Genomic DNA, 57,015 nt, shown 5'->3' on the forward strand with positions numbered 1-57,015 from the left:
GGATGACCTTCTTGGCGATCGCGTCGGCATTGACGAAGCCGAGCGTCTTGACCTCACGCAGGTCGACGCGGTCGAGGATCATCGAGGCATAGTCGCGGCGCAGGATATCGAAGCCCTTCTTGCCGACGCAGATGATCTTGACCTGCTTGCCGTCGGCCAGAAGCCGCCGGATGTGATCGCGGGCAAGACGGGCGATCTGCGAATTGAAGCCGCCGCACAGGCCGCGCTCGGCCGTGCAGACGACGAGCAGATGCACGTTGTCCTTGCCGGTGCCGGTCATCAGCGCCGGGGCATCGCCGCCGCCACCGATTGCCTGGGTGATGTTGGCCAGCACGGAACCCATGCGCTCCGAATAGGGGCGCGCCGCTTCCGCTGCCTCTTGCGCACGGCGCAGCTTCGCCGCGGCGACCATCTGCATCGCCTTGGTGATCTTCTGCGTCGCCTTGACCGAGGCGATACGGTTACGAAGGTCTTTTAATGAAGGCATGCTTCAAACCTGATCCCGTCTTGTCGCTTCGCTCAGGCGAAGGTCTTGGCGAAAGCGTCGATCTCTGCCTTCAGCTTGGCGCGCAGATCGTCCGACAGCGCCTTTTCCTTGCGGATGGCGTCGAGAACGTCCTTGCCCGCCGCACGCATATGGCTGAGCAGGCCGTGCTCGAACTTGCCGACCTGGTTGACCGGCAGCTTGTCGAGATAGCCGTTGACGCCGGCGAAGATCACCGCCACCTGCTCTTCCGTCTTCAGCGGCGAGAACTGCGGCTGCTTCAGGAGTTCGGTCAGGCGCGATCCGCGGTTGAGCAGGCGCTGCGTGGCGGCGTCGAGATCCGAGCCGAACTGCGCGAAGGCCGCCATTTCGCGGTACTGCGCGAGCTCGCCCTTGATCGAGCCGGCAACCTGCTTCATCGCCTTGATCTGCGCCGAGGAACCGACGCGCGACACCGACAGGCCGACGTTGACGGCCGGACGGATGCCCTGGAAGAACAGGTTGGTTTCGAGGAAGATCTGGCCGTCGGTGATCGAGATCACGTTGGTCGGGATGTAGGCCGACACGTCGTTGGCCTGGGTTTCGATGACAGGCAGAGCCGTCAGCGAGCCATTGCCCAGATCGTCATTGAGCTTGGCGGCGCGCTCGAGCAGGCGCGAGTGCAGATAGAAGACGTCGCCAGGATAGGCTTCGCGACCCGGCGGGCGGCGCAGGAGCAGCGACATCTGGCGATAGGCGACGGCCTGCTTCGACAGATCGTCGTAGCTGATCAGCGCATGCATGCCGTTGTCGCGGAAATACTCGCCCATGGTGCAGCCGGCGAACGGTGCCAGGAACTGCATCGGCGCCGGATCGGACGCGGTGGCGGCGACGATGATCGAATATTCGAGCGCGCCGCGCTCTTCCAGCACCTTGACGAACTGCGCGACGGTCGAGCGCTTCTGGCCGACGGCGACGTAGACGCAGTAGAGCTTTTCCTTCTCGGGGCCGTTGTCGTGCACCGATTTCTGGTTGAGCATCGTGTCGAGGATGATGGCGGTCTTGCCGGTCTGGCGATCGCCGATGACCAGCTCGCGCTGGCCGCGGCCGACCGGGATCAGAGCATCGATGGCCTTGAGGCCGGTCGACATCGGCTCATGCACCGACTTGCGCGGGATGATGCCGGGCGCCTTGACGTCGACGCGCTTGCGTTCGGTCGCCTTGATCGGGCCCTTGCCGTCGATCGGGTTGCCGAGCGCGTCGACGACGCGGCCGAGCAGGCCCGGACCGACCGGAACGTCGACGATGGCGCCGGTGCGCTTGACGGTGTCGCCTTCCTTGATGTCGCGGTCGGCGCCGAAGATGACGACGCCGACATTGTCGGCTTCGAGGTTGAGCGCCATGCCGCGGATGCCGCCGGGGAATTCGACCATCTCGCCGGCCTGGACGTTGTCGAGACCGTAGACGCGGGCGATACCGTCACCGACGGACAGCACCTGTCCGACTTCGGAGACCTCGGCCTCCTTGCCGAAATTCTTGATCTGGTCTTTCAGAATTGCGGAAATTTCCGCGGCGCGGATGTCCATCAGCCGACCTCTTTCAGTGCAAGCTTGAGCGAATTGAGTTTGGTTTTGAGCGACGTATCGATCTGGCGCGAGCCCATCTTGACCACCAGCCCGCCAAGCAGCGACGGATCGACGGTGACGGAGATGGCCACGTCCTTGCCGGCAACGCTTTTCAGCGCCGCCTTGAGTTCGGTCTGCTGGGCAGCCGTCAGCTCGTGAGCCGACGTCACTTCAGCAGCGGTCTCGCCACGGTGTTCGGCGGCGATCTGGCGGAACGCCTTGATCATGCCGGGCACGGCGAACAGGCGGCGATTGCGGGCGACGACGCGCAGGAAATTACCCGTGAGGCCGGCGATCTTGGCCTTGTCGGCGATCGCCGCGATGGCCTTGGCCTGCTCCTCGCTGGAGAACACCGGGCTGTTGATCAGCCGGGTCAGGTCGGAACTGCCCGCGAGCATCGCCTCGAAACTGTTGAGGTCGGACTCGACCTTGGCCACGGAATTTGTCTGCAGGGCGAGTTCGAACAGCGAACCCGCATAGCGTTCTGCGACACCTGAGATTGGCGATGACGATTGGGCCACGGACCGTCTTTTCTCTTGTCTGACAGGCCGCAGATTGTTGGCGCGAGCAAAAACTCTGGCTAAATCTTTGACCTTACTGCATTTTTTCAAGCACGGAGGCGCGGCTTCCGCTATCCCCGGCCGAAAGTCGATTGCCGTCTAGCACAGGCATTTTAAGACCGCAATGCGTCGTTCCGCATGCTTTTCAGGCACTATTGTCGCATCCGGCGAAAGACTCGCGCCTTATGCGCCGGAATAGCCTTGGATTCAGGGCACAAAGCCGAAGGCAAAGGCGAGCGGCAACGCCGCCAGGACCAATTCCACCACAATGGAAACCCAATTGAAAGGTGTGTTGGCGCCATCCGACATCATAGACAGCAGCCGGCCGAACGCGGTGAACAGCCAGGAGAAGCCGAGCGCCATGTAAACCAGCGGCTGCGCCAGCAGGATGCAGCACAGGCCGACGCCGAGATAAAAGCCCGACATCCGGCCGCGCCCCTCGGCGATCGCCGCCGCCTTCTCCGGTTTCGCCTGCAGGCGCAGGATGCGGAAGGCCAGGCTAGGCGCCAGGAAGAATAGAAGCCCGAGGAGCACGGTGAAGACGGCGCTCGACCAGGCCAGCCATTCGCCTTGGCTCGTCGGCCACGGAAGCGCAAAATCCATCTTGTCCCCTTGAAATGCCTGTTTTGCAATTCCGGGCATTCTAGCCGAGGAAAACCGCCGCGCCAGATGGCGCGCCACACTTTAGGAGCGGCGCATCAGCTGAGCGCGAATTCCACCGCCGCCTCGGCATGGATGCGTGTCGTGTCGAAAACCGGAATGTCGAAATCGTCCTGTCCGATCAGCATGGTGATCTCGGTGCAGCCCATGATGATGCTGTCGGCGGCCTCTTCGCGGCGCAGGCGTTCGGCCTCTTCGATATAAGCCGCCTTCGAGGCTTGGGTGACGATGCCCTGGCACAACTCGTCATAGATGACGCGATGCACCATGTCCCGCCCCGCCGCATCGGGCACGACAGGCCGCAGGCCGTATTTGTCGGCGAGGCGGCCCTTGTAGAAATCCTGCTCCATGGTGAAGCGCGTCGCCAGCAGCGCCGGGCGCTGCATGCCGGCGCGCTTGACCGCCGCCGCCGTGGCATCGGCGATGTGGATCAGCGGGATCGACACCGACGCCTGCACCTGGTCGGCCAGTCTGTGCATGGTGTTGGTGCACAACAGCAGCCCTTGCGCGCCTCCCGCCTCCAGCTTGCGCGCCGCTTCGACCAGAAGCACGCCGGCGCCGTCCCAGTCGCCTTGATGCTGCCGCTCGGCGATCTCGGCGAAATCGAACGACCACATCAGCAGTTTCGCCGAATGCAGCCCGCCGAGACGCTCGCGGACGATCTCGTTGAGCAGGCGATAGTAGATGGCGGTCGATTCCCAGCTCATGCCGCCGAGCAGGCCAAGGGTTTTCATGTGATCTTCCGTTTCTCGCTGGCCGGCAGCCTATCGCCGATATGGTGACCTTACAAAAAGCTCTGCGGGTCGATGTCGACCTGCACCCGGACCGAGCCGCGCTGCTTCGGCCCATTGGCCAGCATGGCGCGGATAAAACCCTGCATGTCGGCGCGCCGTTCGCCCTGGATCAGCAGGCGGAAGCGGTGGCGGCCGCCGAGCAGGGACAGCGGCGCCTCCGCCGGCCCCAGCACAAACAGGTCTGCGGATTCTGGCGCGGCGCGGCGCAGGCCGCGTGCATGGCCTTCCGCTTCCGCTCGCGTCACGGCACTGACGATGACGCCGGCCAGCCGGCCAAACGGCGGCAGTGCCGCCCGTTCGCGCTCGGCGATCTCGCGCTCGTAAAAGGCCTCGGCATCGCCCGAGACGATCGCCCGCATCACCGGATGGTCGGGCTGGAAAGTCTGCAGCAGGCCGAGGCTCTTCTTGCCGGTACGGCCGGCGCGGCCGGTCACCTGGCTGAGCAGTTGGAAGGTGCGCTCGGCGGCGCGCGGATCGCCATTGGCAAGGCCAAGATCGGCATCGACGACGCCGACCAGCGTCATGTTGGGAAAATTGTGTCCCTTGGCGACGAGTTGCGTGCCGATGACGATGTCGGCCTCGCCATCGGCGATCGCCTCCAGTTCCAGCCGCAGCCGCCGCACCCCGCCCATCAGGTCGGATGACAAGACGATGGTGCGCGCATCGGGAAAATGCGTGACGACCTCCTCGGCGATGCGTTCTACGCCCGGGCCGCAGGCGACCAGATGGTCGAGCGTGCCGCATTCCGGGCAGGCTTCGGGGCGGCGCTCATTGTGCCCGCAATGATGGCAGACCAGCTGGCCGCGAAAGCGATGCTCGACCAGCCAGGCCGAACAGACCGGGCAGCCGAAACGGTGGCCGCAGACCCGGCACAGCGTCAGCGGCGCATAGCCGCGCCGGTTGAGGAACAGCAGCGACTGTTCCTTCTTCTCCAGCGTCTTGCGCATATGGTCGATCAGCACCGGCGACAGGAAGCCGCCACGCGCCGGTGGCGCGCGCCGCATGTCGATCGACCGTAACTGAGGCAGCGCCGCCTCGGCGAAGCGGGCGGAGAGGATGGCTCTGTTGTATTTGCCCTGCAGGGCGTTGACACGGCTCTCGACCGATGGCGTCGCAGACGCCAGCACCACCGGGAAGCCGCCAATATGGCCGCGCACCACGGCCATGTCGCGCGCATTGTAGAAGACACGGTCTTCCTGCTTGTAGGCAGGGTCGTGCTCCTCGTCGACGACGATCAGGCCAAGCTCCTTGAACGGCAGGAACAGGGCCGAGCGCGCGCCGGCGACGACGCGCACCGTGCCTTCGGCCACTTGCCGCCAGACTTTTTCGCGCATCCTGGGCGGCAGGTCGGAATGCCATTCGCCCGGCTTGGCGCCGAAGCGCTGCTGGAAGCGTTCGAGGAAAGCGTGGGTCAGCGCGATTTCCGGCAAAAGGATCAGCACCTGCTTGCCCCGGTCGAGCGCGGCCGCCACCGCCTCGAAATAGACCTCCGTCTTGCCGGACCCGGTGACGCCGTCGAGCAGCGCGACATTGAAGACGCCGGCCGCGACATTGGCGCGCAGCATCGATGCGGCGTCGTTCTGGTCCGGCATCAATTCGGGCACGGCATAGCTCGGGTCAGGTGCTGCCACGACCGGGCGCGGCGGGATCATAACCGTCTCGAAGACGCCTTGCGCCTTCAGCCCCTCGATCACCGTCGACGAAACGCCTGCTGCATGCGCCAGGCCGGATCGCGTCCAGGCCAGCCCACCCTCGGCGGTCTCCAGCACGCGCGCCCGCGCATCCGTCATCCGGTCGGGAACGATAAGCGTGCGCTGCAGTCCCTCGATCCAGGGTTCCGGGTCGAAGGCCTCCGGCGCTCTGAGCAGCATGCGCGCCACCATACCAGGCGCCGACAGCGTGTATTGCGCCACCCAGTCGACGAAACGGCGCATTGAACGATCGATCGGCGGGCAGTCGAAAACCTGTTCGATCGGACGCAGTTTTCTCGCGTCGACGGTCTCGACCGCGCCATCCCAGACGATGCCGGCGACCTGGCGCGGCCCGAGCGGCACGCGCACGATCGACCCCGGCACGACGCGCATGCCGGCCGGCACGGCATAGGTGTAGGGGCGTTCGGCAGGCATCGGCACCAGCACCGGCGCGGCTGCGACAAAGGGCGAATCTTCGATCATGAGGCGTGACCTTGCCCCGACTTTGGTCTAGATCAAAGAGCAACGCTGAACGTGCCTTCCCAAGCACGACGAAATCGTCAGGAGACCGCCATGAAATTTTTTGTCGACACCGCCGACATCAAGGATATCCGTGAGCTGAATGATCTGGGGCTGCTCGACGGCGTCACCACGAATCCGTCGCTGATTCTCAAATCCGGCGGCAAGATCGCCGACGTCACCAAGCAGATCTGCGATATCGTCGCCGGCCCGGTCTCGGCCGAAGTCGTGGCGACCGAATACAAGGACATGATGGCGGAGGCCGAGGTGCTGGCCAAGATCGCCCCCAATGTCTGCATCAAGGTGCCGCTGACGCTGGACGGCCTGAAGGCCTGCAAGACGATCCGCACCCAGATGAACCGCATGGTCAACGTCACGCTGTGCTTCTCGGCCAACCAGGCGCTGCTCGCCGCCAAGGCCGGCGCCTCGTTCATCTCGCCCTTCGTCGGCCGCATCGACGACACCGGCTCGGACGGCATGGAGCTGATCCAGGAGATCCGCCAGATCTACGACAATTACGATTTCCAGACCGAGATCCTGACCGCTTCGGTGCGCACGGTGAACCACGTCAAGCAGGCCGCCCTGATCGGCGCCGACGTCATCACCGCGCCGCCGGCGACGCTGAAGGCGCTGGTCAAGCACCCGCTGACCGACAAGGGCCTGGAACAGTTCCTTGCCGACTGGGCCAAGACCGGCCAGAAGATCGGCTGAGATCTTTCTGCTTCAAAGAAAAAAGGCCGGGCAACCGGCCTTTTTTCTTATTCCGAAGAAGCCCGATCGCCGAAAGCGCCGCCGATCATTCCGCGCTGTCATCGTCAGGCGCGGCTGCCTGCGGGCGCCGGCCCATGATGATCTCGCGCTTGCCGACATGGTTGGGCGCGCCGACCAGGCCTTCCTTCTCCATGCGCTCGACCAGGGAAGCGGCGCGGTTGTAGCCGATGCCGAGCCGGCGTTGGATGTAGGACGTCGAACACTTCTTGTCGCGCACCACAACCTTGACCGCTTCCTCATAGCTGGAATCGCCGTCCTCGGCGGCGACCGATCCCTTGTCGAAGACCGCGCCCTGGTCGTCGTCGACCTCTTCCTCGTCCTCGTCGGCGGTCACGGTTTCCAGATATTCCGGGCGGCCCTGCGCCTTCAGATGCGCCACGACATGTTCGACCTCGGCGTCGGAAACGAAGGGGCCGTGCACGCGTGAAATGCGCCCGCCGCCCATCATGTGCAGCATGTCGCCCTGGCCGAGCAGCTGCTCGGCGCCCTGCTCGCCCAGGATGGTGCGGCTGTCGATCTTGGAGGTGACCTGGAAGGATATGCGGGTCGGGAAGTTGGCCTTGATCGTGCCAGTGATGACATCGACCGAGGGGCGCTGCGTGGCCATGATCAGATGGATGCCGGCGGCGCGCGCCATCTGCGCCAGGCGCTGGATGGCGCCTTCGATCTCCTTGCCGGCGACCATCATCAGGTCGGCCATCTCGTCGACGATGACGACGATGTAGGGCATCGGCGCAAGATCGATTTCCTGCTGCTCGAACAGCGGCTCGCCGGTGCCCTTTTCGAAGCCGGTCTGCACCGTCATGACGACCGCCTCGCCCTTGTCGCGGGCCTGGGCGGCGCGCTCATTGTAGCCGTCGATGTTGCGCACGCCGAGCCGCGCCATCTTGCGATAGCGGTCCTCCATCTCGCGCACTGCCCATTTGAGCGCCGTGACGGCCTTCTTGGGATCGGTGACGACGGGCGTCAGAAGATGCGGGATGCCGTCATAGACGGAGAGTTCCAGCATCTTCGGATCGACCATGATCAGCCGGCATTCTTCCGGCTTCAGCCGGTAGAGCAGCGACAGGATCATGGTGTTGATGGCGACCGACTTGCCGGAGCCGGTGGTGCCGGCGACCAACAGATGCGGCATCTTCGCCAGTTCGGCGATGACAGGCTCGCCGCCGATCGTCTTGCCGAGGCAAAGCGCCAGCTTGCAGCTGGTCTTGCGGAAACCCTGCGATTCGATCAGCTCGCGGAAATACACGGTCTCGCGCGTCTCGTTCGGCAGCTCGATGCCGATGACGTTGCGGCCGGGCACGACGGCGACGCGCGCCGAAATCGCCGACATGGAGCGGGCGATGTCGTCGGCGAGGCCGATGACGCGGGACGATTTGACGCCCGGCGCCGGCTCGAACTCATAAAGGGTGACGACCGGGCCCGGGCGAACATGGATGATCTCGCCCTTGACGCCGAAATCCTCCAGCACGCTTTCCAGCAGATCGGCATTCTGCTCGAGCCGCTCCTGCGACATGTAGAAACCCTGCCCTTCCGGCGGCTGCTGCAGCAGCTCTTCCGAGGGAAGTTCGTACGCCTCGCCGGTCGTGGCCGGCACGATCTTGCCGACCATTGGCAGCGGCGAAGAGGCGCGCGGGGCCGGAAGCTGAACGGTCTCCTCCGCGACCTGCGCCGGAGCGGAATTGCCTGCGGCGGCAGGGGCTGCAACCCGCTCCCGGGCTCGTTGCGGCACACTTGCCGCCGCCGGCTGAACTACGGCTTCGTTGGAGTTGGCCGGCCGGACATCCGGCAAAGCGGCGGGAGCCTGCTGACCTGGAAGGCAGTCGATCACGCGGAACAACGCGGTCGGGTCGGCCGTGGGCGCGGCGCGGACATCGACCCGTCCGACGGCAACCGGCGGGGCGGCGCGCGGAACCGGAACGGCTCGCGACGCGGGCGAAGAACCTTCGATCATGTAAGGCGCCATGAGCTCGAAGAAGACGTGATCCGACAGATAGGGCCAGCGGACAGTTTCGCGGTCTGTTGTCCTGACCCGCGCCGCCATTGCCTGGGCAGGCGCGGCCGGCGCCGATGCATGTGCTGTCGCTGCGGTCCTCGGACCGGCCGTCACGACAGTCCGCGCCTTTTCGCCGGCATGCCTTGGCGGAACAGGTGCCGAGGCGGGTGATCGTTCATGCGTCACGGCCTTGTTGCCGGCGGGCGGCCGGGCGGCTTCCAAAGCAGCGTTCCGGCTTTTCATCGCCGCCGCCAACGACGAGGACGGGACCACGGACGACGGTGCTGTCGCGGCAGGCTGTGCGACGGCTTGCCGCGCCGGCTGTTCATCCTGCTCGGAGGTGACCGGGCGCGGATGGCGCGTGCTGGCTTCGTAGTCCGGCGTGCGGGTAAACCGCACATTGGGTGCCAGGAAAAAATACTCCTGCCAGGCGGGGCTTTCGTTGCCGCCGAGATCGACAGGCTGCGGCAAATTGCCGGCCCCGGCCGCGCTGGACTGCTGGCCATCCACCTTGCCACTCATGCCATTGAAACGCTTTCCCTCGGGGTCATCGGGCGAAGCTGGCTTCAATGAATTGACCCGAGGAAAACGCTTGGATTCCATTCTCAAGACTCACTCTGAAATGTCTGCTGAGACATAGGGAGCGAGTGGTTAACAGTTGCTTCCCGTCAGCGTTTTGGAGCGGCCGAAAAATATCTTTCGCGGCGATGGCGCGCGAGCCGGATTCGAGCCGATGATCGTCACCCCACGATCATCCACTCACGCACGTGCGTCAGGTTAAAAAATGAACTCTCGGCCACCGCAAAGCGGGCCGTGCATCAGGACCGAGATGGCGTTTCCGTGAACCGAAGAGGGGCGCTAGCTGCCCGCCTTTCCATGCCGGACCAGATCCTGGGCGATGGACAGCTGCAGCGCCTCGGCCAGTTCGCGCGCGGCGCGGTTCTCGGCGTCGATCTGCGCCCGGTACGAGGCAAATTCCTGGCGCGGCCTGTCGAAGGACGAGGTGATCGAGCGCTTGCCGACCGTGACGACGGCGCCGGTTTTCGCATCGGTCAGCGTATAGCTGGCGGTCAGCGTCACCGAGCCGGCGGTCGGCTCGTCTTCATCGGTACCGACCTGCACGAGGGCCGAGGATTCAACGGATTCGGTCACGCTGAGATCAAGCGAATAAAGCGGCGACGCCGGTTCGCCGGCACCCCGCCCGAAGCCGAAGATCAGGTTGTTGCGCACCTGCTGGGCATAACGCGTCTTGACCGGCTTGATGGCGATCGATGCCATTTCGGCATTGGCGCTCGAGCCCGTCGACAAAGGCGCGTTGGAATAGAGCGGCCGCACCGTGCAGGCCGAAACCAGCGCCAGCGAGCCGACAAGGCCGGCGAGCGCCACGCGGCGCAACAGACGGCTCAGCTCTGTCTTTTCCCGATCAGGCAACGACATTGACGATCCTCTGCGGCACGATGATCACCTTGCGCGGAGCCTTACCTTCGAGTGCTTTCTGCACGAAGTCGAGAGCCAATACCGCTTTTTCGACCGCACCTTGGTCCGCGTCGCGGGCAATTGTCAAATCCCCCCGCTTCTTGCCGTTGACCTGCACCGGATAGGTCACTTGGTTGTCGACGACCAGCGCCGGGTCGAAGACCGGCCATGGCCGTTCGGCGACCAGATCGGTGCCGCCGAGCGTCTCCCAGCACTCTTCGGCCAGATGCGGCATGACGGGCGCGATCAGATGCACCAGGATCTCCACCGCCTCGCGGCAGGCGCCCTGCAGTGCCGGATCGGCCTTGCCTTCCGCCACCTGGTTGAGCGGCGTTGTCAGCACATTGGCCAGTTCATAGATGCGGGCGATGGCACGGTTGAAGCCGAGCTTCTCGATGTCCTCGCCGACCGCCTTCAGGATCTTGTGCGTGGCCTTGGAGACCGCTCCCGCCTCGCCGGCGTCGGCCGTTGCGGGCTTGACGCCTGCCAGCGTCTCGGCCGCCGTCGACACCAGCCGCCAGATGCGCTGCATGAAGCGGTGCGCGCCGGCGGCGCCATCGTCGGTCCACTCGACGTCGCCCTCGGGCGGCGAATCCGACAGCATGAGCCAGCGCGCCGTGTCGGCGCCGTAGCCGTCGGTGATGTCTTCCGGGCTGACCGTGTTCTTCTTCGACTTCGACATCTTTTCGAGCGAGCCGATCGCCGCCTCTTCGCCGGTGGCGATCTCGATGGCGCGGCGCTTGCCTTCGGCATCCTCGATCCTGACCTCAGCCGGCGACAGCCAGCGGCCATTGTTCGAGGCGCCACCGACGCGGTAGGTCTCGTGCACCACCATGCCTTGCGTGAACAGGCCCTTGAACGGCTCGGCAAGGTCGAGATGCCCGGTCGCGCGCATGGCGCGGGTGAAGAAGCGCGAATAGAGCAGGTGCAGGATCGCGTGCTCGATGCCGCCAATATACTGGTCCACCGGCAGCCATTCGTTCGCCGCCCTGGGATCGGTCGGCTCATGCGCCCAGGGCGCGGTGAAGCGGGCGAAATACCAGGACGAATCGACGAAAGTGTCCATCGTGTCGGTCTCGCGGCGTGCGTCCTTGCCGCATTGCGGGCACTTCACATGCCGCCAGGTCGGATGCCTGTCGAGCGGGTTGCCCGGCCGGTCGAAATCGACATCGTCGGGCAGCTTGACCGGCAGGTCGGCCTTCGGCACCGGCACCACGCCGCAATCCTCGCAATGGATCATCGGGATCGGGCAGCCCCAGTAGCGCTGGCGCGAAATGCCCCAGTCGCGCAGGCGGAAATTCACCTTGCGCTCGGCCATCGGCCGGTTGCCGATCGTCTTCTGCTCCAAGAGCTTCGCCACTTCGTCGAAGGCGCGGTCCGGCTTCATGCCGTCGAGGAAGCGTGAATTGATCATCACGCCGTCGTCGACATACGCTTCTTCCGTGATCTGGAACGACTTCGCATCGCCGCCTTCCGGCATCACCACCGGGATCACCGGCAAGCCGTATTTGTTGGCGAAGTCGAGGTCGCGCTGGTCGCCGGACGGGCAGCCGAATATGGCGCCGGTGCCGTATTCCATCAGCACGAAATTGGCTACGTAGACAGGCAGCGTCCAGCTGTCGTCAAAGGGATGGACGACGCGGATGCCGGTGTCGAAACCCTTCTTCTCGGCCGTCTCAAGTGCGGCCACCGAAGTGCCCATATGGCGGACTTCGTCGATGAACTTCGCCAGTTCCGGATTGGTCTCGGCGGCCTTCTTGGCCAGCGGATGATCGGCGGCGACAGCCATGAACGAGGCGCCGAAAATGGTGTCGGGCCGCGTCGTGTAGACTTCCAGCTCATGCTCGCCGGCTACGTCCGAGGCCAGAGGCCAGCGGATCAGCAGGCCTTCCGAGCGGCCGATCCAGTTCTGCTGCATCAGCTTCACTTTTTCGGGCCATTCGTCGAGGCCGTCGAGCGAATCCAGCAGGTCCTGCGCATAGTCGGTGATCTTGAAGAACCACTGCGTCAGTTCGCGCTGTTCGACCAGCGCCCCGGAACGCCAGCCGCGCCCGTCAATGACCTGCTCGTTGGCGAGCACGGTCATGTCCTCCGGGTCCCAGTTGACCTTGGAGGATTTGCGCGTCACCAACCCCTTTTCGACGAAATCGAGGAACAGCATCTGCTGGCGGTGGTAGTAATCGACGTCGCAGGTGGCGAATTCGCGAGCCCAGTCCAGCGACAGGCCCATGACCTTGAGCTGCTCGCGCATGGTGGCGATGTTCTGGTAGGTCCACTCCTTGGGGTGGACCTTGTTCTGCATCGCCGCGTTTTCGGCCGGCATGCCGAAGGCGTCCCAGCCCATCGGATGCAGCACGTTGAAGCCCTTGGCCCGCTTGTAGCGCGCCACCACGTCGCCCATCGTGTAATTGCGGGTGTGGCCGATATGGATGCGCCCCGACGGATAGGGGAACATTTCCAGCACGTAGTATTTCGGCTTGGGGTCGTCATTGCGCGCCTCGAACAGCTTCTTTTCGGCCCAGGCCTTCTGCCATTTGGGTTCTGACGCGCGCGGATTGTATCGTTCGGTTGCCATGGGACGTTTTTCACTTAAAAGCGGGCGCGAACCGCGGGCGACTGGCTCTGCGGTTCAGGGAATGTGGTCCGGGTGTTCACCATGGTTTGGCAAACCCGTCAACCATATGGGCATCGCAGCGGCTAAAAACGCGGGTCAAAACAGCGGGATTTGCATATGGGTGACACCGTTCAGCAGTTTTACGCGGTCAAGGCGAAGATCGCCGCAGCCGAGCACGAGGCCCGCCGCGAGGCCGGCGCGGTGACGCTGGTGGCCGTCTCCAAGACCTTTGACGCCGCCGACATCCGCCCCGTCATCGAGGCCGGCCAGCGCGTCTTCGGCGAGAACCGCGTGCAGGAAGCGCAAGGCAAATGGCCTGATCTGAAGCAGGCATTTGCCGATATCGAATTGCATCTCATTGGTCCGCTGCAATCGAACAAGGCCAAGGAAGCGGTGGCGCTGTTCGACGTCATCGAGACGGTCGACCGCGAGAAAATCGCCGCCGAACTCGCCAAGGAAATCGCCAGGCAAGGCCGCGCGCCGAAACTCTATGTCCAGGTCAACACCGGCTCCGAGCCGCAGAAGGCCGGCATCGAGCCGCGCGACGCCGTGGCTTTCGTCGCCCGCTGCCGTGATGTCCACGGGCTCGCCGTCGAAGGGCTTATGTGCATCCCGCCGGCCGACGAGAACCCCGGCCCGCATTTCGCCCTGCTGGAAAAGCTTGCTCGCGAGGCCGGCGTCGAAAAGCTGTCGATGGGCATGTCCGGCGACTACGAGACGGCCATCGCCTTCGGCGCCACCAGCGTCCGCGTCGGCTCGGCGATCTTCGGCAGCCGGTAGTCCGGCGGCGCCAACACAGCATTCCTTGCCGCTTCACCGGGCGCTATATCTAGCCAAGCTAGCATTCTATGAACTGGCACCTTCAGGACGCGAAGAACAATTTTTCCAAGGTGGTCCAGCGCGCGCGTAGCGAGGGACCGCAGACGGTGACATTGCGTGGAGAGCGCGCCGCAGTGGTGCTTTCCGCCGAGGATTACGACCGCTTGGCCGGAAAGAAGAAGTCATTGGCCGAGTATCTTTTGACTGGTCCGGTTTGGGACGATGATTTCGCCGAAGAGGTCAACCGCCGGACGGAGACAATGATCCGGGACGTCGATCTCTGATGTATCTGCTGGAGACGAACATCGTCTCGGATGTTCAGAGGCGACTATCCAAGCCGACTGCATGGCTGGCTTCGGTGGATCCAACATCGGTGAGTCTCAGCGTCATCACGCTTGGAGAGGCCGAGCGTGGGATCATCAAGCTACGCAAGGTCGACCCCGAGAAGGCGACACGCCTTGATCTGTGGCTAAGGGAGCTTCGGCGGGACAATGCCGACCGTATTCTTGCTGTCACGGAAGAGGTCGCGCTGGCTTGGGGCCGCATCACCGCCGGTCGTACGCGAGGCAGTGCCGGCTCATTCCCAAATCGTTGGGCCAGTCGATAAGCGTCATTGCGCCACGACTGGAAACGAAACGTTCCGTTCCTATTTGTTTTGTGTCATCACACATTTCTCCTGGAGCCTTCGCCATGCGTTACAACCAGCTTGGAAATACGGGGATGTTCGTCTCCGAACTGTGCCTCGGCACCATGACCTTCGGCGCCGCCGGCCAGAATGCCCAATGGGGCCTGATCGCCAGCCTCGACCAGAAGGGCGTCAACGAGATCGTCAGCCGCTCGATCGCCGCCGGCGTCAATTTCTTCGACACGGCCGATGTCTACTCCTTCGGCGAGTCCGAGCGCCTGCTCGGACAGTCGCTCAGGGACCTAGGCGTCAAACGTTCGGATGTCGTCATCGCCACCAAGGTGCATGGCGCCATGGGCCAGGGTCCGAACGAGCGCGGCTCCTCGCGCGGCCACATCATGGATTCGGTCGATGCCAGCCTCGAACGGCTGCAGCTCGACCATATCGATCTCTACCAGCTGCACGGCACCGACGCCGTGACGCCGATCGACGAGACGCTGCGGGCGCTGGACGATCTCGTTGCCAGCGGCAAGGTTCGTTATGTCGGCGTTTCCAACTGGGCGGCATGGCGCATCGCCAAGGCGCTTGGCATCGCCGACCGCAAGGGCCTTGCCCGTTTCGAGACCATCCAGTCCTATTATTCCATCGCCGGCCGCGACCTCGAGCGTGAGATCGTGCCGCTCATCAACGAAGAAAAGCTCGGCCTGATGGTGTGGTCGCCGATGGCGGGCGGCCTGCTTTCCGGCAAATACGGTCCCGGCGCGCCCGGCAATGGCGAGGGTCGCCGCGCGTCCTTCAACTTCCCGCCGGTCAACGAGGACCGCGCCTGGGCAGCCGTCGCGGTCATGCGCGAGATCGCCAAAAAGCATGACGTCAGCGTTGCGACCGTGGCGCTCGGCTATGTCCTGGCCAAGCCCTTCGTGATGAGCGTGATCATCGGCGCCAGCCGCATGGATCAGCTGGAGCAGAACCTTGCCGCGACTGACGTGAAGCTCGACGCGGACGATCTCGCCAGGCTCGACGAGGTCAGTGCGCTGCCGGCCGAATATCCCGGCTGGATGCTGGAGCGCCAGGCGGCTGGCCGTCGCCCGGCGCCGTTCGTGCCGAAGGGGTAATCCGTCTCCAGCACGATTTTCCAAAAAGCCGCGCGTCCCTTCGGGCGCGCGGCTTTTTCGCGCTTCGCAGGGGCCGCGCGGCCGCCTTGTACCGGCCGCGATTGCGGCTACCATGATGAAGCCGGAGCGGCACATGGGGATCTGAGGCGACAATGGCACCATCCGCCGCGCAATTTCGGGACAGCATCGTCGCGATCATGGCTGATCGCCAGGCCGCGGCTTCTGCCAGCCCTTACGATTGGAAAGTCTGCGTCGGTGCGGTCAGTGCCGCACAAGGCGAATTCGAAAAGGTCGTCGTCGCCGGTACGGCGCATGACTATGCAGCCGCCGTAATTGCTCGTTTGGAGCAGCTGCGGGACGCGTATTATGACCCGGATGGAGAGTACACATCCGGGCGGTCGGACATCGGCACGGTTATCGAAAAGATCAGGAACGCCTTGAAGGCCATCGGCCAGTGATGGCGCAACCCGCCCGGCAGGGCGACGGGCTCGGTATCAAAGCGGATCGGCAAAAGTGTTGCAGTCCGCGATCGCTTTTCCGGCAAGGCCCCGATCAAACCAGCGGATCCTCTGTTCCGAGGTGCCGTACCTCCTGACCGTCGAATTTCTGGAGGCATTGGCGGGCTGATCATCTCCGAGAGCTCGAAGGAGCCCTCTGGCCTGCGTCAGATCGCTGTCTTCAAGCAGGTGCTGGTCCCGGACATAGCGGCTCCACAGTCCGGCAAGACAATCGGCCTGGAGCTCGACCCGTTCCGATCGGATGATCGCGGCTTGCTGGTTGCCGTCGGTTACATCAGGGCGCGGAACTTCGGAGATGTTCTGCACATGGTGCCCAACTTCTCGGGCGAGAATCAGCGCCTTGGCGAAGTCGCCGGTCGACCCAACGTCTCGAAGCTCGGGAAACGCCGGATCGAGATAAATTCTGTGGTCCGCCGCGCAGTATGATGTCCCTGAGACAGGACCACACGCGGTGGCGATGAAGCCGGTGAACAGCACCAGCTTGGGCTCCTCATAGGTCGAGCCGCCAGCCTTGAAGGTGGCGCCCCAGAAATCCTCCGTTTCCGCCAGAACCACCGAGAGCAGGTGCTTGACGTCGTCGTCACTGGCGTTCGCGGCAGGTGGGGCGGCTTTGGCGGCCTCGGCAGCCTCGCTGATCGTCGGGACATGCAGCCATGTCACGATGGCAAGCAGGGATGCCGTGACCAAGGACAAGCGGACCAATCCATGCCTCCTGAATTGCCGACGCTCTCCGTGCCTGGGCGCGAGGCGCCTGTGATGAACGGACGGGATTCCATATCCCGCCCCCTGCCGGGTTGTCGAACAGACCTTAAAACCGCGGTTCTTCAGAGGCCCACAGTCTCGGCCAGAAAATCGAGAATGGCCCGCACCCGCGCCGGCAGATGCCGGCCCTGGCCGACATAGACGGCGTGGGTCGCCTCCTCGTCGCCCGGATTGAAATCCTCCAGCAGCGCCACCAGCCGCCCGGCAGCGATGTCGGCCGCGACATGCCAGCGCGCCAAGCGGGAGATGCCGGCTCCGGCCAGCGTCATCAGCCGCATCGCCTCGCCGTCGCTGACCAGCATGTTGCCGGTGATCGGCACCATCACCGCGTTGCCGGCAGCGTCGACAAACGGCCAGCCATCGATGTGCCTGACGAAGCCGAAGCCCATGCGATTGTGCCCATCGAGATCGGCCGGCGTCAGCGGCGTGCCGTGCGCTTCGAGATAGGACGGGGCCGCAACCACCACCACCGGGCTCTGCCCGAGCTTGCGGGCCACCAGCCGCGATTCGCCGAGCGGCCCGGCACGGATGGCGACATCGGCGCGTTCGGCCATCAGGTCGATGACGCTGTCGGTCAGCACCAGATCGACCGAAATTTCGGGATAGCGTTCGAGGAAGCGCGGCAAGAGCGGGATCAGCCGGTGCACGCCGAAGGGCACGTAGGTGTTGACACGCAGCCGCCCGCGCGGTGCGGCACCCGCCGCGGCCTCGCGCTCGGCCGCGGCCATGTCGGCCAGGATGCGCAATCCGCTATCGTAGAACGCCGTTCCCTCCGGCGTCAGCTGCAGCTTGCGCGTCGAGCGGCTGACCAGCCGCGCGCCGAGCCGGGCTTCCAGCCGCGCGATCAGCTTGCTGACGGCCGACGGCGTCATGCGCAACGTGCGCGCGGCCGCCGAGAAGCTGCCCGCCTCGACAACGCGCACGAAGACTTCGATCTCGCCGGAGCGGTTGATGTCGGGCCTGGCCATTTGTGAATCTATTTCACAGAAAATGTGCCCAACACAAGTCTGGTTCACAGTGCATGGCGACACGATCTTCTGGCTCGGAGCGCGGTTTGGACAAGGCGCTCGTCGTCGCCAAAGTGGGAACCGCCATGCCTCTTGCTCTCTACGCCCTCGCCGCCGGTGCCTTTGGCATCGGTGTCACCGAATTCGTCATCATGGGTCTGCTCATCGATGTCAGCAAGGACCTCGGCGTCTCGATCTCGGCCGCCGGCCAGCTCATTTCGGGCTATGCGCTGGGCGTCGTCGTCGGCGCGCCGCTGCTCACCATCGCCACCGGCAACTGGCCGCGCAAGACCGTGCTTCTGGCGCTGATGGCGATCTTCACGCTGGGCAATCTCGCCTGTGCGCTGGCGCCCGATTATTGGACCCTGATGGGGGCCCGCATCATCACCGCCTTTGCCCATGGCACTTTCTTCGGCGTCGGTTCCGTCGTCGCCACCGGCCTGGTCGCGCCCAACAAGAAGGCTTCGGCGATCGCGCTGATGTTCACCGGGCTCACCATCGCCAACATCCTCGGCGTGCCCTTCGGCACCTGGCTCGGCCAGGCCTTCGGCTGGCGCGCGACCTTCTGGGCGGTGACCGCGGTCGGCCTCGCGGCCTTCGCCGTCATCCTGGCCCTGGTGCCGCGCAGCGAGGTCGCACCCGAAAAGAGCGATTTGCGCGCCGACCTTGCCGTGCTGCGCCGCACGCCGGTCCTGCTCGGCCTCGCCACCACCGTGCTCGGCTATGCCGGCGTCTTTGCCGTCTTCACCTACATCGCCCCGCTGCTGACCGAGATCAGCGGCTTCAAGGAAGCGGCCGTGTCGCCGATCCTGCTCGTCTTCGGCGGCGGCCTCATCGCCGGCAACCTCGCCGGCGGCAAGATCGCCGACCGCTGGTTGGTGCCGGCGGTGCTGGGCAGCCTCGTGGTGCTGGCCGTGGTGCTGGCGACCATGAGCTTCGCCATCCACAGCCAGGTCCTGGCGGTGATCTATGTCGGCCTGCTGGGGGCCGCCGCCTTCGGTACCGTGGCGCCGTTGCAGATGTGGGTGCTGGACAAGGCGCAAGGCGCCGGCCAGAGCCTGGCCTCCTCCTTCAACATCGCCGCCTTCAATCTCGGCAACGCCGCCGGCGCCTGGCTTGGCGGCGCGGTCATCGCCCATGGGCTTGGGCTGGGTTCGCTCACCTGGGTCGCCGCCTTGCTGCCGGTCGCGGCACTCGCCGTGGCCGGGCTGGCGCTGCGCCTCGATCGCACCAACGCGCTCGGCGCGCCTGTCTCCGTCCGGTCCTGACGCTTGTCGACGGACCGGATTTCTCACCTCTTTCCAAACCACCAGGAGTAAGAAAATGGACTATCGACGTCTCGGCGCATCGGGCCTCAAGGTGCCCGCACTCTCATTTGGCGCGGGAACTTTCGGCGGCTCCGGCCCGCTGTTCGGCGCCTGGGGCAACAGCGACGCCAGGGAAGCACGGCGGCTGGTCGACATTTGCCTGGAAGCCGGCGTCAATCTGTTCGACACTGCCGACGTCTATTCGAACGGCGCCTCGGAAGAGGTGCTCGGCGAAGCCATCAAGGGCCGGCGCGACGCCGTGCTGATCTCGACCAAGACGTCCTTGCCGATGGGTGACGGTCCTGCCGACTACGGCTCTTCGCGTTCGCGCCTGATCAAATCCGTGGACGCCGCGCTGAAGCGCCTCGGCACCGACTATATCGACCTGTTGCAACTGCATGCCTTCGATGCCGGGACGCCGATCGAGGAAGTGCTGTCGACGCTGGACGAACTCGTGCGCGCCGGCAAGCTGCGCTATGTCGGCGTCTCCAACTTCTCCGGCTGGCAGGTGATGAAGTCGCTGGCGGAGGCCGACAAGCATGGCTACCCGCGCTACGTCGCGCACCAGGTGTACTACTCTCTGGTCGGCCGCGACTATGAGTGGGAACTGATGCCGCTCGGCCTCGACCAGGGCGTCGGCGCGCTGGTGTGGAGCCCGCTCGGCTGGGGGCGGCTGACCGGCAAGATCCGCCGTGGCCAGAAGCTGCCGGAGAAGAGCCGGCTGCACGACACCGCAAGCTTCGGCCCGCCGGTCGAGGACGAGCATCTCTACCGGGTGATGGATGCGCTGGACGCAGTGGCGCAGGAAACCGGCAGGACCGTGCCGCAGATCGCCATCAACTGGCTGTTGCAGCGCCCGACTGTTTCCTCCGTCATCATTGGCGCCCGCAACGAGGAGCAACTGCGCCAGAACCTTGGCGCCGTCGGTTGGTCGCTGACACCGGAGCAGATGAAAAAACTCGATGCGGCCAGCGAAGTAACAGCGCCCTACCCGTATTTCCCCTATCGACGGCAGGAAGGCTTCGCCCGGCTCAACCCGCCGGCGGTGTAATTAAGTCGCGTCCCACGTTCGGGGACCGCATAGACATTGGGGAGTATCCCCTCAACTTCGTCATCCACGGGCGGAGCGGCGTCGCGAAGACCCGAGGATGACGAAGCGATGGGCGTTTCCGCCAATCTCTAGCCGTCGATAAAGGTGCCTGCGCTATGCCCTAATGCAGCACGAACTCGCCATCGACCTTGCGCCATTCATTCGGCGCGATCAGCTTCTGGTGCGTGTAGACGACCGAGTGCAGCGGCCCGTCGAGCTTGGCCTTCCAGAATTCGATGAATTTGATCAGCACCGGAAACGTCGGAGCGATGTCGTAGTCCTGCCAGACGAAGCTCTGCAGGAGATGCGGATGGTCGGGGAAATGATAAAGAATCTTGGCCGTGGTCAGGCCATAACCCCTGAGCATCAGGTCCATTTCGGCATGGTCGCGCATTGCGGTCCCCCTTGGCGGTCCTTGGTTGATTCTCCTTTCCTCCCAAGGGTTATTGTGCGCGCCGTTGATTAATCGTCTATTGATTTTTTCTTCACCCAAACCGGGTTTAGCATGAGAAAACATGCAGTTAGCAGCGAACCAATTCGAGTGCTGACAATCCCGGAAAAACCCCCTGCGGCATCCCGCCACGCAAACCCAACGTCTAATATTGCCGTAACGCCGGAACTGGTAATAATGCCGCCGAATTCGCGGCCGTTTCGCCGTGATCCAGCCGGCGGTTCAAGCCGGCGGATTGGTTTGGGAGGAGAGTCAGGAATGTCCGAGGTTCATGTCCATCGCGTCCAGCCGGCGTGGAAGAAGAACGCGCTGATCGACAACGACACTTACCTGAAATGGTATGCCGACAGCATCAAGAACCCGGACAAGTTCTGGGGCAGGCACGGCAAGCGCATCGACTGGTTCAAACCCTTCAGCAAGGTCAAGAACACCTCCTTCGACGGCAAGGTCTCGATCAAGTGGTTCGAGGACGGGCTGACCAATGTCTCGTACAATTGCATCGACCGCCATCTGAAGAAGCGCGGCACCCAGACCGCCATAATCTGGGAGGGCGACAACCCCTACGACGACAAGAAGATCACCTATAACGAGCTCTACGAGCATGTTTGCCGGCTCGCCAATGTGATGAAGAAACACGGCGTCAAGAAGGGCGACCGCGTCACCATCTACATGCCGATGATCCCGGAAGCCGCCTATGCGATGCTGGCCTGCACGCGTATCGGCGCCATTCACTCGATCGTCTTCGGCGGCTTCTCGCCCGATGCGCTGGCCGGCCGCATCGTCGACTGCGAATCGACCTTCGTCATCACATCGGATGAAGGCCTGCGCGGCGGCAAGTCGATTCCGCTGAAGGAGAACACCGACAAGGCGATCGATATCGCCGCGAAGAACTTCGTCATGGTGAAGAACGTCCTCGTCGTGCGCCGCACCGGCGGCAAGATCGGCTGGGCGCCGGGCCGTGACCTCTGGTATCACGACGAGGTCGCGACGGTGAAGGCCGAGTGCAAGCCCGAGAAGATGAAGGCGGAAGACCCGCTGTTCATCCTCTATACCTCAGGCTCGACCGGCAAGCCGAAGGGCGTGCTGCACACCACCGCCGGCTATCTCGTCTATGCCTCGATGACCCACCAATATGTCTTCGACTACCATGACGGCGACATCTACTGGTGCACCGCCGATGTCGGCTGGGTCACCGGCCACAGCTATATCGTCTATGGCCCGCTCGCCAACGGCGCCACCACGCTGATGTTCGAGGGCGTGCCGAACTACCCGTCGCAGTCGCGCTTCTGGGAAGTCATCGACAAGCACAAGGTCAACATCTTCTACACCGCCCCGACGGCGCTGCGCGCGCTGATGGGCGCCGGCAACGATCCGGTGAAGAAGACCTCGCGCAAATCGCTGCGCGTGCTTGGCTCGGTCGGCGAGCCGATCAATCCGGAAGCCTGGGAGTGGTATTTCAACATCGTCGGCAACGGCAAGGTGCCGATCGTCGACACATGGTGGCAGACCGAGACCGGCGGCATCCTGATCACGCCGCTGCCGGGCGCCACCGATCTCAAGCCCGGTTCGGCAACGCGGCCCTTCTTCGGCGTCAAGCCTCAGCTGGTCGACGGCGAAGGCAAGGTGCTGGAAGGGGCCGCCGACGGCAATCTCTGCATCACCGATTCTTGGCCGGGCCAGATGCGCACGGTCTATGGCGATCACGACCGTTTCGTGCAGACCTATTTCTCGACCTACAAGGGCAAGTACTTCACCGGCGACGGCTGCCGCCGCGACGCCGACGGCTACTACTGGATCACCGGCCGCGTCGACGACGTCATCAACGTCTCCGGCCATCGCATGGGCACGGCCGAGGTCGAATCGGCGCTGGTCAGCCATGACAAGGTCTCGGAGGCCGCCGTCGTCGGCTATCCCCACGACATCAAGGGCCAGGGCATCTACAGTTACGTCACCCTGATGAAGGCGGTGGAGCCGACCGAGGATCTGCGCAAGGAGCTCATCGCCCATGTCCGCAAGGAAATCGGCGCCATCGCTTCGCCCGACAAGATCCAGTTCGCCCCCGGCCTGCCCAAGACACGTTCGGGCAAGATCATGCGCCGCATCCTGCGCAAGATCGCCGAGGACGATTTTGCCGCTCTTGGCGACACCTCGACGCTCGCCGATCCGGCCGTCGTTGACGATCTCATCGCCAACCGGCAGAACAAGAAGGGCTGACAACGACTGGTCGAAGGTCGCGGCAAGCCCGGCCAACGAGAGACCGGCGGAATGAATGATATCGGCACTGTCGCGGAGCTCTGGCGTTATCCGGCGAGTTCACTCGCCGGCGAGCGTCAGGACGCCATCCTGGTCGGACCGGCGGGCATGGCGGGCGATCGCATGTTCGGCCTCGTCGATGTCTCGGACAACGAGATTGCCCGGCCCGACCGCGAGGCGAAATGGCACAAGGTGCCGCGCATCCGCACCCGGCTGGCCAATGATCGCGCCCTGGAGGTCGCCGTCCCTGGCGGCGACTGGCTGAGCGCACCCGGCGCCGAATGCGACCGTGCCATATCGGGCTATCTCGGCTTCGCCGCCTCGATCCGGCCGTTTGGTCAGGAGAATGCGCCGCCGGCCTATGCCGGTCCGGTCACCGCCGCGCGCTACACCAAGGCGCCGATCCACCTTTTGACCACGGCGTCGCTGGCGCGGCTGAAGGCGCTGCATCCGGATGGCGCCGCCGACCCGCGCCGCTTTCGCCCCAACATCGTTGTCGACATGGCGGCGGTAGAGGGCTCATTTCCTGAAACCGAATGGATCGGTCGCAAGCTTGCCGTCGGCGAATTGCTCCTGACGATATCCGAACCTTGCCGCCGCTGCGGCTTCACCATCATCGCCCAGGACGGCTTCGATGACGACCCGGCGATCCTGCGCAATCTGGTCCGCCACAACGCGCACAATCTCGGCGTCTACTGCACGGTGGACCGGCCGGCGCGCGTCGAGATCGGCGCGACGATGCGCTTCGTGTAGGTTACCGGTAAAGATCCGCCCGCGTCGGCGGCAGGCCGCTTGGCCCCCGCGCGCGCTTGGTGGCGACTGTCTGGAAAATCTGCGCCGAGCCGCGATCGAAGGTGATTGAACAGCCGGTGAGATAAAGCAGCCACAGCCGCGCCTTGGGCTCGCCGACCTCGGCGATAGCCTCGTCGAAGCGGGCCTGCAGGCGCTCGGCCCACAGCCTGCAGGTGCGGGCATAATGCTCGCGCAGGTTCTCGACGTCGGCGACAAGGAAGCCGTGCGTCTCGAGATTGCCGAGCGTCATGCCGATCGTGTCGACCTCGCCGCCGGGGAAGATGTATTTTATCAGCGCCTTGTATTCCGCGCCCTTGCGCAAAGTCTTGCGCGTGCCGCCCTTGCCGCGCCTCGTGATGGCATGGTGCAGGTAGATACCACCCGGCTTCAAGAGCCGGTGGACGGTCGAGAAATAGGTCGCGTGGTTGGCGAGGCCGACCGCCTCGAACATGCCGATCGACGAGATCTTGTCATAGCTGCCGTCGAGCTCGGTGTAGGACTTGATGTCGATGGTGATCCTGTCATCCAGCCCTTCGGCACGGATGCGCTCGCGCGCCAGCCGGGTCTGTTCCTCCGACAGCGACACACCATGGCCGACGGCGCCATAGTGCTTGGCGGCATGGATCAGCATCGCGCCCCAGCCGCAGCCAATGTCGAGCAGCCGGTCGCCCGGCTTCAGCCTGAGCTTGCGGCAGATATGATCGAGCTTGTCCTTCTGCGCCTGGTCGATGCCGTTGGCGAAATCGGTGAAATAGGCGCAGGTGTAGACCATGCGCTCGTCGAGGAAGAGCCCGTAGAAGGCGTTCGAGATGTCGTAGTGATGTTCGATCGCCTGCTTGTTCGAGCCGCTGACGAAAGGGTTGCGTCCGGCAAGATCGGCCCGTCTCGTCATCTGCCGCCGCGAAAACAGCACGACCGGCAGGTCGCGCAGGATCGCCAGCTTCGGCAACGCCTTCAGCCTCAGCTTACCCTTTGACGGCAGGGCATAGAGATCGAACAGCGACCCGTCCTCGACGTCGATCGTCCTGGAAATCCACATTTCGAGCAGAGTCGAGAAATTCGGCCGGCGGGCCAGTTGCCAGACGATATCCTGGTCATTGATGGCAAGCACCGGGCCGCCGGCTGGACCGATCCGTTCCCCGGTCCACAGCCTGACGGCAAAGCCCGGCTTCAGCGCCTCGATCACCGTTCGAACGATGCGCGCGGCTCTCTCGGTTGCGTCCATGGTCCCTCCCGTGACCGATGTTGCCATGTTGTCTGTTTGGGCCGCTGATCGCAAGCCGGAGCACGCAGACCCGATTGGGCGACATTTTCCGACGAGGCTCCTTTTTCAGCCCGGCACTTGTCATTTCCCGCGACGCACCCCATCATGAGGATGTGTTCAACAAATCGAAAGGAGGTGATCCGATGTCGAGTGATTTCGTTTTCCAGAACGTGGCCTCAGCGGATTGCACTTTCGGGAAGCAGTCTTCCCGTTAAGGCGCGAGATGCGCGGCAGGTAACCCGAAGGGGTTGCCGCCACAGGCCGCGCCATGGACGGAAACACGGAAGGCCGCCGGCTTCGAAAGAAGCGGCGGCCTTTTCCTTTGGGCCGAGCCCTATTGCGTCAGCGCAAGGGTTTCGATGTTGCGGGCGATCGTCTGAAAGGCCGTATCCAGTTCGACGCCGTCGGCGGCCTGGTAGAAGTGCTTGGCCGAACCCGTATCGGGGCTGGCACAAGCCTGCAGCGTCGTGACCGCATTCGCCTCATCGAGTTTGAAGCCGATCGTGAAGATTTCTATGCCCTTGTCGCGCATGGCGGCGCAGAGCTTCGTCGCCGCCGTGCGGGTCGTTTCCTTGCCGGCGTCGTTGTAGACCCCGTCGACGCCGGTGGCGTCGAAATAGGACAGGTTGAATTCGCCGTCCGTCATCAGGATCGCGTACTTGCCGACTTTCTTCGGATCGAACTTGGCTGGCCGCTGCGAAGCGTTGAGCACGCTGCCCCAGCTTTCCGAGAGCATGTACCAGGTCCACTGGACGCCGATATGGCCGGCGGTACCGCCCGAAGCGACAAGATCCTTGATGACATTCTTGAGTGTGGCGGCGTCGCCCGTCAGAGGCACGAGCGCGGCGACCGGGCAAGCGGCGGTGCCTGTTTTCGCGGCAAAGCCTGACAGCAGATAGTCGCGATTGACCATGCTGGAGTCGGGACCCGCGTCCGAATACTGATCGGCCCCCTTGCGTTCGGTGGCGCAATTGTCGGGGCGCGGCGACGCCGAGGCAAGCTGAGCGCTTGCATTACCGGGCGCCTGCTTGCGCTGGCTGGCGTTGGTTTCAACATAGACGCTGCTGGCGGCCAGCTGACCGGCGTTGACCGAGTTGGCATAGGGCACGATGGACACGCGCACCCGCGGCCTGTTTGGATCCTGTCCCCCCAGGAAACTGTCAACCGCATTGGCCGCGGCGGTCTTCAGGTCCTTGATTTTCTGACCGGCCATCGATCCCGTCACATCGAGCATCATCGCCACTTCGATGGTCTTGTCCGAATAAAGCGATGTCGTCGACGCGGTGACGCGCTTCATATTGCCCATGCCGAAAACCGGGAAGAACAGGGCGACATCGACATGGGCATCCGCCTGCACCGTGTTGGCGGTCCTGTCGACGATCAGTCTGTCGAGCACGATCTGGTCGGGCTGCAGAATGCCCGCCGTGCTGTTGGCCACGAGAAAGCTCTGCACCGCCTTGTTGGCGTCGGCCTCCTTGATGACCCCGGTCGTCAGGTCGCGCGCCGTCGATGTCACCGCGGCGTCGACCACGCCTTGCAGGCTCGATTTGGCGTTGTAGAGCTGCGAGATGTCGACCGAGAAGCCGGCGGCCAGCGCCAAGACCGAGGCAGCAAAGCTGAACAGGATCGCGAAATTTCCACCGCTGTGTCTGGCGAACCCGCCGACCGCGTGAACAAGACCCCCGCAATTTCGCATCCAACAGCCTCCGCTTGCCTCGGCCTCGTCGCCGCAATGAGGGCAATGCAGGATTCCAGCCGGAAGCCGCTCGTCGGGCGCAGGAACCGAGCCTTGAACCCTCAGCCTATTGTTTTTGTTGGATTTCGGCTGTTTCGAAGGTGAATGACTGGTAAACGGAAAGTCGCGGCTTCGGCGGTGTTTACGGACTGCTTACCATGCTCGAAGCGAGGCAGGCGCGGAATGCTCCGCGACGTCCTGTTGCGGCACAGGCCTTCTGTGCCGAAGCGGGCCAACTGTCCCGGGATTGCGGAACACAAACGGTTCGAAGGACTAAGCCAGCATCTGTGCGCTGACTGTCCTGTCGATGCCGTGATAGGGCGGATTGAACAATCTGCCCTCCTGCTCATAGGTCCACACCTTGAACAGGCTGAGCCGGTGCGGACCAAAGCTGTGCAGCAAGGGCACGTCGGTGGCGTCGCGGCCGCGCGCGATGACGACGCGGCCGGTCCGGGGCTGGTTGTGGCGTGGATCGAACGTGTACCACTTGCCGTCGAGGAACACTTCCATCCAGGCCGAGAAATCCATCGGCGCCGGATCGGGCGGCACGCCGATATCGCCGAGATAGCCGTTCACATAGCGCGCCGGAATGTTCATGCAGCGGCAGAGCGTGATCGCCAGATGGGCGAAGTCGCGGCAGACGCCGACCCGCTCCTCATGCGCCTGCGCCGCCGTGCGGGTCGATCGCGCATAGCCATAACCGAACGACAGCCGGTTGTGGACATAGTCGACGATCGCCTGCACCCGTGCCCAGCCGGAGGGAAGATGGCCAAACAGCTGCCAGGCGAGACTGCTGAGGTGATCGGTCTCGCAATAGCGGCTGCCCAGGAGATAGAAGAGCACCTCGTCGGGCAATTCGGGCACCGGCACTTCCCGGGCCAGCGTGTTGACCTCGTCGGTCTCGCCACTGTCTTCGACCACTGCGTCGTAGAGGATGCGAAAGGTACCGGCTGGTGCGGTGAAGCGGCGACAGCCATTGCCATGCAGATCGTGGTAGAGCCTGGTCGGCACCGAAGGCGAAGTCAGCACCCGCGTCTGCCGCTTGATGTCTGCTTGCCTGTCCTTGTGGATCTCGAGCAGCGAAATTACCGGGGTGGCCTCTGCGCATTCAATGGCAATTTCGTAGCCGAGCCGGATCAGCATCGCGGGTCCCCTTCGATCGTCGTGAAAAATAATGTCGTTCAAACGTCGTAAGGTGGTCGTGGTTCCCTGGACCGCCGCAAAATACGCCCTCGTGCCTTTCCATGCCCGCGCCTTGACGTTACGGTTGCGCCCTCCCTCGACACGCTCCCCCGGACTTCAAGGAAAATCATGTTTGCTGGCAGAAAATTCGCGGCCTTCCTTTTCGACATGGACGGCACGCTCATCAATTCCATCGCCTCGGCGGAGAGGGTGTGGAGCGACTGGGCGCACCGTCATGGCCTCGACGTCGCGGCCTTCCTGCCGACGATCCACGGCGTACGGGCGATCGAGACCATCACCAACCTTGCCCTTCCAGGCGTCGACCCGGCGCATGAGGCCGACCTGCTGCTGAAGGCCGAGGCCGCCGACCTGGACGGCATTGTCCCGATCGCCGGCGCCGTGGCGTTTCTCAAGGCGCTGCCGGGCGAAAGCTGGGCGATCGTCACCTCGGCGCCGCGCTCGCTCGCGCTTGCACGCATGGAGGCCGCCGGCATTCCTGTCCCCGCGGTCATCGTTGCGGCGGAGGACGTTTCCCGCGGCAAGCCGGCCCCCGACTGTTTCCGGCTTGGCGCGCAACGGCTCGGCTTCGACGCGCGCGACTGCCTGGTGTTCGAGGATGCGCCGGCCGGCATCGCGGCGGCAGAGGCCGCGCAGGCCGCGGTCATGGTGATCAACGCCACACATTCGCACCCGCTGCAAACGCCGCATGCCGCGATCGCGGGCTATGACAATGTCGGCATCACCATCGACGAGCGCGGTTGGCTGGCGCTCGAGGGCCAGCGCAGCGCCGCTTGAAGCACCGGAGGCGCAGGAAGCCGCCGTTTGCAGGCCGGCCTCACCTGGATATCAACGCACCCTAGAAGTCGCTGGTCAGGCCTTTGACCTCCCAGTCGCCATAGCGGCCGGGTTCCTTGCCGCCACGGCCGCCGATCTCCTTCGGCAGCTTCGCTTCCTTCTCGCGATACGCGGTACGCCGTGCCTCGGCCTCGGCCAGCGCCCGCCGCGCGGCGGGCGACAGGTCCCTTGCCGGCGCATCGTTATCCGGGCCGGCTGGCGTTTTACTGGTTTCGTCGGTCATGCGATATTCCACGCGGATTGAAACAGCGGCGGGTGTTTCCCATCATATAGCCATGAACCCAAGACGATCGACCCCTTTTCACCATCATTTGGACAGGAGCAGACGATGAACACCCTTCGCACCGCCGTGCTTCTTGCCGCGATGACGGCGCTGTTCATGGGCGTCGGCTTCCTGATCGGCGGTTCGGGCGGCATGATGATAGCGCTGGTGATCGCCGCCGGCACCAATCTCTTCAGCTACTGGAACGCCGACAAGATGGTGCTGTCGATGAACCGCGCCGTCGAGGTCGACGAGAAGAACGCCCCGGAATATTACGCCATCGTCCAGGCGCTGGCCAAGCAGGCCGGGCTGCCGATGCCCAGGACCTACCTGATCGACAACCCGCAGCCCAATGCCTTCGCCACCGGCCGCAATCCGCAGAACGCGGCGGTAGCCGCCTCCACCGGCCTGCTGCAGCGGCTGACCCATGAAGAGGTCGCGGCCGTGATGGCGCACGAGCTCGCCCACGTCCAGCATCGCGACACGCTGACCATGACCATCGTCGCCACCTTTGCCGGCGCCATCTCGATGCTCGGCAATTTCGCCTTCTTCCTCGGCGGCAACCGCGACAACAACAATCCGTTCGGTTTTGTCGGCGTGCTGGCGGCGATGATCGTGGCGCCCTTTGCCGCGATGATCGTGCAGATGGCGGTCAGCCGCACCCGCGAATACGCGGCCGACCGGCGCGGCGCCGAAATCTGTGGACACCCGCTGTGGCTGGCATCGGCGCTTGACAAGATCGCCCGTGGCGCCGAACGCATTCCCAACCTCGATGCGGAGCGCAATCCGGCGATGGCGCATCTCTTCATCATCAATCCCCTGCACGGCGAGCGCATGGACAATCTGTTCTCCACCCACCCGAGCACTGAAAACCGCATCGCCGCGCTGCAGGAAATGGCACGGCAGATGGCAGGCGGCACCACCCAGGCCGCTCCGCGCCCGACACCCGCGCCTCGGCAGGCCGGGGAACAACAGCCGTCCGGCCCGTGGGGCCAGGCCCCTCAGGCAGAACAGCCGGCGGAACCGGCAGCGCCTAAACCCAATCCATGGGGACGCAATCCGACCGGGCCCAAAGGCCGATGGTCGTGAGCGTGGCGGGACCTCGACGCGCGGCTTCAGGCGATCAGGACCATAGAGACGGCGGCGAATTCGTCGCCGGTCTCGCCGCTCGCAAGGCGGCGGCGCGGCTGCTTGCGGCCGTCATCGACGCAAAAACGCCCTTGGATGGCTTGACCGACCACGAAAACGGCCATCCGCAATACAAGGCGCTCGATTTGCGCGACCGTGGCCTGGTGCGGGCCATTCTGGTCACCGCGCTGCGCTTCCGCATGACCATCACGGGGCTGCTGGCGCGGCGCCTGGAGAAGCCGCTGCCGCCCAACGCCACGGCGTTGTCGCACATCTTGCATGTGGCGGCCGCGCAGATCCTGTTCCTCGACATTCCCGACAGCGCCGCCGTCGACCTCGCGGTCACCCACGCCAAGTCCGATCCGCGCACCCAGCGTTTTTCCGGCCTCGTCAACGGTGTGCTGCGCACGCTGGCCCGGGCCAAGGAGACGGAACTGCCCGCCGCCCTTGCCGTCACCGACGAAGCGCCAAAATGGTTTTCCGATCGTCTGAAGACCGCTTATGGCGCCGATAAAGCGAAGCTCATTCTCGCCGCGCACCGTTACGAGGCCCCCGTCGACTTCTCGGTCAAGGCCGATCCCGAACTCTGGGCCGAAAAGCTCGGCGGCATCGTGCTGCCCACCGGCACGGTGCGCGTGGAAAACCTTGCCGGGGCCGTCACCGAACTGCCCGGCTTCGCGGAAGGCGCCTGGTGGGTCCAGGATGCCGCGGCCAGCCTGCCGGCGCGGCTGTTTGGCGATGTCAGCGGATTGCGCGTCGCCGATCTCTGCGCCGCGCCCGGCGGCAAGACCGCCCAGCTGATCCTGGCCGGCGCCAGGGTCACCGCGGTCGACACATCGAAGAACCGGTTGGCGCGGCTGACGCAGAACCTCGACCGCCTCGGCCTCTCAGCCGAGATCGTCCAGGCCGACTTGCTCAAATACGAGCCCACGGAGCTGTTCGATGCGGTGCTGCTCGACGCGCCCTGCTCGTCGACCGGCACGGTGCGCCGGCATCCCGACGTGCCATGGACCAAGACGGCGGCCGATGTCGAAAAGCTCGCCGACCTGCAGAGGCGGTTGCTCGCACGCGCCGTCACGCTGGTCAGGCCTGGTGGCCGGATCGTCTTTTCCAACTGTTCGCTCGACCCGCTCGAAGGCGAAGACCTGCATCGTGCCTTTCTCAAGGACACAGCCGCGGTCGTCGACGATCCGCTGCGGCAAGGCGAGGTCGTCGGCATCGATTCGTTCCTGACGCCGCAAGGTACGCTGCGTACCACGCCCGCCGATCTCCATCTCGGCGCGCCGGAGCGCTCGGGCCTGGACGGCTTCTTCGCCGCGCGCATGCGCCGCGCTCTTTAGAGCAATCTTTCGCGGCCGCGGAACTGCCGCCCTGCGAGTTTCGCCGCAGCGACAAGAGGCCATAAGTCGCGGCAGACGCGACTTTTTTAGGGACGATCCCGGCCACGGCCGGGTGAGGTGGGTCGGTTTAAAGAAATCCGCCTTCGCATAAGTTCTTGAATCATATAAGCTTGCGCTGGGATAGAGGACGGATCAGGAGGGCTTTTGGCACTGGCTGCCAGCAACACGACGCGTCTGTGGACGCTTGTCGCGAAGGAGTTCTGGCGCAAGACGCGCCGGCGCTTGCGCGCCGGACCGGTCTATCGCTGGCGCTATTCCGGCCGCACGCCCGAACGCGTGCTGATCGCGCCGCCGGATCTGCGGCTGGCCGACCCGCAGATCGCGCTCGAGATCTATTACGGCCGGTATCCGCTGTCGGGGCACCTCGTCGAGACCGGCGGCAAGTCGCCATTCCAGATCAACGTGCCCAATCATGGCTGGCAAAAGACGCTGCATGGCTTTCGCTGGCTGCGCCACATGCGCGCCGCCGGCACCGAACTTGCCGCCGCCAATGCGCGGGCCCTGGTGTCCGACTGGATCGCCATGCACGGAAACAACATCGCCGGCATCGCCTGGGAGCCCGGCACGACGGCAAAGCGCATCATTGCCTGGCTGCAGCATTCCTCCGTCGTGCTGCAGGGCGCCGAATTCCCCTTCTACCGCGCCTTCCTGAAATCGCTGGCCGTCCAGATCCGCTACCTCAGGTCGATGGCACGTGAAATGCCCGACGGCAAGGACCGGCTGCGCGCCCGCATAGCACTTGCCTTCGCCGCCCTTTCCCTGCCGGCGCCGGCATCGGCGCTGCGCGGCGCCACCCGCAACCTCGCCGAGGAACTCAACCGCCAGATCCTCGCCGATGGCGGCCATATCTCACGCAATCCAATGTCGGTGCTCGAAATCCTCGCCGACCTTCTGCCGCTGCGCCAGACCTATGCCAACCAGGCGGAAACCCCGCCGCAGGCGCTGATCGGCGCCATCGACCGCATGCTGCCGGCGCTGCGCTTCTTCCGCCACCAGGATGGCAGCCTCGCCCGCTTCAACGGCATGGGCGCCACCATTCATGACCGCATCGCCACCATATTGCGGCATGACGACACCGCCGGCGCGCCGCTGCTGCACGCGCCGCATTCGGGCTATGAGCGGCTGTCGATGGGTGGCGTCACCGTCATCGCCGACACCGGCCTGCCGCCGCCGGTCGATGTTTCCAACGCGGCGCACGCCGGTTGCCTCGCCTTCGAACTGTCGTCCGGCCGCCAGCACTACATCGTCAATGCCGGCATCGACACCTATGGCGCCGCCGAGTTCCGGCCGCTGGCGCGCGCCACCGCCGCGCACTCGACCGCCACCATCAACGACACCTCGTCGGCGCGCTTCAGCCATTCGCTGCGCGTCAACGACCTGCTGGGTTCGCCGCTGATCGGCGGTCCGCAGCATGTGCAGTGCAAGCGCATCGACCAGAAGGGCGTCCAGGGCTTCATCGCCCGCCATGACGGCTATGTCCCGCGCTTCGGCTTCCTGCACGAGCGCGAGCTTAAGCTGTCGTCGAACGGCAATGTGCTGGCCGGCAGGGACCGGTTCCTGCGGCCGGGCAATGCCGCGATCCGCAACAATGGTCGGGACTTCATCACCGTGCGCTTCCACGTCCATCCCGACATCAGCCTGCTGCAGGATGAGCACGACCGCCTGGTGCTGACCGCCGACCAGGCCGACAGCTGGGTGTTCACCTCAAGCGAAGTGGTGCCGGAGGTCGAGGAATCGATCTATTTCGCCGGTCTTGGCGGCCCGCGCCGCAGCCGGCAGATCGTGCTTGCCTTCAAGGCGTCCGACGTATCCGAGGTCCACTGGCAGCTGACGCGCACCAGCATTGCCGGCTACCCGGAAAACAACTGATTTGCCGCGCGAAGGCGGGCGGCCCGCTCAAGCCTGCTGTGCGATACCGAAGGCGTCATAAGTGCTGAGCATCGGCGGACCGGCGAAGGCGAAACGGATCTTGTCGACCATCGCCGCCGCCTGACCGCTGCGGTCGTAGCGCTCCGCGTCCTCGACCGTGCTCCAGACAGTGATCGCCATGAACGTGTCGCGCGCCTGATGCTGCTGCAAGAGCACTGCGCTGATGTTGCCGTTTGCGGCGCGGATAGCGGGGATCGCTTCGGTTTCGTAGATCGCCCGCAACCGCTCCGTCGTATCCGGCAACGCCCTGAACTGGCCAATACGGACAAATGCCATCAATGTTCCTCCATCGCGAGGCGATCAGCCTATACCCCAGGCCGGCAAATTGCATATCAAACAGTCGAATGGTGCACGGCGCTTGATTTCCTGATGTCATGTGCTACGGCGCGGGCTTGCCCCTCCAGCCGTGAAAGGCCGCCAGCCCATGGCCGTCGCCGCCAAGAACATTCCCGCCCCGGACCTCGTTCCCGTACGCCGTGCCTTGCTTTCGGTGTTCGACAAGACCGGCCTCATCGACTTCGCCAGGGCATTGGCCGCGGCCGGTGTCGAACTGGTCTCGACCGGCGGCACCGCCAAGGCGATCGCCGAGGCCGGCCTGGCGGTGCGCGACGTCTCCGAACTCACCGGCTTCCCCGAGATCATGGACGGCCGCGTCAAGACGCTGCATCCTTCCGTGCATGGCGCGCTGCTTGGCGTGCGCGACGACCCCGAGCATGCGGCGGCGATGCGCAAATACGGCATCGAGCCGATCGATCTCCTCGTCTCCAATCTCTATCCGTTCGAGGAAGTCCGCCGCTCCGGCGCCGACTATGCCGCCATCGTCGAGAACATCGACATAGGCGGCCCGGCGATGATCCGCGCCTCGGCCAAAAACCACGCCTATGTCGCCATCGTCACCGATCCGGGCGACTATGCCTCGGTGCTGAACGCGCTGGAAATGAACATCGGCTCGCTGTCGCTGGATTTCCGCAAGAAGCTGGCGGCCAAGGCCTTTGCCCGCACCGCCAGCTACGACGCGGCGATTTCCAACTGGTTCGCCGAGGCGCTGGAGATCGAGCATCCGACCTGGCGCGCCTTTGGCGGCAGGCTGACCGAAGTGATGCGCTACGGTGAAAACCCGCACCAGAGCGCCGGCTTCTACGTCAATGGCGACAAGCGCCCCGGTGTCGCCACGGCGCGGCAGTTGCAGGGCAAGCAGCTCTCCTACAACAACATCAACGATACCGACGCCGCCTTCGAACTGGCCGGCGAATTCGATCCGGCCCGCTCCGCCGCCGTGGCGATCATCAAGCACGCCAACCCGTGCGGCGTCGCCGAGGGCACCTCGCTGAAATCAGCCTATGCCAAGGCGCTCGCCTGCGACCCGGTCTCGGCTTTCGGCGGCATCGTCGCTCTGAATCGCACCCTCGATGCCGAAGCGGCGGAGGACATCGTGAAGACCTTCACCGAGGTGATCATCGCCCCCGATGCGACGGACGAGGCCGCGGCGATCGTTGCCGCGAAGAAGAACCTGCGCCTGCTGGTCACCGGCGGCTTGCCCGACCCGCGCTCGCCCGGCACGACGGTCAAGTCCGTTGCCGGCGGCCTGCTTGTCCAGGGCCGTGACAACGCCGTGGTCGACGATCTCGAACTGAAAGTGGTGACCAAGCGCGCGCCAACGCCGGCGGAGATGGCCGATCTCAAATTCGCCTTCCGCGTCGCCAAGCACGTCAAGTCGAACGCCATCGTCTATGCGAAGGACGGCGCCACCGTCGGCATCGGCGCCGGTCAGATGAGCCGCGTCGATTCCTCCCGCATCGCCGCCCGCAAGGCGCTCGACGCGGCCGAGGCTGCGGGCATGGCTGAGCCATTGACCAAGGGCTCGGTCGTCGCCTCCGATGCCTTCTTCCCCTTCGCCGACGGTCTGCTTGCCGCGGTCGCCGCCGGCGCCACCGCCGTCATCCAGCCGGGCGGCTCGATGAACGACAAGGACGTCATCGCCGCCGCCGATGAACACGGCATCGCGATGGTGTTTACGGGCGTGCGGCATTTCCGGCACTGAGCGCGTTTACCCTCCCCTCGATGGGGAGAGTCGGTGCGCTCGCTTGCGAGCGCGCCAGGGTGGGGTGATGGCGCTGACCTCCACCCCGCTCCGCTTCGCGGATCGACCCTCCCCACAAGGGGGAAGGGAAAGTGGCGCTATTCCGCCGGCCGATCCGCCGGATACGGCGTCCTGACCAGGATCGCCATGCCGATGCCGAGGAACAGGATGATCACGGCCATGCCGAGCCGCGCCGAGCCGGAGAGCGCGGTGATGGTCGCCACCAGGAACGGCGCCAGGAAGCTGGTTGCCCGGCCGGCCAGCGCGTAGATGCCGAAATAGCGGCCGGATTCCGCCGCTGTCACGCTGCGCGCCATGTAGGAGCGCGACGAAGCCTGCACCGGGCCGAAGGCGAGCCCGATCAGCAGGCCATACATGATGTAGGCCTTTTCGGCCGCCGTGCCGAACAGGCCGCCAGAATCGGTGGTCGGCAGCTGGATCAGGCCGAGCAGCGTGAAGCCTGGGCCGGTCGAGACGACGCCGATGGTGGCGACCGACAGCATGACCAGCGCGATCATCACCACGGCCTTGGAGCCGAGCGCGGTGTCGAGGCGCGCCGCGATCCAGCAACCGAAGATGGCGACGACATTGAGGATGATGCCGAACATGCCGATCTCGGTGATCGACCACTGGAACATGCCTGCCGCGAACGTGCCGCCGAGCGCCAGCAACGCGTTGACGCCGTCCTGGTAGATCATGCGGGCGACGAGGAAGCGGAAGATGCCGCCGCGCCTGCGCACCTCGGCCAGCGTCGATTTCAGTTCCGACCGGCCCTCGCGCACCGCCGGCCCGATCGGAATGCCCTTGATGGCGTCCGGCGTGAAGAAGAACATCGGCAGGATGAACAGGAAATACCAGCCGGCCGACAGCGGCCCGGTGGCACGCGCATCCTCGCCGAGCTTCGGGTCGAGCCCGAACAGCGGGTCGATGCCTATGATCGTCTTGCCGGTCTCCGGTGAGCCGGCGAGGCAGGTGACGACGAAGATCAGCGCGATCATGCCGCCGAGATAGCCGAGACCCCAGGCCGTGTTGGAGATGCGGCCGATCTCGCTCTTCGGCACCAGCCGCGGCATCATCGAATCGTTGAAAACGGTGGAGAATTCCGCCGCCACCGAAGCCAGCGAAAACAGCGCCACGATCAGGAACAGGTTCGAGCCGGGTGCGGCGAACCAGAGCAAGGCGAGACTGGTGATCTTGATCGCGGCGAAGAAGGCGATCCAAGGCTTGCGCGGTCCGGTCTGATCGGCGATCGAACCGAGGATCGGCGACAGCACGGCGATGACCAAGCCTGCCGCGGCGATGCCGTAGCCCCAGACCGCCTGGCCGGTGTTGGGATCGCCAGCCATGCGCGAGACGAAATAGGGACCGAAGATGAAGGTGGTGACGACCGTGAAGAACGGCTGCGCCGCCCAGTCGAAGAACATCCAACCCCAGATGCCGCGCCCGGACGCCCGCTGCACTGTCTCTACCGCCATGATGATTCCCTCGGCCCCACCCGCGTCGGGCGCCATGTCTGCATGTTTCTCATGCGCATGCAAATGACAAGCGTCGCGCCGCCCCTCATTGTCCTGCCGGACATTTCGCCCCGTATAGTGACGGGGAGAAGACGCTGTCGCGAAGGTTTTCGCCAATTGTCGACGCCGCAGAATGAGTGCCGGCCTTGCGACCAGTTCCCTTCTTCCCGTCAACATACGGGGGAAGGTGGCGGCAGCCGGATGAGACGGCGGCGCCAACCTCCGCAAGAACCCTCACATCCCGGTCAGATCGCTCATCAGCCCGGACGCCACGGACAGGCGCGACACGGTGATGTCGCCGCCTTCGGTCAGCGCTTGTAGCCGCTCGCGGATGCGCGCCACCCGTTCGCCGCCCGCTTCCAGCCAGGTGGCCACTGGATCGGCCGCCTTGGCATGACCGGTGAGTGCCGCCACCGCGATGCCGCGCCGCGCAGCGCCAATCGTGTCGGTGGCGCGCGACAAAGCGAGCTGATCATAATAGTCCGATGGGGTGATCGAGCGCGCGGCGTCCTCGACGCGCGGGATGCGGAAAGCGTCGCTGACCGCGAAGAACGCTCGTGCGGCCGCGACGATGTCGGCGCCGGCGGTGCGCGCCGTCAGCGCGATGTCCGGGATGAGTTCCGCCATCTCGCTCAAAGCCAGCTGCTCGGCCAGCCTTTCCGGCGCGCCGGCCTTGAACAGCCCGTGCCTCTTCTCCTCGATCCGCTCGCGCGAGAAAGCCGGCAGCAGTGAAGCGAGCTTCGGCTCCAGCGCCTTGCGCGCGTCCTGCAACTCGGCGATGCGCTGGCCGAGCGGCGCCGTGCCGGCATCGTTCTTGAGGTACCAGCCGCTGGTCACATAGATCAGCCGGCTGACCATCTGGTAGAGATCGAGCTGCACCTGGCCGTCGACCTGGTTGTCGAGCGCGTCGATCTCGCTATAGAGCGCCGGCAGCGCAAAGCCGTCACGCACCACGGCGAAGGTGCGCACCACATCGGCGGCGGTGCGCCCCGTGGCTTCCTGCAGCCGGTTGACGAAGGACGGGCCGCCGCGATTGACCAGGTCGTTGGCGACGACGCGGGCGATGATCTCGCGGCGCAGCCTGTGGCCGTGGATTTCGGCGGCGTATTTCTTTGCCATCCGGTCCGGGAAATAGCCCATCAGGTCACGGTCGAAATGCGCATCGTCTGGCACGTCGCTGGCGACGATGTCGGAAAACAGCACGATCTTGGCATAGGCAAGCAGCACGCCGAGTTCGGCCCTGGTCAGCGGCTCGCCACGCGCCTCACGCTCGGCGAGGGCCGCCGCCGACGGCAGCGTCTCCACGGCACGGTCGAGCAGGCCGCGCGCCTCGAGCGCCGACATGAAGCGGGCCTGATGCGCGATGTCGGCGAGGCCGCGCTTGCGGGCGATCGAAAGCGCCAGCGTCTGCTGGTAGTTGTTGGACAGCACAAGCCCGCCGACCTCGCCGGTCATCTCGGCCAGCAGCTTGTTGCGGGCCGGGCGCGTCAGCGATCCCTTGCGCATGGCCGACGCCAGCGCGATCTTGATGTTGACCTCGACGTCGGAGCAGTTGACGCCGCCCGAATTGTCGATGGCGTCGGAATTGCAGCGGCCGCCATTCATGCCGAACTCGATGCGCGCCCGCTGCGTGACGCCAAGATTGGCGCCTTCGCCGATCACCTTGGCGCGCACGTCGAGCGCGGTGATGCGGATGGCGTCATTGGCGCGGTCGCCGACCTCGGCATTGGTTTCGGTGGAGGCCCTCAAGTAAGTGCCGATGCCGCCGAACCACAGGAGGTCGACCGGCGCCTTGAGGATGGCGGTCATGATCTCGGCCGGCGTTGCGGTCGTCTTGGCAAGGCCGATCGCCGCCGCGGCGGCCGCCGGCAAGGTGATCGCCTTCTGGCTGCGCGAAACGATGATGCCGCCTTCCGACAGCTTCGTCTTGTCATAGTCTTGCCAGCTCGAACGCGGCAGCGCGAACATGCGCTCGCGCTCGGCCATCGAGGCCGCCATGTCGGGATCGGGATCGATGAAGATGTCGCGATGGTCGAAGGCGGCGATCAGCCTTGTCTTCGGCGACAAAAGCATGCCGTTGCCGAACACGTCGCCCGACATGTCACCGACGCCGACGACGCTGAAGGGCGAGGTCTGGATGTCGCGGTTGATCTCGCGGAAATGCCGCTTGACCGCTTCCCAGGCGCCCTTGGCGGTGATGCCCATCTTCTTGTGGTCATAGCCGGCCGAGCCGCCGCTGGCGAAGGCGTCGTCGAGCCAGAAGCCATGCTTCTCGGAGATGGCGTTGGCGGTGTCGGAGAAGGTCGCCGTGCCCTTGTCGGCGGCGACGACGAAATAGGGATCGTCCTGGTCGCGCCTGACGACGCCGGCCGGCGGAATGACCCCGTCCAGCCCGATATTGTCGGTGATCGACAAAAGGCTCGAGACGAAATTCTTGTAGGCCGAGGTGCCCGCCTCGAAGATCGCGTCGCGGCTGCCGCCCGCCGGCAGGCGCTTGGGAAAGAAGCCGCCCTTGGCGCCGACCGGCACGATGACGGCGTTCTTGACCTGCTGCGCCTTGACCAGGCCGAGCACCTCGGTGCGGTAGTCCTGGGCGCGGTCCGACCAGCGCAGGCCGCCACGCGCCACCGGGCCGAAGCGCAGATGCACGCCCTCGACCTCGGAACCATAGACGAAGATCTCGCGCCATGGCCGTGGCGCCGGCAGTCCCTCGATCGCCTGTGATTCGAGCTTGATCGCCAGCGACTGGCCCTTCTCGTTCGTATCGGCAACGAAATGATTGGTGCGCAGCGAGGCCTCGATCAGATTGAGGTAGCGGCGGATGATGGTGTCGTCGTCGATGTTGGGCACATCCTCCAGCGCGTCCTTGATCTTGGCCTTGAGGTGCTTTGCCGCCACCACGCCCTCGGTTTCCGCCGTCGGGCCGAGGCGGGCGATGAACAGCGCGTGGAGGCCGCGCGCGATCTCGGGATAGCGGTTGAGGGCGGCGGCGATGAAATCCTGGCTTTGCGGAATGCCGACCTGCTGCAGATAGCGGCCATAGGCGCGCAGGATGGTGATTTCGCTGGACCACAGGCCGGCGGTCTGGGCGAGGCCATTATAGCCGTCATTGTCGACGTCGCCACGCCAGACAGCAAGGAATGCGTCCTCGAACAGCGCCCCATGATCACCAAGCTCGATCGGCTTGCCGTAGCTGTTCTCCAGTTCCATGTCGTGGATGAAGACCATGCCGGGCTGATCACTGGTGATCATGCCGGGCTGACCACCGTTGGTCATGCCGGTCGCGTCGTCGCCGACCTCGAAGGTGCGCTCGCTGATGACGCGGAAGCCGATATTTTCCAGCACCGGCACGCGCCGCGACAGCGCCACCGGGCTGCCGTGGTGATAGATCTTCAGCGCCGCCTGGTGCGGCTTCTGCTCGCCATGGCGGTAATAGTCGATGGCGATCGGATTGGCGGCGCTGATCCTGGCGATGCGCTCGGCATCGGCCAGCGCCACGGCCGGCGAGAAACTATCGCGATAGCTTTCGGAGAACCGCGCGGCGATCGCCGTCCGTGCCGGATCGGCTCCAGTCTCGGCCGCTGTTTCCCGAAGCGCGTCGTCCCAGGTGCGGACAATGTCGCGGATCGCTTCCTCGATCGTCGCCTGTTCGATCTTCGGCGTCTTGCCGCCGGATCGGCCGATGATGAAATGCACCCGCGCCAGACCGCCTTCCGGAAAGGCCGGGTAGTAGGCCGACAGCCGCCCCTCGAACGCCGTTTTCAGATAGGCGCCGATCTTCTCGCGCACGACGCTGTCGTAACGGTCGCGTGGCACGAAGACGAGGATCGAGACGAAGCGGTCGAACTGGTCGGCACGCACCAGCGCCCTGACGCGGGGACGCTCCACCAGGCCCAGAATAGCCTCGGCGTGCTTGCGCAAGATCGGCACCGGGACCTGGAACAGTTCGTCGCGCGGATAGCTCTCCAGCACGTTGATCAGCGCCTTGCCGGAATGATCCCCCGGATTGAAGCCGGATTTGGCGATGATGGTTTCGGCCTTGGACCGCAGATACGGTATCTTCATCACCGAGCGCGTGTAGGCGGTCGAGGTGAACAGGCCGACGATGCGCAGTTCGCCCGACAGCACGCCCTTGGCGGTGTAGGTCTTGACGCCGATGTAGTCGAGATAGATGCGGCGGTGCACGGAAGATTTGGCATTGGCCTTGGTGACGATCAGCGGCTCCGGCCCATGCAGGAAGGCGCGAATCTCGGGCGTTGTCGTCACCGCTTCGGTGCCGCGCCGCAGCACCAGCACGTCGGGATCGGACAGGATGCCGAGGCCGGGCTTGTCGGCGCGCTCCAGCATGCCGCTCTTTTCGCTGCCGGTGTATTTGAACTCGCGCATGCCGAGGAAGGTGAAATTGTCGTCCCGCAGCCATTCGAGGAAGGCTATCGCCTCGGTGACGCTGGTCTTGTCGAGCGGCACCGGCGAGTAGCGGAATTCGGAGATCGCCTGGTCGAGGCGGGCCAGCATCGGCTTCCAGTCGGTCACGGCGGCGCGAACCTGGCCGAGCAGCTTCCTCAGTCGACCGGCCAAGGCTTCGGCCTGGTCGGGTGGCAGGCGGCCGATATGGACATGGATCACGCTCAGCCGGTCATGGGCGGTGTCACCCTTGGCGGGACCGCCATCACCGAGGATTTCCTCGACGCCGCCCTTGCCGTGCTTGACGACGATCACCGGATGGGTGACCAGCAAAGGCTCGCCGGCGCTGTCGGTGATCTCGCCGAGGACGGAATCGAACAGGAACGGCATGTTGTCGTTGACGACGGTGATCACCGTCACCGGGCGGCCTTGGCGGACGACGCCGGAATCGACATCTATGGCAACGACGCAGTCGCCCTTCTTGTGCCTGGCGACAGCGCGCCCGGCGAGATCGGCGGCGCGCACGAGATCGGCGACGTCATAGGCGGCAATGTCTTCGGCTGGAGCTCGGGCCAGCAGGTAGTCGGCGAGCTTGCCGGACTTGTCTTCCGCCTTTGCCGCTCCCTTTGCCGCGCTCTTTTTTGGCGGATTTGCGGTTTTTGGACTGGCCATGACGCTATTCCCTCCCGTCGAATGCTTTTACGGCTATCGTAGCAGATGACCGCTGTTTGGCGACAAAGGTTTGACGGCTTGCCGAGAATTATCGGAATTCGGCGACAAGCCGTCGTCCAACGAGGAGAAACGACCCATGACCGGCAAAATTTCAGCGCTTGACCTGGCTTCGGGAGAGCTGAGCGAGCCGACAAGGGCCTATTTCGCCAAATGCGAGGAGAAGCTCGGCCTCGTTCCCAACGTGCTCAAGGCCTATGCCTTCGACGACAAGAAACTGCGCGCCTTCACTGACATGTACAACGACCTGATGCTGGGCGATTCGGGCCTGTCGAAGCTGGAGCGCGAGATGATTGCCGTTGTCGTGTCCTCCATCAACCATTGCTACTACTGCCTGACGGCGCATGGCGCCGCGGTGCGCCAGCTGTCCGGCGACCCGGCGCTTGGCGAGATGATGGTGATGAATTTCCGCGCCGCCGATCTTTCGCCGAGGCAGACCGCGATGCTCGAATTCGCCGTCAAGCTGACCGAGCAGCCGGCCAAGATCGTCGAGGCCGACCGGGCCGCGCTGCGCAAGGCCGGCTTCGGCGACCGCGACATCTGGGACATCGCCTCGACCGCGGCCTTCTTCAACATGTCGAACCGGGTAGCCGCGGCAATCGACATGCGGCCGAACGACGAATACCACGCCATGGCGCGGTGAGGCTCGGGAGCCTCAACCGCGCCTTGTATTAGTCATCTCTCATTTCCGTTGCGTGTTTGCCGGTTTGGTCCGATGATCGGCAGGCGGCATGACCGCATGCCGGTTCAATGCCGCTCACAACGGGAGGAGAACATGGCGAAATTTCTCTATGTCTATCACGGCTCCGGCAAGATGCCGACGAGCGAAGCCGAGCGAAAGGCGATGACCGACGCCTGGACAGGCTGGTTTGGAAAGCTTGGCTCGGCCGTTGTCGATCCAGGCAATCCGGTCGGCATGTCGAAGACCGTCCTGCCTGGCGGCAAGATAGAAAACAACGGCGGCAGCAACCCGACCGGCGGCTACTCGATCATCGAGGCCAGGGACATCGACGAGGCCGCCGAAAAGGCCAAGGGCTGCCCGATGCTGGCCATGCCGAACTGCAACGTCGAGATCGCACCGATCATCAATATGATGGCCTGACGCCTCGGCTCAGGATCATGCTCAAGACCGCGCCGCGATCGCCGCCGCGGCGCCGGCCATCGTGGTGGCGCTGACGCGGTTGGCGATCTTCATGGCGCGCTTGCTCTTCAAGAGCTTGCGCGCCTGCGCGGCGGCGAGCACCCAGGCGAGATCGATGGCGATCAAAACCACCGCCATGGTCGCCGTCAGCTCGACCCAGCCGACGACGCTGACCGAGGCAAGGTCGATGATGGTCGGCAGCAGCGCCAGGTAGAACATCATGATCTTGGGGTTGCCGAGCGTCACCGCCATGCCGGCGAAGAACAGCTTCACGGCTGAATCCTCGCGCGGCATCTCGCCCTGTTGGGCATCGACAGGCGCCGTCCACATCTTCCAGGCTAGGTAGGCGAGATAGGCGACACCCGCCCATTTCACCACGACAAAGGCGAAGTGAAAGGTCTGCGCCACCACGGCCAGACCGAACACCGCCAGCGACAGCCAGATGCCCTCGCCGATCCACATGGCGAGCAGGAATGGGAACACGTCGCGAAAGCCCTTCGCGATGACGCGTGCGACCAGTGCGGCGATCGACGGGCCAGGCGAGCCTGCGGCAACGAACAAGGCGGCGGCGAATATCAGGAGCGAGGCAAGATGCATGGCATGGCCTTCCAAGCGGTTGAAGGGCCGACGATATCCGATCGAGATCACCGCTTGCAACGTCGGTGGTGGCAGATCCCAGACCGGCTCAGCGTTTGGCCATGCCTTGACTGCCATGCCTGACTTGCAGTCAGGTTGATCTTGGCTCGCGGGCGGGAGGAGGAGTTTTCGTGGTCGTGCAAAGTTGGCGCGTGGTCGTTCGACGGTTCTCCAAGCTGGCTGTCCTGGTGGCCATCATGGCGCTGAGCGGAGTGCCCCAGGCTGTCGCATCGTCGAGAAAGCCGCCGAAATATGATCACGTCGTTGTCGTGCTCATGGAGAACCATACCTTTGAGCAGATTTCCCTGGCGGGGCGAACTGCACCCTATTTGAACAGGTTGGCAAGAGATGGCGCATTGTTCGAGCGGTCCTACGGGGTTGCCCACCCCAGCCAACCCAATTACCTCGCGCTGTTCAGTGGCCTGACACAAGACGTCCATGACGATGGCATGCACAGTCTGGCCGGGCCGAACCTGGCCGCTCGTCTTCGGGCTCACGGCAAGACGTTTGCGGGCTACGTCGAAGCCGGATCGCCGCGGAAACACAATCCCTGGGAATCGTTTGCGGATACAAAGGGTTTCGAGAGGTCCCTGGCCCAGTTCCCTCGCGACTATGCGAAGCTGCCATCGGTCAGCTTCGTAATCCCCAATCTCAAAAATGACATGCATGACGGCACGATAGAGGCAGCCGACACCTGGTTGAAAAGTCATCTTGGAAGTTATGCCGTTTGGTCGAAGAAAAACCGCAGCCTTTTGATAGTGACGTTCGATGAGGATGACTATCATACAGCGAACCATATATTCACCGTGTTCTACGGATTTGGAATTGAACGGGGGCGCTACGCTGAAAAGATCGATCACTATTCGGTCCTGCGAACCATTGAAGACATAGAGAGCGTACCTCCGCTGGGCACCAGCGTCATCAGATCGGTGATCGCAAGTGGTTGGAACCGACGCTAGTTTCCCACCGGACGTCTCCAAATGATCGCCCCCGAGTAAAGTCGGAAGCCGTCATTCGTTGAAAGTTTCCGCCTCCCTTGCCGTCCTCGTCGGCTACGGCTAGAAGACCCGCCGCGAAACATTTTCGAGCTTCACTTTGCCTCAGTAACCGCCGGTCTCGTCAACTCCCCCGACACACTCGCATGGCGCCGCATCCGCGGTGCGTGTTTCATGTTCACGTGTTCTTCTGGGCGGCGGTTCGAGACCGGTTTGGCACTGCTGAACCTCTGTCGCGCGCTTCCCGCCAGCGACACCTGACTTCACCATCTCCGCAGCCTACCGCCACGCCGCGCCCGTATGGGCATCTCGATCGTGCCGACCTGATGAACTTCCCGACGGGAAGGGCTTATCGGCATGTCCGGCACTTTACGCATCCACTGGGCGATCGCGCCCCAAACTGCACCTCAACCGTTGATCAACTGCAATCGCTGCGGCGGCGTGAAGGCCTATCGCTGCAGCGGAAAATTCCGCGTCAACGCCAATGGCAAGCGCATCGACGTGTGGCTCATCTATCGCTGCGTCGACTGCGACAATTCCTGGAATTTCGGCATTCTCGAACGCTGCAACCGCCGCGACATCGAACCGGCCCTGCTGCAGGCGCTTGAAAGCAACGACCCGGAACTGGCGCGGCGTCATGCCTTCGACATCGTCGCCTTGCGCAACCAGGTGGGGCGCGTCGAGGAGTTTCCCGATGTCGCCGTGCAGAAGCGGTTGCTAGGCGGCGCCAGGGAAACCGCGTTGGCCCTGGAGCTCCAGCTCGGGCTCGAAATGCCGACATCGCTCCGGCTTGATCGTCTGCTCGCCAGCGAACTCGGCATCTCGCGCTCGCGGCTCCAGGCGCTGGAGGAACGGCGCCTGCTGGTCGTCGATCCGGATGGAGCCAAAGCTTTGCGCAAGCCGGCACGCGCAAGAACGACGATCCACGTTGATCTCACCGGAGAACCCGACCGGCAGGCCATCATCTGTGCTGCCGGCGCGTAAACGAGAGAGGGGCGGAGCACCTGGTGCTCCGCCCCTCTCAAAAATCGTCGGAAGAGAAAATTACGCCGCGCCGACCGCCTTGGACGACTTCTCGAAACGCTTGCGCTCGTTGGGGTCGAGATAGAGCTTGCGCAGCCGGATGGTCTTAGGCGTCACCTCGACCAGTTCGTCGTCCTGGATCCAGGCCAGAGCGCGCTCCAGCGTCATGCGGATCGGCGGGGTGAGCTTGACCGCCTCATCCTTGCCGGCGGCGCGGATGTTGGTCAGCTTCTTGCCCTTCAGCACGTTCACTTCGAGGTCGTTGTCGCGGGAGTGGATGCCGATGATCATGCCCTGGTAGACCTTGACGCCCGGATCGATGACCATCGGGCCGCGATCTTCCAGGTTCCACATGGCGTAGGCCACCGATTCGCCCTGCTCGTTGGAGATCAGCACGCCGTTGGTGCGGCCGGGCAGTTCGCCCTTGTAGGGCTCGTAGGCATGGAACAGCCGGTTCATCACGGCGGTGCCGCGCGTGTCCGTCAGAAGTTCCGACTGGTAGCCGATGAGGCCGCGCGTCGGCGCATGGAAGACGATGCGCTGGCGGTTGCCGCCGGAGGGGCGCAGTTCGACCATCTCGGCCTTGCGCTCCGACATCTTCTGCACGACCACGCCGGCATGTTCCTCGTCGACGTCGATGACGACTTCCTCGACCGGCTCCAGCAATTCGCCGTTCTCGCCCTTCTGCATGACGACGCGCGGACGCGACACGGCGATTTCAAAGCCTTCGCGGCGCATCGTCTCGATCAGCACGGCGAGCTGCAATTCGCCTCGGCCGGAAACGAAGAAGGAATCCTTGTCGGGCGATTCCTCGATCTTCAGCGCGACATTGCCTTCGGCTTCGCGCAGCAGGCGGTCGCGGATGACGCGGCTGGTCACCTTGTCGCCTTCGGTGCCGGCGAGCGGGCTGTCATTGACCAGGAAGGACATGGTCACGGTTGGCGGATCGATCGGCTGCGCATGCAGCGCCTCGGTCACCGCCAGGTCGCAGAACGTGTCGGCGACGGTGCCTTTCGACAGGCCGGCGATGGCGACGATATCACCCGCCTGGGCTTCCTCGATCGGCTGACGCTCGAGGCCGCGGAAAGCCAGAATCTTCGAGATACGGCCGGTTTCGATCTGGGTGCCGTCATGGTGCAGCACCTTGACCGCCTGGTTGGCCTTCAGCGTGCCGCTCTCGATACGGCCGGTGATGATGCGGCCGAGGAAGGGGTTGGCCTCCAGGATGGTGCCGATCATGCGGAAAGGGCCGGGATGAACGGTCGGCGCCGGCACATGCTTGATGACGAGATCGAACAGCGGCGCCAGCTGCTGGTCCTTCGGGCCCTCCGGATTTTCCGAAACCCAGCCGTCACGGCCCGAACCATAGAGGATCGGGAAGTCGAGCTGCTCGTCGGTGGCGTCGAGCGCGGCGAACAGGTCGAACACCTCGTTGACCACCTCGACATGCCTAGCGTCCGGACGGTCGATCTTGTTGATGACGACGATCGGCTTCAGGCCGACCTTGAGCGCCTTGCCGACGACGAATTTGGTCTGCGGCATCGGGCCCTCGGCGGCGTCGACCAGCACGATGGCCGAATCCACCATCGACAGGATGCGCTCCACCTCGCCGCCGAAATCGGCGTGGCCGGGGGTGTCGACGATGTTGATGCGGGTGTCCTTCCAGTCGACCGAGGTCGCCTTGGCCAGGATGGTGATGCCGCGCTCCTTTTCCAGGTCGTTGGAATCCATGGCGCGCTCGGCGACGCGCTGATTGTCGCGGAAGGAGCCGGACTGCTTCAAAAGCTGGTCGACAAGGGTGGTCTTTCCATGGTCGACGTGCGCGATGATCGCGATATTACGGAGTTTCATGTTCTGGGTCTCGGAAGCGTTGCAGGCAGCAGGCCAAAGGCGCTGCCTCTTTCGGTTGCGCGGCTCATACAGGGTTTTTCGCAGTTGCGAAAGGGGAAGCGCGACACCAAATACTCATCAAATCTTAAGCATCTGCGTGTGAGATGATTTTGTTAACCAAGGCGGGAACCTTTCAGGGCCCGGGCAGTTCGACCGACATGACCGATAAACTCAACCGATTTTGGCCGCTCATTGCTTCGGTGGCCTTTGCCTTGCTGCTGGCGGCCAACGCCGCGCAGTCTGCCGCCGCGACCCAGAAGGGGGCGCGCGCCGTTGCGCAGTCAGACACCCAGACCGCCGAGCAGGCCTTTGCCGATGCGCCCGATGGCGTCGACCCGATGGTGACGGGGCCGGTCAGCGCCGCCTTCAAGCAGCGCCAGGACGCCGCCAACTGCGATAGCGCCGTGTGGCCGAACATTCCGATGGTCTGCTACCCGGATTGACCGCACATAATTGCCGCCCGGACAGCGGCAACCATTGACACGCCCTGAAACACACAAGGCGATCTGACGGCCGTCAGATCGCCTTGACTGAGTTTGGCCCTATCCCGCCTTATGCGGCTTGCGGTTCCGGGTCGAAGGCCGGCCGGCTGGTGTTGATCAGCAGCGAGATACAGGCCGCCGCGATGGCGGTCATGCCGGCGATGAGGAAGGCAAGCTCGTAATTGCCCTGCAGCTCGCGCATCGTGCCGCCAAAGGCGGCCGCGGCGGCCGCACCCACCTGGTGGCCGGCGACGATCCAGCCGAACACGATCGGGCCGCTGCGGTCGCCGAATGCTTCGTTGGCAAGCCGCAGCGTCGGCGGCACGGTGGCGATCCAGTCGAGGCCGTAGAGTACGGCGAAGATGATCAGGCTGGTCGCCGAGAAGCCGGAATAGGGCAGGTAGATCAGCGACAGACCACGGATGGCATAGTAGACGCCGAGCAGCTTGCGCGGGTCGAAACGGTCGGTGAGCCAGCCCGACAGCGTCGTGCCGATCAGGTCGAAAATGCCCATCATCGACAACAGGCCGGCGGCCTGCACCTCGCCGATGCCCATGTCGCCGCAGAAGGCGATCAGATGCGTGCCGACCAGCCCGTTGGTGGTGAAGCCGCAGACGAAGAAGGTGGCGAACAGGTACCAGAACACCCGCGTGCCCGCCGCGCGGCGCAGTGTGTTCAGCGTATGCGCCAGGAAATTGCCCTGCGATGCCGGTGGCACCGGCGGCACGTCGTCGGCCTCGGCGCCATAGCGCACCATGCCGATCGAGGCCGGGCGCTCCGGGACCAGCAGCCAGACCAGCGGCAGCAGACAGGCCGTGGCGACCGCGACGGCGATAGCGACCGGCTTCCAGCCGCCCGATTGCGCCAGCGAGGCGAGCAGCGGCAGGAACACCAGCAGGCCGGTGGCGCTGGAGGCCGACATCAGGCCCATGACCAGGCCGCGATTGGTCTTGAACCAGCGGTTGACGATGGTGGCGCCAAGCACGCTGGCAACGGCGCCGGAGCCGATGCCCGAGAAGACGCCCCAGGTGATGAAGAGATGCCAGGGCTTGGTCATCAGCAGGCTGAGCGCGGTCGAGCCCGACATCACCAGCAGCGATGCGATCAGCGTGCGTCGCAGTCCGATCCGCTCCATCAGCGCGGCGGCGAACGGGCCGGTCAGACCATAGAGCAGGATGCCGACGCCGGCGGCCAGCGAGATGACATCGCGCCGCCAGCCGAAACTGTTTTCCAGCGGCAGCATCATGACGGCGGGCGCCGAGCGCAGCCCGGCGGCGATCAGAAGGCAAAGGAAAATGACACCGACCACCACGAAAGCGTAGCGCTGGCCAAACGGACGGGATTGAGCTATCATGTTACTGACCGGTACGTTACAAAGATGGGAGCCTGTATACGTACCGATCGGTAACATTGTCAATCGAGTTCCATGATGCCAACCGACAAAAATATTGAACTGACCATCAGCGACGATCATGCATCGCCGCCGCCGAAGGCGGCCAAGAAGATCCTCGACGTGGCGTATGACCTTTTCTATCGGCGCGGCATCAGGGCAATCGGCGTCGACGAGATCGTCAAACGCGCCGGCGTCACCAAGCCCAGCCTCTACCGCAGCTTCCCTTCCAAGGACGAGTTGGCCGCTTCCTATCTTCGGCAATACGATCTTGAATATTGGGAACGTTTCGACGAGGCGGTCAAAGCCCATCCGGGCGATCCGCGCGCGCAGATCAAGGCTTTCCTGACCCGCATCGGCAAGCGCACGCAAGTGGCGGACTATCGCGGCTGCGGCATGACCAACGCGGCGGTCGAGTATCCCGACCATAGCCACCCGGCCCGCGTGGTGAGCGAGGCCAACAAGCAGGAACTGCGCCGCCGGCTGCGCGCCATGGCCGCCGCGATGGGCGCCCAAGATCCCGACACGCTGGGCGACGGGCTGCTGCTTTTGATCGAGGGCGCCTATATCAGCGGCCAGCTGTTCGGCCTCGGCGGTCCCGCCCAGTCGGTCGCGACGAACGCCGATCTGCTGATCGAAGCGAGCTTGAAGAAATAGCGATTGGCGATACGTTGCTCCGGCCCGAACCGGAGATTGTCGTCATGCGTGCCATTCTGATCCCGCTTGCGCTCGCCGGCCTGTGTCAGGCGGCTCATGCCGGCGACATATCCAGCGCCTACACCGACCTCGATTCGAAGAAGGATTGCGTGACCTACGCGCAGGCCGCGGAAGGAGATGGCGACTGGGCCGATCTCGCCTGTTCGGGCTATCGCGGCTATCCCGTGCTCATCGCCTATGACGACGCCCGCGAATCGCTGTTTTACGGTTTTCCGCCCGGCGGCGACATGACGTCCGTCTGGGAGAGTTTTTCAGGCTTCAATTCGTCCGCGCCCAAGGTTGAATGGCGCATCGAGACCAATGGCGACAAGGCCGTGCCCTTCGCGGTCATCCACCGCCGCACGATCAGCAATGCCGAGGATCAGAACAAATCGACCGACGTGCTGCTTGTCGCCAAGGTCGGCCAGGTGGACGCGCGAGAAAGCTGCACCGTCGGCCTTGTGCTGGCCACCGGCAACCCGCAGGCCAACGACCAGGCGCGAAAACTCGCCGACGAGAAAGCGCGCACCTTCGCCTGCGGCAAGGACCGGCACACCGTCATCGGCAATGTGCCGGCTTTTGGCCGGGTGGATAATTGAGCCGTTGGACGTTCGCTGAAGCACCCGTAACTTCGTCATCCACGGGCGGAGCAAGGAGCGTAGCGAACGCGGCGCAGACCCGAGGATCCATGCCGCGACATCAACAACGACCGCAACGGTACAGAATTCCGCGCCGCCGCGCACTGCACGTTGCGTCACGGCATGGATACCATGGTCTCCGCGACGCCGCTTCGCGGCTGCTCTGCCCTGGTATAGCGAAGCTGAGGGCCTTCGCCCCAAGGTCCGTAGAACCCCAGCGTCGCGCTACTTGGCTGCCTTCGCCCGCTCGATCGCGTCGACGATCATCTTCTTGGCATATTTGGAATCATGCCAGCCTTCGATCTTGACCCATTTGCCGGGCTCGAGATCCTTGTAGTGCTCGAAGAAGTGCTGCACCTGCTGCAGGGTGATGTCGGGCAGTTGCTTATACTCGGTAACGTTCTCGTAACGCAGCGTCAGTTTGGGCGATGGCACGGCGATGACCTTCTCGTCCTGGCCGGCATTGTCTTCCATGATCAAGACGCCGATCGGCCGCACATTGATGACGCAGCCCGGCACCAGCGCGCGCGTGTTGCAGACCAGCACGTCGATCGGATCGCCGTCGCCCGACAGCGTGTGCGGCACGAAGCCGTAATTGCCGGGATAGCGCATCGAGGTGTGCAGGAAGCGGTCGACGAACAGCGTGCCGGCTTCCTTGTCCATCTCATACTTGATCGGCTCGCCGCCGATCGGCACTTCGATGATGACGTTGACGTCATCGGGCGGATTCTTTCCGGTGGCTATGGCTTCAATGCGCATGGATTTGTCCCTCTCTCGGTCGGGAGGAGATAGCGGGCGGCGCACAATGGCGCAATGCGGCTAATGGTGCTCGCGGACGTCAGGCGAGACACGACGGCATCAGACCCGTTCAATCATTAGCACAAGATGTTTCAGCGTCGTGATTTCACGGGGATACGCGCCGCGTACCGGCTTTGCCTTCCGCGATCATCTCTGGGTGGTCATTCCCAGACGAAGGCGACCTTCTTCAGCGCTTTCTGCTCGAAGATCTCGACGCCCTCGGCGACATCACGGCCGCCGGCGCCGGCATAGAAGGCCAGAGCATTCTGGTTGTCTTCCAGCGCCCACACCACCATGCCCTTCAGGCCGTGGTCGGCAAGCCGCGCCCTGGCCGCCGAAAACAGCCGCCGGCCAAGCCCGATGCCTTGATATTCGGGGCGCAGGTACAATTCGTAGATCTCGCCTTGCTGCTTGAGCTCCCGGGCGCGATTCTTGCCGATCGTCGCATAGCCGGCGATCGTGCCGCCGATTTCGACGACCAGAACGGTGGCGGCGCGGCGAATCGCATTCGCCCACCAGTCGGCGCCGCGGCGGTTGATCATCGACGTCAGCGTGCGGTGCGGAATGATGCCGGAATAGGCGCCGCGCCAGGCTTCCAGATGCACTTCGGCAATGGCGCCTGCATCGCGCGGGTCGGCTTTCCGGATGTCGATCGTCAGCGTATTCATGATTTGTTAACCATAAACCCGCATCGGCCGATTGCAAGAGTCCGGGCGGCCCGCCGACCGCTTTCTCACAGCCGAACCAGACATTGCTGACATCACGCAACGCCCGTCCGGAGACTGGCCGGACCGGAAAGTGTGCGTCTAGAGGTGGGTTCTCAAATCTCGACCAGATGGTCGTCGAGCTCGTTGGTATCGCCTGACGTCACCGGGAAATGCTCGGCCAGCACGGCCCCCACCTGCTCGATCGCCTTGACGAAGCCGTCGGCAAGCCGGTCGTCGCCGGCATGCGCCGTCAGGTCACGCACCACGCCGTCCCAGACATGCTGGCCGACCTTGGCGTCGATGCCCGAATCGGCGACCACCTCGGCATAGCGTTCGGCGATCGAGACGAAGATCAGCACGCCGGTGCGCGCCGTTGTGCGGTGGACGTTGCGGGCGAGGAACTGCTTGATCGCGTTGGCGTGCGCGGCCTGATAGCGCAGCCGCCGTGGCACCATATGGATGCGCAGCCCGGGAACCGCCCACAACAGGACCAGCACGCAGGCCAGCGCCAGCAATTGCGCGCTGACGAAATGCGGCAGGCGGATGGTGAGCCACCATGCCTCCAGCCCATAAGCCACGGCGAGGCTGACGATCAGCATGCCCAGTGTCGCCATCAAGGCGGCGGGAGCGAAATAGCCGTCGCTGGCATGCGCGACGACGCAGTAGATCTCGCCGTCGGTTTTGGTTTCCGCGGCGCGGATCGCGTCGGCGATACGCTCATGATCCTGCGGGCTGATCGGTCGTGTTGCCATTGTCTCACCAGCTTCCTGAAGAACCGCCACCACCGGACGAGCCGCCGCCGCCCGAGAACCCGCCGCCGCTGCTGCTCGACCCGGACGACCAGCCACTGCTGGAGCTTCCCGACGACCAGCCACCGCCCGACGAACCCGTCGACCAGCCGCTGGAGCCCGAGGATCCGCTTGGCCCCCGGCCGTAACGGAACGTCATGCCCAGCCATCTATACACACCCGGCGACAGCTTGGTGCCAAACATCGGCGGCAGGACCGCCATGGCCAGGCCGCCGAAGAACATCGTCGCCCAGAGGATCACGAACACCACGACGATCGGGTCGATGGGGGTGCTGCTGTCTACGGGATTGCGCTTGCCGCGCGCTTCCAGCTCCTCCGGATGACCTTCGAGCACCATGACCATGTCGTCGACGGCCTTGGAGATGCCGCCAGAGAAATCGCCGGCGCGGAACGCCGGCACCATGTCGTTTTCGATGATCAGTTTGGTGTGCAGGTCGGTCAGCGTGCCTTCCAGCCCGTAGCCGACCTCGATGCGCATCTTGTGGTCGTTCTTGGCGACCAGCAAAAGCACGCCGTTGTTCTCGCCGGCCTGGCCGAGCTTCCAGAAGCGGAACAGCCGGTTGGCGTAGGGCTCGATCTCCTCGCCGCCGAGGCTGGGGATCGTCGCCACGACGATCTGGTCGGAGCCCTTTTTCTCGAAATCCGCGAGCTTCTGCGTCAGCGCTGCCTTGGTGCTGGCATCGATGATGCCGGCATTGTCGACGACGCGGCCGGTCAGGACAGGCAATTCGGCGGCGAAAACCGCAAAGCCGGACAACAGCAGCGCCAGCGTGGCCAGGACGACTTGGATCGCCGGGCTAAACTGGCCAGGCCGCCGCAGGCGGATGGTGCGTGTCGTCATGCCGTCACCAGCTTCCCGATGAGCCGCCGCCGCCGGACGAACCGCCGCCGCCGGAAAAGCCACCGCCGCCCGAAGACCAGCCGCCGCCGGAACTGCCGGAGGACCAGCCGCCACTCGAGGAGCGCCGGCCGGGCTCGAAGGTCATGCCGAGCCAGCGATAGCGGCCGGGTCCAAGCTTCTTGCCGAAGATCGGCGGCAGGATGGAGGCGGCGATGCTGCCGAAGAAGATGATCGCCCAGATGCTGATGAAAATGGCGAAGAACAGATCGTCGGAATTGAACGGCGCCTGCTGGTTGCGCTTGCCGCGCGCTTCCAGTTCCTCGGGATTGCCGTCCAGCACCATGATCATGTCGTCGACGGCCTTCGAGATGCCGCCGGAGAAATCGCCGGCGCGGAACGCCGGCACCATGTCGTTTTCGATGATCAGCTTGGTGTGCAGGTCGGTCAGCGTGCCTTCCAGCCCGTAGCCGACCTCGATGCGCATCTTGCGGTCGTTCGGCGCGACCAGCAGAAGCACGCCGTTGTTCTCCTTGGCCTGGCCAAGCTTCCAGAAGCGGAACAGCCGGTTGGCGTAAGGCTCGATCTCCTCGCCGCCGAGGCTGGGAATCGTCGCCACGACGATCTGGTCGGAGCCTTTTGTCTCGAAATCCGCGAGCTTCTGTGCCAGCGCCGCCTTTGTGCCGGCATCGATGATGCCGGCATTGTCGACGACACGGCCGGTAAGCGCCGGCAGGTCCGCGGCGAAGGCCGCGAACGGAAGCGCCAGGACGAAGAGCGCAACAGCGACAAGGCGACCCAGACGCCGTCCGTCATCGGCCCGCGAGATCACGACGTTTGCCCCTGGCTGTCACCCGCCCTGCTTCGTGCCGAAATCGACCTTCGGCGGTTGCATCTTGTCTTCGTCGACGGTGAAGTTGGCGAAGGGCTCGTTGCCGCGGAACCAGAAGGTCGCCCACAGTACCGACGGGAAGGTCTTCAGCGTCAGATTGTAGTCCCTGACCGCCTGGATGTAGTCGCGCCGCGCCACCGCGATGCGGTTTTCCGTGCCCTCGAGCTGCGCCTGCAGCGCCAGAAAATTCTGGTTGGCCTTGAGGTCGGGATAGGCCTCCGACACCGCGATCAGCCGCGACAGCGCGCTGGTCAGTCCGGCCTGGGCATCCTGGAACTTCTTGAGGGCTTCGGGGTCCTTCAGCGTATCCGGCGTCACCGTGATCTGCGTCGCCTTGGCGCGCGCCTCGACGACCGCATCGAGCGTGTCCTTTTCATGCGAGGCATAGCCTTTGACCGTCTCGACCAGATTGGGGATGAGGTCGGCGCGGCGCTGATACTGGTTCAACACCTCGCTCCAGGCCGCCTTGGCGTTTTCCTCCGCCGTCGGGATCGTGTTGTAGCCGCAGCCGGCAAGCAGCGGCAGCACGATCGCCATCATCAGGAAGGCGGGCAGCGTGCGGAATGTCGACGGTCGAGCAAGGCGCTGGGCAAGCATGATGGGGTCCCTCGGTAGAAGTTGCATGCGAAGCATTACCACAATCAGCGCGCAAGAAAACGGCCTCGGCCTACGGACCAGCGAAGGCATCCATCGCCTTGCCGCAAGGCCCTGTGATTGGCCGCGCGAAAGCGATAAGGTCCTGTCGAAACGGGACATCATCATGGCGCAACGCCAGGACAGCGACAGGGAATCGCGCCGCATCCTCGAGCGCGTCGCGCAGGAGACCGATCCGGCGGGCGCCTCCTTCGTGGCGCGGACGACGAAGGGCGTGCGCGACCATGTCGCCGCCACCGATGCCGACCGCACCGACCCGATCGAGGTCTGGGGCACGCGCATTGGCAGGATACTCGGCCTGCTTCTGGCGCTGGGCCTGATGGTCTGGCTCGTGCTTTTCCTCACCCGAGGCAGCTAGGAATCAAAAAACAATGAGTGCCGAAAAACCCGACGCGCCGCGTGCGGTCATCGTCATTTCCAGCCATGTCGCCCGTGGCTCGGTCGGCAACCGTGCCGCCGTCTTTGCGCTGGAGACCCTGGGCTTTCCAGTCTGGGCGGTGCCGACGGTCATCCTGCCCTGGCATCCCGGCCATGGGCGGGCGACACGCATCGTGCCGCCGCTCGACCAGTTCAGGGCGCTGATGGCCGATCTCGAACGCGCGCCATGGCTGGGCGAGGTCGGCGCGGTTCTGTCGGGCTATCTCGGCGAGGCCGGCCAGGCCGAGGCCGTCGCCTCGCTGGTCGCCGCCGTGAAGGCCAGGACGCCTGATGCCGTCTATATCTGCGATCCGGTGATGGGCGATTCCGGCGGGCTCTATGTGCCCGAGCCAACGGCCGCAGCCATGCGCGACCGGCTGATGCCGATCGCCGACATCGCCACGCCCAACCGCTACGAGCTGGAATGGATGGCCGGAGCGCCGCTGCCCGACCTGAAATCGGTGATCGCGGCAGCACTCCACGCCGGTCCGTCGACGATGCTGGTCACCTCGGCGCATTCGATGATGATTGGCGGCACCGGCAATCTGCTGCTCGACGGCACCCAGGCGCTGCTGGCCGAACATCGCGTGATCGACAAGCCGCCGAACGGCCTGGGTGA

Annotated in this window: 52 protein-coding genes (2 of these 52 running past the window's edge); 24 read left to right on the plus strand and 28 right to left on the minus strand. The window is 64.4% G+C overall.

Annotated elements, in window-relative coordinates:
• From QQK95_RS25915 to QQK95_RS25940, 6 genes are all read right to left on the minus strand, one after another.
• Positions 1–487: the 5' portion of a F0F1 ATP synthase subunit gamma gene (locus tag QQK95_RS25915; RefSeq protein ID WP_010912153.1), read on the minus strand. Its footprint begins 398 nt before the window's first position; only the first 487 of its 885 coding nucleotides appear in the window; its start codon is at positions 485–487; the stop codon falls past the left edge of the window.
• Between the two features lie 32 nt (positions 488–519).
• A complete protein-coding gene (atpA, locus tag QQK95_RS25920; RefSeq protein WP_019861845.1) occupies positions 520–2,049 on the minus strand; it encodes a F0F1 ATP synthase subunit alpha in 1,530 nt (509 codons plus the stop codon).
• Positions 2,049–2,609, minus strand: a complete 561-nt coding sequence (locus QQK95_RS25925) for a F0F1 ATP synthase subunit delta (RefSeq protein WP_284277239.1) — start codon at positions 2,607–2,609, stop codon at positions 2,049–2,051. The genes atpA and QQK95_RS25925 overlap by 1 nt, the downstream gene beginning before the upstream one ends.
• A gap of 246 nt (positions 2,610–2,855) precedes the next feature.
• Positions 2,856–3,251, minus strand: coding sequence for an AGROH133_08824 family phage infection protein (locus QQK95_RS25930; protein ID WP_064981315.1), 396 nt, complete (start codon positions 3,249–3,251; stop codon positions 2,856–2,858).
• A 95-nt stretch (positions 3,252–3,346) separates the two neighbouring features.
• Positions 3,347–4,042, minus strand: coding sequence for an aspartate/glutamate racemase family protein (locus QQK95_RS25935; RefSeq protein WP_284277240.1), 696 nt, complete (start codon positions 4,040–4,042; stop codon positions 3,347–3,349).
• Positions 4,043–4,092: 50 nt separating this feature from the next.
• On the minus strand, positions 4,093–6,276 hold the full coding sequence (locus tag QQK95_RS25940) for a primosomal protein N' (protein WP_284277241.1): 2,184 nt from the start codon (positions 6,274–6,276) through the stop codon (positions 4,093–4,095).
• Between the two features lie 90 nt (positions 6,277–6,366).
• Here QQK95_RS25940 and fsa point away from each other — a divergent pair, with 90 nt between their 5' ends.
• Positions 6,367–7,023, plus strand: coding sequence for a fructose-6-phosphate aldolase (gene fsa, locus QQK95_RS25945; RefSeq protein ID WP_019861850.1), 657 nt, complete (start codon positions 6,367–6,369; stop codon positions 7,021–7,023).
• A gap of 85 nt (positions 7,024–7,108) precedes the next feature.
• On the opposite strand, the gene QQK95_RS25950 is transcribed toward fsa, so the two are convergent.
• The 3 genes from QQK95_RS25950 to leuS form a co-directional block, all read right to left on the minus strand.
• Entirely contained in the window at positions 7,109–9,682 is a 2,574-nt protein-coding gene (locus QQK95_RS25950; protein ID WP_284277242.1) for a DNA translocase FtsK, read from the minus strand.
• A 255-nt stretch (positions 9,683–9,937) separates the two neighbouring features.
• Positions 9,938–10,516, minus strand: a complete 579-nt coding sequence (gene lptE / locus QQK95_RS25955; protein ID WP_284277243.1) for an LPS assembly lipoprotein LptE — start codon at positions 10,514–10,516, stop codon at positions 9,938–9,940.
• The gene (gene leuS / locus QQK95_RS25960) at positions 10,503–13,130 is read right to left on the minus strand and encodes a leucine--tRNA ligase (protein WP_284277244.1); all 2,628 of its coding nucleotides are present in this window, start codon (positions 13,128–13,130) and stop codon (positions 10,503–10,505) included. Before leuS ends, lptE begins: the two co-directional genes overlap by 14 nt.
• A 156-nt stretch (positions 13,131–13,286) precedes the next feature.
• Between leuS and QQK95_RS25965 the strand changes: the two genes are divergently transcribed.
• The 5 genes from QQK95_RS25965 to QQK95_RS25985 all read left to right on the plus strand — a co-directional run bounded on the left by QQK95_RS25965 (position 13,287) and on the right by QQK95_RS25985 (position 16,186).
• Positions 13,287–13,949, plus strand: coding sequence for a YggS family pyridoxal phosphate-dependent enzyme (locus QQK95_RS25965; RefSeq protein WP_284277245.1), 663 nt, complete (start codon positions 13,287–13,289; stop codon positions 13,947–13,949).
• 68 nt (positions 13,950–14,017) lie between these two features.
• The gene (locus QQK95_RS25970) at positions 14,018–14,272 is read left to right on the plus strand and encodes a type II toxin-antitoxin system Phd/YefM family antitoxin (protein WP_284277246.1); all 255 of its coding nucleotides are present in this window, start codon (positions 14,018–14,020) and stop codon (positions 14,270–14,272) included.
• Positions 14,272–14,595, plus strand: coding sequence for a PIN domain-containing protein (locus tag QQK95_RS25975; protein WP_284277247.1), 324 nt, complete (start codon positions 14,272–14,274; stop codon positions 14,593–14,595). The genes QQK95_RS25970 and QQK95_RS25975 overlap by 1 nt, the downstream gene beginning before the upstream one ends.
• An 83-nt stretch (positions 14,596–14,678) precedes the next feature.
• Positions 14,679–15,728: an aldo/keto reductase gene (locus tag QQK95_RS25980; protein ID WP_284277248.1), complete on the plus strand. Its 1,050-nt coding sequence runs from the start codon at positions 14,679–14,681 to the stop codon at positions 15,726–15,728.
• Between the two features lie 152 nt (positions 15,729–15,880).
• Complete coding sequence (locus tag QQK95_RS25985) at positions 15,881–16,186, plus strand: hypothetical protein (RefSeq protein ID WP_284277249.1); 306 nt, start codon at positions 15,881–15,883, stop codon at positions 16,184–16,186.
• A 36-nt stretch (positions 16,187–16,222) separates the two neighbouring features.
• On the opposite strand, the gene QQK95_RS25990 is transcribed toward QQK95_RS25985, so the two are convergent.
• Together QQK95_RS25990 and QQK95_RS25995 are read right to left on the minus strand one after the other, a co-directional pair.
• The gene (locus QQK95_RS25990; protein ID WP_284277250.1) at positions 16,223–16,948 is read right to left on the minus strand and encodes a neutral zinc metallopeptidase; all 726 of its coding nucleotides are present in this window, start codon (positions 16,946–16,948) and stop codon (positions 16,223–16,225) included.
• Positions 16,949–17,070: 122 nt separating this feature from the next.
• Positions 17,071–17,976, minus strand: coding sequence for a LysR family transcriptional regulator (locus QQK95_RS25995; RefSeq protein ID WP_284277251.1), 906 nt, complete (start codon positions 17,974–17,976; stop codon positions 17,071–17,073).
• A 125-nt stretch (positions 17,977–18,101) separates the two neighbouring features.
• Here QQK95_RS25995 and QQK95_RS26000 point away from each other — a divergent pair, with 125 nt between their 5' ends.
• Together QQK95_RS26000 and QQK95_RS26005 are read left to right on the plus strand one after the other, a co-directional pair.
• Positions 18,102–19,283, plus strand: a complete 1,182-nt coding sequence (locus tag QQK95_RS26000) for an MFS transporter (RefSeq protein ID WP_284277386.1) — start codon at positions 18,102–18,104, stop codon at positions 19,281–19,283.
• Positions 19,284–19,338: 55 nt separating this feature from the next.
• A complete protein-coding gene (locus QQK95_RS26005; RefSeq protein ID WP_284277252.1) occupies positions 19,339–20,373 on the plus strand; it encodes an aldo/keto reductase in 1,035 nt (344 codons plus the stop codon).
• A 160-nt stretch (positions 20,374–20,533) separates the two neighbouring features.
• On the opposite strand, the gene QQK95_RS26010 is transcribed toward QQK95_RS26005, so the two are convergent.
• Positions 20,534–20,806, minus strand: coding sequence for an usg protein (locus tag QQK95_RS26010; RefSeq protein ID WP_284277253.1), 273 nt, complete (start codon positions 20,804–20,806; stop codon positions 20,534–20,536).
• A gap of 315 nt (positions 20,807–21,121) precedes the next feature.
• Between QQK95_RS26010 and acs the strand changes: the two genes are divergently transcribed.
• Together acs and QQK95_RS26020 are read left to right on the plus strand one after the other, a co-directional pair.
• Positions 21,122–23,077, plus strand: a complete 1,956-nt coding sequence (acs, locus tag QQK95_RS26015; RefSeq protein WP_284277254.1) for an acetate--CoA ligase — start codon at positions 21,122–21,124, stop codon at positions 23,075–23,077.
• A gap of 51 nt (positions 23,078–23,128) precedes the next feature.
• Positions 23,129–23,869, plus strand: a complete 741-nt coding sequence (locus QQK95_RS26020; RefSeq protein WP_284277255.1) for an MOSC domain-containing protein — start codon at positions 23,129–23,131, stop codon at positions 23,867–23,869.
• 1 nt (position 23,870) lies between these two features.
• On the opposite strand, the gene QQK95_RS26025 is transcribed toward QQK95_RS26020, so the two are convergent.
• From QQK95_RS26025 to QQK95_RS26035, 3 genes are all read right to left on the minus strand, one after another.
• Positions 23,871–25,133 carry an SAM-dependent methyltransferase gene (locus tag QQK95_RS26025; protein WP_284277256.1) on the minus strand — a complete coding sequence of 421 codons (1,263 nt, stop codon included), beginning with the start codon at positions 25,131–25,133 and terminating at the stop codon, positions 23,871–23,873.
• 373 nt (positions 25,134–25,506) lie between these two features.
• Positions 25,507–26,868 carry a pilus assembly protein TadG-related protein gene (locus tag QQK95_RS26030; protein ID WP_284277257.1) on the minus strand — a complete coding sequence of 454 codons (1,362 nt, stop codon included), beginning with the start codon at positions 26,866–26,868 and terminating at the stop codon, positions 25,507–25,509.
• Between the two features lie 312 nt (positions 26,869–27,180).
• On the minus strand, positions 27,181–28,050 hold the full coding sequence (locus QQK95_RS26035) for a transglutaminase-like domain-containing protein (protein WP_284277258.1): 870 nt from the start codon (positions 28,048–28,050) through the stop codon (positions 27,181–27,183).
• 168 nt (positions 28,051–28,218) lie between these two features.
• On the opposite strand from QQK95_RS26035, the gene QQK95_RS26040 reads away from it, so the two are divergent.
• Complete coding sequence (locus QQK95_RS26040; protein WP_284277259.1) at positions 28,219–28,884, plus strand: HAD-IA family hydrolase; 666 nt, start codon at positions 28,219–28,221, stop codon at positions 28,882–28,884.
• A gap of 61 nt (positions 28,885–28,945) precedes the next feature.
• Here the strand turns inward: QQK95_RS26040 and QQK95_RS26045 are convergent, their stop codons facing one another.
• The gene (locus QQK95_RS26045) at positions 28,946–29,167 is read right to left on the minus strand and encodes a DUF1674 domain-containing protein (RefSeq protein WP_284277260.1); all 222 of its coding nucleotides are present in this window, start codon (positions 29,165–29,167) and stop codon (positions 28,946–28,948) included.
• Between the two features lie 105 nt (positions 29,168–29,272).
• On the opposite strand from QQK95_RS26045, the gene htpX reads away from it, so the two are divergent.
• The 3 genes from htpX (at position 29,273) to QQK95_RS26060 (ending at position 33,603) form a co-directional block, all read left to right on the plus strand.
• Entirely contained in the window at positions 29,273–30,295 is a 1,023-nt protein-coding gene (gene htpX / locus QQK95_RS26050; RefSeq protein WP_284277261.1) for a zinc metalloprotease HtpX, read from the plus strand.
• Positions 30,286–31,674 carry an RsmB/NOP family class I SAM-dependent RNA methyltransferase gene (locus QQK95_RS26055; protein WP_284277262.1) on the plus strand — a complete coding sequence of 463 codons (1,389 nt, stop codon included), beginning with the start codon at positions 30,286–30,288 and terminating at the stop codon, positions 31,672–31,674. The genes htpX and QQK95_RS26055 overlap by 10 nt, the downstream gene beginning before the upstream one ends.
• A gap of 204 nt (positions 31,675–31,878) precedes the next feature.
• Positions 31,879–33,603: a heparinase II/III family protein gene (locus QQK95_RS26060; protein WP_284277263.1), complete on the plus strand. Its 1,725-nt coding sequence runs from the start codon at positions 31,879–31,881 to the stop codon at positions 33,601–33,603.
• Positions 33,604–33,630: 27 nt separating this feature from the next.
• Here the strand turns inward: QQK95_RS26060 and QQK95_RS26065 are convergent, their stop codons facing one another.
• On the minus strand, positions 33,631–33,939 hold the full coding sequence (locus QQK95_RS26065; protein ID WP_284277264.1) for a putative quinol monooxygenase: 309 nt from the start codon (positions 33,937–33,939) through the stop codon (positions 33,631–33,633).
• Between the two features lie 148 nt (positions 33,940–34,087).
• Between QQK95_RS26065 and purH the strand changes: the two genes are divergently transcribed.
• A complete protein-coding gene (gene purH / locus QQK95_RS26070; protein ID WP_284277265.1) occupies positions 34,088–35,704 on the plus strand; it encodes a bifunctional phosphoribosylaminoimidazolecarboxamide formyltransferase/IMP cyclohydrolase in 1,617 nt (538 codons plus the stop codon).
• Positions 35,705–35,841: 137 nt separating this feature from the next.
• On the opposite strand, the gene QQK95_RS26075 is transcribed toward purH, so the two are convergent.
• Both QQK95_RS26075 and QQK95_RS26080 read right to left on the minus strand, forming a co-directional pair.
• Positions 35,842–37,218: an MFS transporter gene (locus QQK95_RS26075; protein WP_284277266.1), complete on the minus strand. Its 1,377-nt coding sequence runs from the start codon at positions 37,216–37,218 to the stop codon at positions 35,842–35,844.
• 273 nt (positions 37,219–37,491) lie between these two features.
• Positions 37,492–42,333, minus strand: coding sequence for an NAD-glutamate dehydrogenase (locus QQK95_RS26080; protein ID WP_284277267.1), 4,842 nt, complete (start codon positions 42,331–42,333; stop codon positions 37,492–37,494).
• Between the two features lie 136 nt (positions 42,334–42,469).
• Here QQK95_RS26080 and QQK95_RS26085 point away from each other — a divergent pair, with 136 nt between their 5' ends.
• Both QQK95_RS26085 and QQK95_RS26090 read left to right on the plus strand, forming a co-directional pair.
• Entirely contained in the window at positions 42,470–43,033 is a 564-nt protein-coding gene (locus QQK95_RS26085; protein ID WP_284277268.1) for a peroxidase-related enzyme, read from the plus strand.
• A 72-nt stretch (positions 43,034–43,105) separates the two neighbouring features.
• A complete protein-coding gene (locus QQK95_RS26090) occupies positions 43,106–43,492 on the plus strand; it encodes a YciI family protein (protein ID WP_284277269.1) in 387 nt (128 codons plus the stop codon).
• A 21-nt stretch (positions 43,493–43,513) separates the two neighbouring features.
• Here QQK95_RS26090 and QQK95_RS26095 read toward each other — a convergent pair whose 3' ends face one another.
• Complete coding sequence (locus QQK95_RS26095; RefSeq protein WP_284277270.1) at positions 43,514–44,128, minus strand: LysE family translocator; 615 nt, start codon at positions 44,126–44,128, stop codon at positions 43,514–43,516.
• Positions 44,129–44,298: 170 nt separating this feature from the next.
• Here QQK95_RS26095 and QQK95_RS26100 point away from each other — a divergent pair, with 170 nt between their 5' ends.
• Both QQK95_RS26100 and QQK95_RS26105 read left to right on the plus strand, forming a co-directional pair.
• A complete protein-coding gene (locus QQK95_RS26100; RefSeq protein WP_284277271.1) occupies positions 44,299–45,126 on the plus strand; it encodes an alkaline phosphatase family protein in 828 nt (275 codons plus the stop codon).
• Between the two features lie 393 nt (positions 45,127–45,519).
• Positions 45,520–46,146 (plus strand): DUF1062 domain-containing protein, encoded by a 627-nt coding sequence (locus QQK95_RS26105; RefSeq protein WP_284277272.1) that lies wholly within the window; start codon positions 45,520–45,522, stop codon positions 46,144–46,146.
• Between the two features lie 60 nt (positions 46,147–46,206).
• Here the strand turns inward: QQK95_RS26105 and typA are convergent, their stop codons facing one another.
• Complete coding sequence (gene typA, locus QQK95_RS26110) at positions 46,207–48,036, minus strand: translational GTPase TypA (protein WP_199646620.1); 1,830 nt, start codon at positions 48,034–48,036, stop codon at positions 46,207–46,209.
• A gap of 143 nt (positions 48,037–48,179) precedes the next feature.
• Between typA and QQK95_RS26115 the strand changes: the two genes are divergently transcribed.
• Complete coding sequence (locus tag QQK95_RS26115) at positions 48,180–48,518, plus strand: hypothetical protein (protein WP_284277273.1); 339 nt, start codon at positions 48,180–48,182, stop codon at positions 48,516–48,518.
• Between the two features lie 109 nt (positions 48,519–48,627).
• Here QQK95_RS26115 and QQK95_RS26120 read toward each other — a convergent pair whose 3' ends face one another.
• The gene (locus tag QQK95_RS26120; protein ID WP_284277274.1) at positions 48,628–49,911 is read right to left on the minus strand and encodes an MFS transporter; all 1,284 of its coding nucleotides are present in this window, start codon (positions 49,909–49,911) and stop codon (positions 48,628–48,630) included.
• Positions 49,912–49,986: 75 nt separating this feature from the next.
• On the opposite strand from QQK95_RS26120, the gene QQK95_RS26125 reads away from it, so the two are divergent.
• The gene (locus tag QQK95_RS26125) at positions 49,987–50,604 is read left to right on the plus strand and encodes a TetR/AcrR family transcriptional regulator (RefSeq protein ID WP_284277275.1); all 618 of its coding nucleotides are present in this window, start codon (positions 49,987–49,989) and stop codon (positions 50,602–50,604) included.
• Positions 50,605–50,648: 44 nt separating this feature from the next.
• Complete coding sequence (locus QQK95_RS26130) at positions 50,649–51,242, plus strand: hypothetical protein (RefSeq protein WP_284277276.1); 594 nt, start codon at positions 50,649–50,651, stop codon at positions 51,240–51,242.
• Positions 51,243–51,506: 264 nt separating this feature from the next.
• On the opposite strand, the gene ppa is transcribed toward QQK95_RS26130, so the two are convergent.
• The 6 genes from ppa to QQK95_RS26160 all read right to left on the minus strand — a co-directional run bounded on the left by ppa (position 51,507) and on the right by QQK95_RS26160 (position 55,922).
• Positions 51,507–52,040 carry an inorganic diphosphatase gene (gene ppa / locus QQK95_RS26135; protein ID WP_284277278.1) on the minus strand — a complete coding sequence of 178 codons (534 nt, stop codon included), beginning with the start codon at positions 52,038–52,040 and terminating at the stop codon, positions 51,507–51,509.
• Positions 52,041–52,240: 200 nt separating this feature from the next.
• Positions 52,241–52,747, minus strand: coding sequence for a GNAT family N-acetyltransferase (locus tag QQK95_RS26140; protein WP_010912199.1), 507 nt, complete (start codon positions 52,745–52,747; stop codon positions 52,241–52,243).
• 152 nt (positions 52,748–52,899) lie between these two features.
• A complete protein-coding gene (locus QQK95_RS26145) occupies positions 52,900–53,538 on the minus strand; it encodes a TPM domain-containing protein (RefSeq protein WP_284277280.1) in 639 nt (212 codons plus the stop codon).
• Positions 53,539–53,542: 4 nt separating this feature from the next.
• Positions 53,543–54,436: a TPM domain-containing protein gene (locus tag QQK95_RS26150; protein WP_284277281.1), complete on the minus strand. Its 894-nt coding sequence runs from the start codon at positions 54,434–54,436 to the stop codon at positions 53,543–53,545.
• Positions 54,437–54,440: 4 nt separating this feature from the next.
• A complete protein-coding gene (locus tag QQK95_RS26155; RefSeq protein ID WP_409371713.1) occupies positions 54,441–55,262 on the minus strand; it encodes a TPM domain-containing protein in 822 nt (273 codons plus the stop codon).
• 21 nt (positions 55,263–55,283) lie between these two features.
• Positions 55,284–55,922, minus strand: coding sequence for a LemA family protein (locus QQK95_RS26160; protein WP_172348005.1), 639 nt, complete (start codon positions 55,920–55,922; stop codon positions 55,284–55,286).
• Positions 55,923–56,085: 163 nt separating this feature from the next.
• Between QQK95_RS26160 and QQK95_RS26165 the strand changes: the two genes are divergently transcribed.
• Together QQK95_RS26165 and pdxY are read left to right on the plus strand one after the other, a co-directional pair.
• Positions 56,086–56,337 (plus strand): hypothetical protein, encoded by a 252-nt coding sequence (locus QQK95_RS26165; RefSeq protein ID WP_284277282.1) that lies wholly within the window; start codon positions 56,086–56,088, stop codon positions 56,335–56,337.
• Between the two features lie 13 nt (positions 56,338–56,350).
• Positions 56,351–57,015, plus strand: the 5' portion of a protein-coding gene (gene pdxY, locus QQK95_RS26170) for a pyridoxal kinase PdxY (RefSeq protein WP_284277283.1). It continues 220 nt past the right edge of the window; 665 of the gene's 885 nt are visible here — the first part of the coding sequence; its start codon is at positions 56,351–56,353; its stop codon lies off the right edge, out of view.

Source organism: Mesorhizobium huakuii (assembly GCF_030160235.1).
Lineage (GTDB): Bacteria > Pseudomonadota > Alphaproteobacteria > Rhizobiales > Rhizobiaceae > Mesorhizobium > Mesorhizobium huakuii.

Coding starts and splice junctions, on each gene's coding strand:
- QQK95_RS26125 (WP_284277275.1), top strand. CDS start 49,987: ATGCCAACCGACAAAAATATTGAACTGACCATCAGCGACGATCATGCA.
- QQK95_RS26045 (WP_284277260.1), bottom strand. CDS start 29,167: ATGACCGACGAAACCAGTAAAACGCCAGCCGGCCCGGATAACGATGCG.
- acs (WP_284277254.1), top strand. CDS start 21,122: ATGTCCGAGGTTCATGTCCATCGCGTCCAGCCGGCGTGGAAGAAGAAC.
- QQK95_RS25940 (WP_284277241.1), bottom strand. CDS start 6,276: ATGATCGAAGATTCGCCCTTTGTCGCAGCCGCGCCGGTGCTGGTGCCG.
- QQK95_RS25950 (WP_284277242.1), bottom strand. CDS start 9,682: ATGGAATCCAAGCGTTTTCCTCGGGTCAATTCATTGAAGCCAGCTTCG.
- QQK95_RS26090 (WP_284277269.1), top strand. CDS start 43,106: ATGATCGGCAGGCGGCATGACCGCATGCCGGTTCAATGCCGCTCACAA.
- QQK95_RS26145 (WP_284277280.1), bottom strand. CDS start 53,538: ATGGCAACACGACCGATCAGCCCGCAGGATCATGAGCGTATCGCCGAC.
- QQK95_RS25930 (WP_064981315.1), bottom strand. CDS start 3,251: ATGGATTTTGCGCTTCCGTGGCCGACGAGCCAAGGCGAATGGCTGGCC.
- QQK95_RS26040 (WP_284277259.1), top strand. CDS start 28,219: ATGTTTGCTGGCAGAAAATTCGCGGCCTTCCTTTTCGACATGGACGGC.
- QQK95_RS25970 (WP_284277246.1), top strand. CDS start 14,018: ATGAACTGGCACCTTCAGGACGCGAAGAACAATTTTTCCAAGGTGGTC.
- leuS (WP_284277244.1), bottom strand. CDS start 13,130: ATGGCAACCGAACGATACAATCCGCGCGCGTCAGAACCCAAATGGCAG.
- QQK95_RS26030 (WP_284277257.1), bottom strand. CDS start 26,868: ATGCGAAATTGCGGGGGTCTTGTTCACGCGGTCGGCGGGTTCGCCAGA.
- atpA (WP_019861845.1), bottom strand. CDS start 2,049: ATGGACATCCGCGCCGCGGAAATTTCCGCAATTCTGAAAGACCAGATC.
- QQK95_RS26105 (WP_284277272.1), top strand. CDS start 45,520: ATGTCCGGCACTTTACGCATCCACTGGGCGATCGCGCCCCAAACTGCA.
- QQK95_RS25995 (WP_284277251.1), bottom strand. CDS start 17,976: ATGGCCAGGCCCGACATCAACCGCTCCGGCGAGATCGAAGTCTTCGTG.
- lptE (WP_284277243.1), bottom strand. CDS start 10,516: ATGTCGTTGCCTGATCGGGAAAAGACAGAGCTGAGCCGTCTGTTGCGC.
- htpX (WP_284277261.1), top strand. CDS start 29,273: ATGAACACCCTTCGCACCGCCGTGCTTCTTGCCGCGATGACGGCGCTG.
- QQK95_RS26000 (WP_284277386.1), top strand. CDS start 18,102: ATGCCTCTTGCTCTCTACGCCCTCGCCGCCGGTGCCTTTGGCATCGGT.
- QQK95_RS26010 (WP_284277253.1), bottom strand. CDS start 20,806: ATGCGCGACCATGCCGAAATGGACCTGATGCTCAGGGGTTATGGCCTG.
- QQK95_RS26115 (WP_284277273.1), top strand. CDS start 48,180: ATGATTTTGTTAACCAAGGCGGGAACCTTTCAGGGCCCGGGCAGTTCG.
- QQK95_RS26140 (WP_010912199.1), bottom strand. CDS start 52,747: ATGAATACGCTGACGATCGACATCCGGAAAGCCGACCCGCGCGATGCA.
- QQK95_RS26085 (WP_284277268.1), top strand. CDS start 42,470: ATGACCGGCAAAATTTCAGCGCTTGACCTGGCTTCGGGAGAGCTGAGC.
- QQK95_RS26130 (WP_284277276.1), top strand. CDS start 50,649: ATGCGTGCCATTCTGATCCCGCTTGCGCTCGCCGGCCTGTGTCAGGCG.
- QQK95_RS25975 (WP_284277247.1), top strand. CDS start 14,272: ATGTATCTGCTGGAGACGAACATCGTCTCGGATGTTCAGAGGCGACTA.
- QQK95_RS25935 (WP_284277240.1), bottom strand. CDS start 4,042: ATGAAAACCCTTGGCCTGCTCGGCGGCATGAGCTGGGAATCGACCGCC.
- typA (WP_199646620.1), bottom strand. CDS start 48,036: ATGAAACTCCGTAATATCGCGATCATCGCGCACGTCGACCATGGAAAG.
- fsa (WP_019861850.1), top strand. CDS start 6,367: ATGAAATTTTTTGTCGACACCGCCGACATCAAGGATATCCGTGAGCTG.
- QQK95_RS26160 (WP_172348005.1), bottom strand. CDS start 55,922: ATGCTTGCCCAGCGCCTTGCTCGACCGTCGACATTCCGCACGCTGCCC.
- QQK95_RS26035 (WP_284277258.1), bottom strand. CDS start 28,050: ATGCTGATCCGGCTCGGCTACGAAATTGCCATTGAATGCGCAGAGGCC.
- QQK95_RS26065 (WP_284277264.1), bottom strand. CDS start 33,939: ATGGCATTTGTCCGTATTGGCCAGTTCAGGGCGTTGCCGGATACGACG.
- QQK95_RS26055 (WP_284277262.1), top strand. CDS start 30,286: ATGGTCGTGAGCGTGGCGGGACCTCGACGCGCGGCTTCAGGCGATCAG.
- QQK95_RS25985 (WP_284277249.1), top strand. CDS start 15,881: ATGGCACCATCCGCCGCGCAATTTCGGGACAGCATCGTCGCGATCATG.
- purH (WP_284277265.1), top strand. CDS start 34,088: ATGGCCGTCGCCGCCAAGAACATTCCCGCCCCGGACCTCGTTCCCGTA.
- QQK95_RS25980 (WP_284277248.1), top strand. CDS start 14,679: ATGCGTTACAACCAGCTTGGAAATACGGGGATGTTCGTCTCCGAACTG.
- ppa (WP_284277278.1), bottom strand. CDS start 52,040: ATGCGCATTGAAGCCATAGCCACCGGAAAGAATCCGCCCGATGACGTC.
- QQK95_RS26020 (WP_284277255.1), top strand. CDS start 23,129: ATGAATGATATCGGCACTGTCGCGGAGCTCTGGCGTTATCCGGCGAGT.
- QQK95_RS26165 (WP_284277282.1), top strand. CDS start 56,086: ATGGCGCAACGCCAGGACAGCGACAGGGAATCGCGCCGCATCCTCGAG.
- QQK95_RS26120 (WP_284277274.1), bottom strand. CDS start 49,911: ATGATAGCTCAATCCCGTCCGTTTGGCCAGCGCTACGCTTTCGTGGTG.
- QQK95_RS26080 (WP_284277267.1), bottom strand. CDS start 42,333: ATGGCCAGTCCAAAAACCGCAAATCCGCCAAAAAAGAGCGCGGCAAAG.
- QQK95_RS26005 (WP_284277252.1), top strand. CDS start 19,339: ATGGACTATCGACGTCTCGGCGCATCGGGCCTCAAGGTGCCCGCACTC.
- QQK95_RS26025 (WP_284277256.1), bottom strand. CDS start 25,133: ATGGACGCAACCGAGAGAGCCGCGCGCATCGTTCGAACGGTGATCGAG.
- QQK95_RS25965 (WP_284277245.1), top strand. CDS start 13,287: ATGGGTGACACCGTTCAGCAGTTTTACGCGGTCAAGGCGAAGATCGCC.
- QQK95_RS26150 (WP_284277281.1), bottom strand. CDS start 54,436: ATGACGACACGCACCATCCGCCTGCGGCGGCCTGGCCAGTTTAGCCCG.
- QQK95_RS26075 (WP_284277266.1), bottom strand. CDS start 37,218: ATGGCGGTAGAGACAGTGCAGCGGGCGTCCGGGCGCGGCATCTGGGGT.
- QQK95_RS26095 (WP_284277270.1), bottom strand. CDS start 44,128: ATGCATCTTGCCTCGCTCCTGATATTCGCCGCCGCCTTGTTCGTTGCC.